47 protein-coding genes (1 of these 47 cut by a window edge) are annotated in these 57671 nt (G+C 65.0%); 20 read left to right on the plus strand and 27 right to left on the minus strand.

Annotated features, from left to right (window positions below; all coding sequences use genetic code 11):
• The 4 genes from uvrA to EN857_RS23130 form a co-directional block, all read left to right on the plus strand.
• Nucleotides 1–2006, plus strand: the 3' portion of a protein-coding gene (gene uvrA, locus EN857_RS23115; protein WP_128346749.1) for an excinuclease ABC subunit UvrA. It extends 916 nt beyond the left edge of the window; 2006 of the gene's 2922 nt are visible here — the last part of the coding sequence; its start codon lies off the left edge, out of view; it ends in the stop codon at nucleotides 2004–2006.
• Between the two features lie 33 nt (nucleotides 2007–2039).
• Entirely contained in the window at nucleotides 2040–2504 is a 465-nt protein-coding gene (locus tag EN857_RS23120; RefSeq protein ID WP_127394167.1) for a GNAT family N-acetyltransferase, read from the plus strand.
• Nucleotides 2505–2532: 28 nt separating this feature from the next.
• A complete protein-coding gene (locus tag EN857_RS23125; RefSeq protein WP_127394166.1) occupies nucleotides 2533–3339 on the plus strand; it encodes a DUF72 domain-containing protein in 807 nt (268 codons plus the stop codon).
• 113 nt (nucleotides 3340–3452) lie between these two features.
• Nucleotides 3453–4604, plus strand: a complete 1152-nt coding sequence (locus EN857_RS23130) for a GGDEF domain-containing protein (protein WP_128346750.1) — start codon at nucleotides 3453–3455, stop codon at nucleotides 4602–4604.
• Between the two features lie 19 nt (nucleotides 4605–4623).
• Here EN857_RS23130 and EN857_RS23135 read toward each other — a convergent pair whose 3' ends face one another.
• From EN857_RS23135 to urtA, 6 genes are all read right to left on the minus strand, one after another.
• Nucleotides 4624–4797: a hypothetical protein gene (locus tag EN857_RS23135; protein WP_127284540.1), complete on the minus strand. Its 174-nt coding sequence runs from the start codon at nucleotides 4795–4797 to the stop codon at nucleotides 4624–4626.
• Nucleotides 4798–5221: 424 nt separating this feature from the next.
• Nucleotides 5222–5917 (minus strand): urea ABC transporter ATP-binding subunit UrtE, encoded by a 696-nt coding sequence (gene urtE / locus EN857_RS23140; protein ID WP_128275646.1) that lies wholly within the window; start codon nucleotides 5915–5917, stop codon nucleotides 5222–5224.
• A 70-nt stretch (nucleotides 5918–5987) separates the two neighbouring features.
• Nucleotides 5988–6734 (minus strand): urea ABC transporter ATP-binding protein UrtD, encoded by a 747-nt coding sequence (gene urtD / locus EN857_RS23145; protein ID WP_127392692.1) that lies wholly within the window; start codon nucleotides 6732–6734, stop codon nucleotides 5988–5990.
• A gap of 6 nt (nucleotides 6735–6740) precedes the next feature.
• Nucleotides 6741–7964: an urea ABC transporter permease subunit UrtC gene (gene urtC, locus EN857_RS23150; protein ID WP_127392693.1), complete on the minus strand. Its 1224-nt coding sequence runs from the start codon at nucleotides 7962–7964 to the stop codon at nucleotides 6741–6743.
• Complete coding sequence (gene urtB / locus EN857_RS23155) at nucleotides 7961–9577, minus strand: urea ABC transporter permease subunit UrtB (protein ID WP_135859264.1); 1617 nt, start codon at nucleotides 9575–9577, stop codon at nucleotides 7961–7963. The genes urtC and urtB overlap by 4 nt, the downstream gene beginning before the upstream one ends.
• Nucleotides 9578–9769: 192 nt before the next feature.
• Nucleotides 9770–11077 carry an urea ABC transporter substrate-binding protein gene (urtA, locus tag EN857_RS23160; protein WP_127284535.1) on the minus strand — a complete coding sequence of 436 codons (1308 nt, stop codon included), beginning with the start codon at nucleotides 11075–11077 and terminating at the stop codon, nucleotides 9770–9772.
• A gap of 292 nt (nucleotides 11078–11369) precedes the next feature.
• On the opposite strand from urtA, the gene EN857_RS23165 reads away from it, so the two are divergent.
• Nucleotides 11370–11765 carry a hypothetical protein gene (locus EN857_RS23165; protein ID WP_127392695.1) on the plus strand — a complete coding sequence of 132 codons (396 nt, stop codon included), beginning with the start codon at nucleotides 11370–11372 and terminating at the stop codon, nucleotides 11763–11765.
• A 63-nt stretch (nucleotides 11766–11828) separates the two neighbouring features.
• On the opposite strand, the gene EN857_RS23170 is transcribed toward EN857_RS23165, so the two are convergent.
• Together EN857_RS23170 and EN857_RS23175 are read right to left on the minus strand one after the other, a co-directional pair.
• Complete coding sequence (locus EN857_RS23170) at nucleotides 11829–12536, minus strand: DeoD-type purine-nucleoside phosphorylase (protein WP_127284533.1); 708 nt, start codon at nucleotides 12534–12536, stop codon at nucleotides 11829–11831.
• Nucleotides 12537–12746: 210 nt separating this feature from the next.
• Entirely contained in the window at nucleotides 12747–15320 is a 2574-nt protein-coding gene (locus tag EN857_RS23175) for a PAS domain-containing sensor histidine kinase (protein ID WP_127392696.1), read from the minus strand.
• Nucleotides 15321–15538: 218 nt separating this feature from the next.
• On the opposite strand from EN857_RS23175, the gene EN857_RS23180 reads away from it, so the two are divergent.
• Nucleotides 15539–16261 carry a flagellar biosynthetic protein FliO gene (locus tag EN857_RS23180; protein ID WP_187331399.1) on the plus strand — a complete coding sequence of 241 codons (723 nt, stop codon included), beginning with the start codon at nucleotides 15539–15541 and terminating at the stop codon, nucleotides 16259–16261.
• A gap of 219 nt (nucleotides 16262–16480) precedes the next feature.
• Here EN857_RS23180 and dksA read toward each other — a convergent pair whose 3' ends face one another.
• Nucleotides 16481–16897, minus strand: a complete 417-nt coding sequence (gene dksA / locus EN857_RS23185; protein ID WP_127393258.1) for an RNA polymerase-binding protein DksA — start codon at nucleotides 16895–16897, stop codon at nucleotides 16481–16483.
• Between the two features lie 246 nt (nucleotides 16898–17143).
• Here dksA and EN857_RS23190 point away from each other — a divergent pair, with 246 nt between their 5' ends.
• From EN857_RS23190 to EN857_RS23205, 4 genes are all read left to right on the plus strand, one after another.
• Nucleotides 17144–17647, plus strand: coding sequence for a histidine phosphatase family protein (locus EN857_RS23190; protein ID WP_127287093.1), 504 nt, complete (start codon nucleotides 17144–17146; stop codon nucleotides 17645–17647).
• Between the two features lie 79 nt (nucleotides 17648–17726).
• Nucleotides 17727–19199 carry a YcjX family protein gene (locus EN857_RS23195; protein ID WP_127393257.1) on the plus strand — a complete coding sequence of 491 codons (1473 nt, stop codon included), beginning with the start codon at nucleotides 17727–17729 and terminating at the stop codon, nucleotides 19197–19199.
• Nucleotides 19196–20281, plus strand: a complete 1086-nt coding sequence (locus tag EN857_RS23200) for a YcjF family protein (RefSeq protein ID WP_128346931.1) — start codon at nucleotides 19196–19198, stop codon at nucleotides 20279–20281. Before EN857_RS23195 ends, EN857_RS23200 begins: the two co-directional genes overlap by 4 nt.
• 89 nt (nucleotides 20282–20370) lie before the next feature.
• Nucleotides 20371–20922 (plus strand): hypothetical protein, encoded by a 552-nt coding sequence (locus EN857_RS23205; protein WP_127309905.1) that lies wholly within the window; start codon nucleotides 20371–20373, stop codon nucleotides 20920–20922.
• Between the two features lie 65 nt (nucleotides 20923–20987).
• On the opposite strand, the gene EN857_RS23210 is transcribed toward EN857_RS23205, so the two are convergent.
• From EN857_RS23210 to EN857_RS23220, 3 genes are all read right to left on the minus strand, one after another.
• Nucleotides 20988–21254 carry a hypothetical protein gene (locus tag EN857_RS23210; protein ID WP_126054776.1) on the minus strand — a complete coding sequence of 89 codons (267 nt, stop codon included), beginning with the start codon at nucleotides 21252–21254 and terminating at the stop codon, nucleotides 20988–20990.
• 177 nt (nucleotides 21255–21431) lie between these two features.
• A complete protein-coding gene (locus EN857_RS23215; RefSeq protein WP_127309906.1) occupies nucleotides 21432–22640 on the minus strand; it encodes an MFS transporter in 1209 nt (402 codons plus the stop codon).
• A 60-nt stretch (nucleotides 22641–22700) separates the two neighbouring features.
• Complete coding sequence (locus tag EN857_RS23220; protein ID WP_127286307.1) at nucleotides 22701–23690, minus strand: AraC family transcriptional regulator; 990 nt, start codon at nucleotides 23688–23690, stop codon at nucleotides 22701–22703.
• Between the two features lie 160 nt (nucleotides 23691–23850).
• On the opposite strand from EN857_RS23220, the gene EN857_RS23225 reads away from it, so the two are divergent.
• Both EN857_RS23225 and EN857_RS23230 read left to right on the plus strand, forming a co-directional pair.
• Nucleotides 23851–25689 (plus strand): monovalent cation:proton antiporter-2 (CPA2) family protein, encoded by a 1839-nt coding sequence (locus EN857_RS23225; protein ID WP_128346723.1) that lies wholly within the window; start codon nucleotides 23851–23853, stop codon nucleotides 25687–25689.
• The gene (locus EN857_RS23230; RefSeq protein ID WP_127393001.1) at nucleotides 25690–26238 is read left to right on the plus strand and encodes a DUF924 family protein; all 549 of its coding nucleotides are present in this window, start codon (nucleotides 25690–25692) and stop codon (nucleotides 26236–26238) included.
• Nucleotides 26239–26272: 34 nt separating this feature from the next.
• On the opposite strand, the gene folK is transcribed toward EN857_RS23230, so the two are convergent.
• The 3 genes from folK to folP are packed head-to-tail and all read right to left on the minus strand — an operon-like array spanning nucleotide 26273 to nucleotide 27983.
• Nucleotides 26273–26785: a 2-amino-4-hydroxy-6-hydroxymethyldihydropteridine diphosphokinase gene (folK, locus tag EN857_RS23235; RefSeq protein ID WP_127393000.1), complete on the minus strand. Its 513-nt coding sequence runs from the start codon at nucleotides 26783–26785 to the stop codon at nucleotides 26273–26275.
• Complete coding sequence (folB, locus tag EN857_RS23240; protein WP_127286302.1) at nucleotides 26769–27128, minus strand: dihydroneopterin aldolase; 360 nt, start codon at nucleotides 27126–27128, stop codon at nucleotides 26769–26771. The genes folK and folB overlap by 17 nt, the downstream gene beginning before the upstream one ends.
• Before the next feature lie 3 nt (nucleotides 27129–27131).
• The gene (folP, locus tag EN857_RS23245; RefSeq protein ID WP_135859263.1) at nucleotides 27132–27983 is read right to left on the minus strand and encodes a dihydropteroate synthase; all 852 of its coding nucleotides are present in this window, start codon (nucleotides 27981–27983) and stop codon (nucleotides 27132–27134) included.
• An 85-nt stretch (nucleotides 27984–28068) separates the two neighbouring features.
• Here folP and EN857_RS23250 point away from each other — a divergent pair, with 85 nt between their 5' ends.
• On the plus strand, nucleotides 28069–28689 hold the full coding sequence (locus EN857_RS23250; protein WP_127392998.1) for a DUF922 domain-containing protein: 621 nt from the start codon (nucleotides 28069–28071) through the stop codon (nucleotides 28687–28689).
• 233 nt (nucleotides 28690–28922) lie between these two features.
• Entirely contained in the window at nucleotides 28923–30404 is a 1482-nt protein-coding gene (locus tag EN857_RS23255; RefSeq protein WP_127392997.1) for an MDR family MFS transporter, read from the plus strand.
• 7 nt (nucleotides 30405–30411) lie between these two features.
• Here the strand turns inward: EN857_RS23255 and EN857_RS23260 are convergent, their stop codons facing one another.
• The 3 genes from EN857_RS23260 to EN857_RS23270 form a co-directional block, all read right to left on the minus strand.
• Nucleotides 30412–31440 (minus strand): NAD(P)/FAD-dependent oxidoreductase, encoded by a 1029-nt coding sequence (locus tag EN857_RS23260; RefSeq protein ID WP_127392996.1) that lies wholly within the window; start codon nucleotides 31438–31440, stop codon nucleotides 30412–30414.
• A gap of 89 nt (nucleotides 31441–31529) precedes the next feature.
• The gene (locus tag EN857_RS23265; RefSeq protein ID WP_127287062.1) at nucleotides 31530–31850 is read right to left on the minus strand and encodes a 2Fe-2S iron-sulfur cluster-binding protein; all 321 of its coding nucleotides are present in this window, start codon (nucleotides 31848–31850) and stop codon (nucleotides 31530–31532) included.
• Between the two features lie 94 nt (nucleotides 31851–31944).
• A complete protein-coding gene (locus EN857_RS23270) occupies nucleotides 31945–32313 on the minus strand; it encodes an Hpt domain-containing protein (protein WP_127287063.1) in 369 nt (122 codons plus the stop codon).
• A 290-nt stretch (nucleotides 32314–32603) separates the two neighbouring features.
• Here EN857_RS23270 and EN857_RS23275 point away from each other — a divergent pair, with 290 nt between their 5' ends.
• A complete protein-coding gene (locus EN857_RS23275; protein WP_135859262.1) occupies nucleotides 32604–38657 on the plus strand; it encodes a kinesin in 6054 nt (2017 codons plus the stop codon).
• Between the two features lie 101 nt (nucleotides 38658–38758).
• Here EN857_RS23275 and EN857_RS23280 read toward each other — a convergent pair whose 3' ends face one another.
• The 4 genes from EN857_RS23280 to EN857_RS23295 are packed head-to-tail and all read right to left on the minus strand — an operon-like array spanning nucleotide 38759 to nucleotide 42842.
• Nucleotides 38759–39469, minus strand: a complete 711-nt coding sequence (locus EN857_RS23280; protein WP_127393134.1) for an ABC-type transport auxiliary lipoprotein family protein — start codon at nucleotides 39467–39469, stop codon at nucleotides 38759–38761.
• The gene (locus tag EN857_RS23285; RefSeq protein WP_135859261.1) at nucleotides 39447–40820 is read right to left on the minus strand and encodes an MlaD family protein; all 1374 of its coding nucleotides are present in this window, start codon (nucleotides 40818–40820) and stop codon (nucleotides 39447–39449) included. Before EN857_RS23285 ends, EN857_RS23280 begins: the two co-directional genes overlap by 23 nt.
• Nucleotides 40821–40834: 14 nt before the next feature.
• Nucleotides 40835–41653: an ABC transporter ATP-binding protein gene (locus EN857_RS23290; protein WP_127286684.1), complete on the minus strand. Its 819-nt coding sequence runs from the start codon at nucleotides 41651–41653 to the stop codon at nucleotides 40835–40837.
• A gap of 1 nt (nucleotide 41654) precedes the next feature.
• Nucleotides 41655–42842 carry an ABC transporter permease gene (locus tag EN857_RS23295; protein ID WP_127286685.1) on the minus strand — a complete coding sequence of 396 codons (1188 nt, stop codon included), beginning with the start codon at nucleotides 42840–42842 and terminating at the stop codon, nucleotides 41655–41657.
• A 76-nt stretch (nucleotides 42843–42918) separates the two neighbouring features.
• On the opposite strand from EN857_RS23295, the gene dgcA reads away from it, so the two are divergent.
• Nucleotides 42919–43902: an N-acetyl-D-Glu racemase DgcA gene (dgcA, locus tag EN857_RS23300; protein WP_127393921.1), complete on the plus strand. Its 984-nt coding sequence runs from the start codon at nucleotides 42919–42921 to the stop codon at nucleotides 43900–43902.
• On the opposite strand, the gene EN857_RS23305 is transcribed toward dgcA, so the two are convergent.
• Both EN857_RS23305 and EN857_RS23310 read right to left on the minus strand, forming a co-directional pair.
• Entirely contained in the window at nucleotides 43873–45087 is a 1215-nt protein-coding gene (locus tag EN857_RS23305; protein WP_135859260.1) for an MFS transporter, read from the minus strand. The two genes, dgcA and EN857_RS23305, sit on opposite strands and share 30 nt — an antisense overlap.
• Before the next feature lie 126 nt (nucleotides 45088–45213).
• The gene (locus EN857_RS23310) at nucleotides 45214–46035 is read right to left on the minus strand and encodes a UDP-2,3-diacylglucosamine diphosphatase (protein ID WP_128347079.1); all 822 of its coding nucleotides are present in this window, start codon (nucleotides 46033–46035) and stop codon (nucleotides 45214–45216) included.
• 120 nt (nucleotides 46036–46155) lie between these two features.
• On the opposite strand from EN857_RS23310, the gene EN857_RS23315 reads away from it, so the two are divergent.
• The 3 genes from EN857_RS23315 to EN857_RS23325 all read left to right on the plus strand — a co-directional run bounded on the left by EN857_RS23315 (nucleotide 46156) and on the right by EN857_RS23325 (nucleotide 50777).
• Nucleotides 46156–46935: an SDR family oxidoreductase gene (locus EN857_RS23315; protein WP_127394013.1), complete on the plus strand. Its 780-nt coding sequence runs from the start codon at nucleotides 46156–46158 to the stop codon at nucleotides 46933–46935.
• A 171-nt stretch (nucleotides 46936–47106) separates the two neighbouring features.
• On the plus strand, nucleotides 47107–49431 hold the full coding sequence (locus EN857_RS23320) for an NADP-dependent malic enzyme (protein WP_127394012.1): 2325 nt from the start codon (nucleotides 47107–47109) through the stop codon (nucleotides 49429–49431).
• A gap of 122 nt (nucleotides 49432–49553) precedes the next feature.
• Nucleotides 49554–50777 carry a DUF2865 domain-containing protein gene (locus EN857_RS23325; RefSeq protein WP_135859259.1) on the plus strand — a complete coding sequence of 408 codons (1224 nt, stop codon included), beginning with the start codon at nucleotides 49554–49556 and terminating at the stop codon, nucleotides 50775–50777.
• Here EN857_RS23325 and gltX read toward each other — a convergent pair.
• On the minus strand, nucleotides 50695–52068 hold the full coding sequence (gene gltX / locus EN857_RS23330; protein WP_127309159.1) for a glutamate--tRNA ligase: 1374 nt from the start codon (nucleotides 52066–52068) through the stop codon (nucleotides 50695–50697). The genes EN857_RS23325 and gltX overlap by 83 nt on opposite strands.
• 722 nt (nucleotides 52069–52790) lie before the next feature.
• Here gltX and EN857_RS23335 point away from each other — a divergent pair.
• Complete coding sequence (locus tag EN857_RS23335) at nucleotides 52791–56564, plus strand: vitamin B12-dependent ribonucleotide reductase (protein WP_127391157.1); 3774 nt, start codon at nucleotides 52791–52793, stop codon at nucleotides 56562–56564.
• 193 nt (nucleotides 56565–56757) lie between these two features.
• Here EN857_RS23335 and EN857_RS23340 read toward each other — a convergent pair whose 3' ends face one another.
• On the minus strand, nucleotides 56758–57366 hold the full coding sequence (locus EN857_RS23340; protein WP_127391158.1) for a class I SAM-dependent methyltransferase: 609 nt from the start codon (nucleotides 57364–57366) through the stop codon (nucleotides 56758–56760).
• Between the two features lie 39 nt (nucleotides 57367–57405).
• On the minus strand, nucleotides 57406–57573 hold the full coding sequence (locus EN857_RS34860) for a hypothetical protein (protein WP_187331398.1): 168 nt from the start codon (nucleotides 57571–57573) through the stop codon (nucleotides 57406–57408).
• Nucleotides 57574–57671 lie beyond the last annotated feature (98 nt).

The following is a 57671-nucleotide window of genomic DNA, read 5'->3' on the forward strand; positions in this document are numbered from 1 at the left end:
AGCGCGCCATCGACGCCAATCTGGTGGTGCCCGACGAGAACCTTTCGCTGCGCGACGGCGCCGTCAGCCCGTGGGCGAAGTCGACCTCGCCCTATTACGCGCAGACGCTGGAAGCGCTGGGCAAGGCCTATGGCTTCAAGCTCGGCGACAAGTTCAAGGATCTTTCCGCCGCGGCGCAGGAAGCCATCCTGCACGGCACCGGCGAGCGCGAGATCACCTTCCAGTATGATGACGGTCTGCGCTCCTACAAGACGACCAAGACCTTCGAGGGCGTCATCCCCAATCTCGACCGGCGCTGGAAGGAGACCGAATCCGCCTGGATGCGCGAGGAGATCGAGCGCTTCATGTCGGCGACCCCCTGCCCCTCCTGCGGCGGCTACCGGCTGAAGCCGGAGGCGCTGGCGGTGAAGATCGCGGGAAAACACATCGGCGAAGTGACCGAGCAGTCGATCCGCAATGCCGACCAGTGGTTCACCGATCTGCCGGCGCAGCTGAACGACAAGCAGAACGAGATTGCGGTGCGCGTGCTCAAGGAGATCCGCGAGCGGCTGCGCTTCCTCAACGATGTCGGCCTCGACTATCTGACGCTTTCGCGCAATTCCGGCACGCTGTCGGGCGGCGAGAGCCAGCGCATCCGGCTCGCGTCGCAGATCGGCTCGGGCCTCACCGGCGTGCTCTATGTGCTGGACGAGCCGTCGATCGGCCTGCACCAGCGCGACAATGCACGCCTGCTCGACACGCTGAAGCACCTGCGCGACATCGGCAACACAGTGATCGTGGTCGAGCATGACGAGGACGCGATCCTGCATGCCGATTATGTCGTCGATATCGGTCCGGCCGCAGGCATCCACGGCGGCGAGATCATCGCGCAAGGCACACCGCAGCAGATCATGGCGACCCCCGCCTCGATCACCGGCAAATACCTGTCGGGCGAGCTCGAAGTGGCCACACCTGGCGTGCGCCGCGAGGCGAAGAAGAATCGGCGTATCAAGGTCGTCGGCGCGCGCGGCAACAATCTGAAGAACGTTACCGCCGAGATCCCGCTCGGCACCTTCACTGCCGTGACCGGCGTGTCCGGCGGCGGCAAGTCGACCTTCCTGATCGAGACACTGTTCAAGGCGGCCTCGCGCCGCATCATGGGCTCGCGCGAGCATCCGGCCGAGCATGACCGCATCGAGGGGCTGGAGTTCCTCGACAAGGTCATCGACATCGACCAGTCGCCGATCGGGCGCACGCCGCGTTCCAATCCCGCCACCTATACCGGCGCCTTCACGCCGATCCGCGACTGGTTCGCCGGGCTGCCCGAGGCCAAGGCGCGCGGCTATCAGCCGGGACGCTTCTCGTTCAACGTCAAGGGCGGCCGCTGCGAGGCCTGCCAGGGCGATGGCGTCATCAAGATCGAGATGCACTTCCTGCCCGATGTCTACGTCACCTGCGACGTCTGCCACGGCAAGCGTTACAACCGCGAGACGCTCGACGTGCTGTTCAAGGGCAAGTCGATCGCCGACGTGCTCGACATGACGGTCGAGGAAGGCGTCGACTTCTTCGCTGCCGTGCCCGGCGTGCGCGACAAGCTGGAGACGCTGAAGCAGGTCGGTCTCGGCTACATCCATATCGGCCAGCAGGCGACGACCCTGTCGGGCGGCGAGGCGCAGCGCATCAAGCTGGCCAAGGAACTGTCGCGCAAGGCGACAGGCAAGACGCTCTACATCCTCGACGAGCCGACCACCGGCCTGCATTTCCACGACGTCGCCAAGCTGCTCGAAGTGCTGCACGAACTGGTCGACCAGGGCAACACGGTGGTGGTCATCGAGCACAATCTCGAGGTCATCAAGACCGCCGACTGGGTGCTCGACCTCGGCCCCGAAGGCGGCGACGGCGGCGGCGAACTGGTCGCCTCCGGCACGCCGGAAGCGATCGTGCGCGAGAAGCGCAGCTACACCGGCCAGTTCCTCAAGGAGCTGCTGGAGCGGCGCCCCGGAGGCAAGCGCGAAGCGGCGGAGTGAGTGCGCAATCGTCAGTGCCTGGAGAGCGTTTGAATGACAATCACAAAGGCGCTTGCGGCGGATCTCCCCGCGGTCGTTTCGCTGACCACCGCCGCCTACGCGCCCTACACCGCGCTGCTCGGCGCGCCACCCATGCCGGTGACGGAAGACTATGCGCCGCGCATCGGGCGCGGCGAGGTCTGGCTGCTGGAGAGCGGTGCTGAGCTTGCCGGGCTGATCGTGCTCGAGCGCCATGCCGACCATGTCATGATCTTCAGCGTGGCCGTGTCGCCTGCGTTTCAAGGCAGAGGTCTCGGCATCAAACTGCTCAAGTTCGCCGACGAACAGACACGGTCATGGGGTCTGCCGGAAGTGCGGCTCTACACCAATTCGCGGATGGAGCGAAACATCGCGCTCTATACGGCCTATGGTTTCCGGGAAACGGGTCGCCGGGCACACCCCTACCGGCCAGGATGGATTGTGGTCGACATGGCCAAGCCGGTCGGCCAAGCCGCCTGATAGCTCTTTTGAAACTGGGAGGATGACAATGGCCAGCCAAGGAACGATCCGCTCGGGCATGGGCGGCTGGACGTTCGAGCCGTGGGACACGTCCTTCTATCCGGACAAGCTGTCCAAGGCCAAGCAGCTCCAATACGCCAGCCGGCAGGTGCCGAGCATCGAGGTCAACGGCACCTTCTATTCCAGCTTCAAGGAGCCGACCTTTGTGAAATGGGCAAACGAGGCGCCGGACGGTTTCGTCTATTCGCTGAAAGGCAACCGCTTCGTCACCAACCGGCGCGTGCTGGGCGAGGCCGGCGAGTCGATGATGCGTTTCCTCGGCTCCGGCGTCGCCGCGCTCGGCGACAAGCTCGGCCCGATCCTGTGGCAGTTCGCGCCGACGAAGAAATTCGACGCGGATGATTTCGAAGCCTTCTTGAAGCTGCTCCCCGAGAAGCAGGACGGCGTCGCGCTGCGCCACGCGCTGGAAGTCCGCCACGACAGCTTCATCGTGCCGGAATTCGCGGCGCTTGCGCGCAAGTACAAGGCGGCGATCGTCTATGCCGACCATGCCAAATATCCGGCTATCGCCGACGTCACCGGCGATTTCGTCTATGCGCGCCTGCAGACCGGCAGCGACGACAATCCCGACTGCTACACGCCGAAAGGGTTGGATGAGTGGGCGACGCGGGTAAAGACCTGGGCGGAAGGCAAGCAGCCGGCCGACCTGCCGCGCGTCGATCCCAAAATCGACGCGCCGGTCAAGCCGCGCGACGTGTTCGCCTATTTCATCACCGAGGGCAAGGTGCGCGCACCGTTCGGCGCCATGGCGCTGATGAAGCGCGTGACCGGCTGACGCGGCAAAATCTCGGTATCTTCGCGGATATCGTAACGGTATCGACACTTCCTTGCGGCACTAATAGCCGACGCCAGAGCAGACTCTGGCGCCGCCGCCGGCAAGGACAGGGCATGCTGCTCGACTACAATTCAATGCTGCTGGCGGTCGGCTTTTCCGCCGCCTGCCTCAGCATGACGTTGTTCGGCACATGGCTGACCGCCCGCTCCGACAGGTTTCTTCTGACCTGGGCCATCAGCGTGCTGCTGATCGTCGGCGAGGTGTTTGTCTATGACGCTTATATCGAATCCCCTGGGCCTGTCCTTGGCGTTCTGACGCTGGCACTTCTGCTGCTCGGCTTTTCGGTGATGCTGGGTGCCGCCCACCAGTTCAGGACAGGGCGCTCGCCATTGCCGCGCGTCCTGGTGGGCGCCGGCATTTCGCTCGCTTTGGCGCTGCCGCCCATGGCGCTCGGCTATGACGGGCTTGGCTTCATGCTGGAGAATTTCCTTGCCGGCCTGCTGCTGTTCGCGACGGCGCATGAATACTGGCGCGGGCGGGAGGAAGCGCCTGCGCCGCTGCAGGGTGTCGCCCTGCTCTATTCGCTGACCGCGGCTTCGTTCGTGCTGTGCGCGGCGGTGCTGGCCTGGGACGGCAGGCTGGTGCTCGGCCACGCGCCGAGCAACTGGGCCGAGGATCTCAGCCTCATCATCGTCATCGCCTCGATGACCGGCATCGGCGGGCTGTCGCTGGCGCTGAACCAGGGGCGGCTGGCGCAGCATCACCGGCGCAATGCGCTCACCGATCCGCTGACCGGCCTGCTCAACCGGCGCGCGCTGTTCGACCTGCATGGCGAGGCGCCCGTCGGCGCTTTCATGGCGGTGGTGGTGTTCGACCTCGACGGCTTCAAGGCGATCAACGACGAATTCGGCCATGCCGCCGGCGACGCGGTGCTGAAAGTATTCGCCGAGGAACTCGCCGCCAATCTTCAGCCAACCGATGCCGCCGCGCGCCTTGGCGGCGAGGAATTCGCGCTGGTGCTCAAGCGCACCTTGCCGGAAAAGGTGGAGTTCGCCGCCGAGCGCATCCGCGCATCGTTCGCGGCGCGCCGCATCGAAACCGAGACGCGCCCGCTGTCCTGCACCGTCAGCGCCGGCTACGCCTTCGGCAGCCAGGACGGCACCAGCTTCGACAAGGTGCTGAGCGCCGCCGACAAGGCGCTTTATGCCGCCAAGCGGAGCGGCCGCAACCGCGTGCTTGCCGCGACGCTGCGGCGCGCGAGCTAGCGCCCGGCCTGCCTTCGCTTCAGTGCGCCATCACCTCGTTGTAGGCATCGAGGTCGACGTAGAAAACCTTGGTCATTTCACCAATCAGCTCGTCCGGATCGTAGCCCTGCGACCTCAGGATGTTGATGGCGGTGATGATGTCGACGCGCTCGGTGAGGCGTCGCTTCTGGTAGTCCTCCACAAAACGATCCATCGCCTTTCCCCTGGCAAGAGTCTTTTGGACGCATTGACCGACAATCACTGCGGGGAAGCTAGGCCTGCTTGCTTGCGTGGAACTTGCCGGCTGGGCCCGCGCCTTCCCCCTCATTCGCGACTGGTACGGAAAGCGGCCGACTCACCAAGGCCAAGAAAAGACTAGCATGCGGCATTAAACGCGCCAGAGCTGCCGAACACTTCGTCATCCTTGGGCGCAGCGACGCGAAGCGGAGCGAAGACGCTAGGATCCATGCCGTTACTTGGAAGCGCCACTAACGGCGCAGAATTGGGAATGGTTGGGGCGCTGAGCAATCATTCTATTCTGTACCGCTGCACCATTCGGCAGAGGTAACGGCATGGACCCTGGGGTCTGCGCCGCGTCGCTTCGCTCCTTGCTCCGCCCAAGGATGACGAAAAGGCAGCTACACCGTCAGGAACTTCCGAACATCCGCGCGGTCGAGATCTTCGGCCGGGCCGGTGTGGACGATCTGGCCGCGGTCCATGATGTTGACCTCGTCGGCGAGCTCGCGGCAGAAGTCGAGATATTGCTCGACGAGCAGCACGGCAATGCCGGCCTGGTCGCGCAGGTAACGGATGGCGCGGCCGATGTCCTTGATGATCGAGGGCTGGATGCCTTCGGTCGGCTCGTCGAGCACCAGCAGCTTCGGCCGCATCACCAGCGCCCGGCCGATGGCGAGCTGCTGCTGCTGGCCACCGGAGAGATCGCCGCCGCGCCGGCCGAGCATCTGCTTCAACACCGGAAACAGCTCGAAGACGTGCGCTGGAATGTTGCGGTCGGCGCGTTTCAGCGGCGCGAAGCCGGTCTCCAGATTCTCGCGTACCGTCAGCAGCGGGAAGACCTCCCTGCCCTGCGGCACGAATGCGATGCCCGACCGGGCGCGGTCATACGCCGCGCTCCGGTCGAGCGCCTTCCCCTCGAAGGCAACGCTTCCGCTCGTCAGCCTGTGGTGGCCGACGATCGATCTCATCAAACTGGTCTTGCCGACGCCGTTGCGGCCGAGCACGCAAGTGATCTTGCCGGCGCCGGCCTTCAGCGAAACGCCGCGCAGCGCCTGGGCGGCGCCGTAGTGCAGCGTGGCATTGGAGACTTCGAGCATGGTCAGCGTCTCCTCCAACGCTTGAGGAAGGCAAGGTCGAAACGATGGAAGGGAACCCGCCAGACCATGCTCAGCGCCCCAGATAGACTTCGACGACACGCTCGTCGGCCGAGACGAAATCGAGCGTGCCTTCCGACAGAACCGAGCCCTCGTGCAGGCAGGTGACCTTGACGCCGAGCTCGCGCACGAAATGCATGTCGTGCTCGACGACGATGACCGAATGGTCGCGGGCGATATCCTTGAGCAGGCGCGCCGTCTCCACGGTTTCGGCATCGGTCATGCCGGCGACCGGCTCGTCGACCAGCAGCAGTTTCGGGTCCTGCGCCAGCAGCATGCCGATCTCCAGCCATTGCTTCTGGCCGTGGCTGAGATTGGCGGCGAGCTCGTCGCGCTTGTCGCCCAGACGGATGATGCCGAGGATGTCGTCGATGCGCCGCACGTCCGCCGTCGAGCGGCGATGGAACAGCGCCGGGAAGATCGAACGCGGCCCCTTCAGCGCCAGCATCAGATTCTCTTCGATGGTGTGGCTCTCGAAGACGGTCGGCTTCTGGAATTTTCGGCCGATGCCCATCATGGCGATCTCGGCCTCGTCATGCCGGGTGAGATCGACCTGGCCGTGGAAAAAGACCTCGCCCTCATCCGGCCGCGTCTTGCCGGTGACGATATCCATCATCGTCGTCTTGCCGGCGCCGTTGGGGCCGATGATCGCCCGCATCTCGCCCTTGTCGAGCACCAGCGACAGATTGTTGATGGCGCGGAAGCCGTCGAAGGAGACCGAGACGCCGTCGAGATAGAGGATGGTGTGCGACTTGCTCATGATCGGTCACTCCGCCGGCTGCGGTTCGGGGCCGGAGGCCGACCATGAGCCCGGCGTCCTTGCGGCGCTGCGTACGATCTTCGGCTGCGGCTCCTGCGGATCGCTGCCGGCTTCCGCGGCGAGCGAGGCCGCGCGCAGTGCCCTGGCCTTGCCGCGCCAGCTGTCCCACATGCCGACGATGCCCTTGGGCAGCAGCAGGGTGACGGCGACGAACAGTCCGCCCAGCGCGAACAGCCAGAATTCGGGCAGCACGCCGGTGAACCAGGATTTGCCGGCATTGACGAGCAGGGCGCCGACGATCGGGCCGAGAATGGTGCCGCGACCGCCGACGGCCGCCCAGATCACCACCTCGATCGAGTTGGACGGCTCGAACTCGCCGGGATTGATGATGCCGACCTGCGGCACATACAGCGCGCCGGCGATGCCGGCCATGATCGCTGACACGGTGAAGGCGAACAGCTTGACGTTCTCGGCCCGCCAGCCAAGGAAGCGGGTGCGGCTCTCGGCATCGCGCACCGCCATAAGGAGCTTGCCGTACTTTGAACGCACGATCGCCGAGGTCAGCAGAACGGCGAGCGCAAGCGTCATGGCGCTGGCCGCGAACAGGGCCGAGCGCGTCGCATCGGCCTGCACGTTGAAGCCGAGAATGTCCTTGAAGTCGGTCAGGCCGTTGTTGCCGCCGAAACCCATGTCGTTGCGGAAGAACGCGAGCAGCAGCGCATAGGTCATAGCCTGGGTGATGATCGAGAGGTAGACGCCGGTGACGCGGCTGCGGAAGGCGAACCAGCCGAAGACGAAGGCGAGCAGGCCGGGCACGGCAAGCACCATCAGCGCTGCGAACCAGAAATGGTCGAAGCCGTACCAGAACCAGGGCAGTTCCTTGTAGTTCAGGAACACCATGAAGTCCGGCAGGATGGGGTTGCCGTAGACGCCGCGCGAGCCGATCTGGCGCATCAGGTACATGCCCATCGCATAGCCGCCGAGCGCGAAGAAGGCGCCATGGCCGAGCGAGAGGATGCCGCAATAGCCCCAGACGAGATCGAGCGCCAAGGCAAGCAGCGCGTAGCAGAGATATTTGCCGACCAGCGCGACGATATAGGACGGCACGTAGAAGGCGCTTGCCGGCGAAACGGCGAGGTTGAGCAACGGCACGAGGACCGCCGCCGCGAGCAGGATGAGAACCGTGATGGCGATGCGGCGGTCGCCGCCGAAGAGGCGTTGCGCGATCATGCTTCCACCGCCCGGCCCTTGAGCGCGAACAGGCCGCGCGGGCGCTTCTGGATGAACAGGATGATCAGCACCAGCACGACGATCTTGCCGAGCACGGCGCCGGCATAGGGCTCGAGGAACTTGTTGACGATGCCGAGCGAGAAGGCGCCGACCAGCGTGCCCCACAGATTGCCGACGCCGCCGAAGACGACGACCATGAAGCTGTCGATGATGTAGCCGCGGCCGAGATTGGGCGAGACGTTGTCGATCTGGCTGAGCGCGACGCCGGCGATGCCGGCGATGCCCGAGCCGAGCGCGAAGGTCAGCGCGTCGACCCAGGGCGTCCTGATGCCCATGGAAGCTGCCATGCGGCGGTTGGCGGTGACTGCGCGCATGCGCAGACCCCAGGGCGTGCGCTTCATGACGTAGAGCAGCACGCCGAACACCAGGAGCGCGAAGACCAGGATCCACAGCCGGTTCCAGGTGATGGCCAGCTGGCCGATGTCGAACGAGCCCGACATCCAGGACGGATTGCCGACCTCCTGGTTGGTCGGCCCGAAAATGGTCCGCACCGCCTGCTGCAGGATCAGCGAGACTCCCCAGGTCGCAAGCAGCGTCTCCAGCGGCCGGCCGTAGAGGAAGCGGATGACGCCGCGCTCGATGGCGAGGCCGACGAATGCGGCAACCAGGAAGGCAAGCGGCAGCGCGATGACCAGCGACCAGTCGAACAGGCCGGGGAACGAGGTGCGGATCACCTGCTGGACGACGAAGGTGGTGTAGGCGCCGAGCATCACCATCTCGCCATGCGCCATGTTGATGACGCCCATGACGCCGAAGGTGATGGCAAGGCCGATGGCCGCGAGCAGCAACACCGAACCCAGCGAAATTCCGTACCAGATGTTCTGGCCGGCATCCCACAGCGCCAGCGTCGAATTGATGGTGGCGATCGCGGACGATGCAGCGTCCTTGACCGCGCCCTGGGAGTTCGCCTCGACCGAGGTGAGCAGCGAAACCGCGTCGCGGTCGCCGCGCGCGGCAATCAGGGCGATCGCTGAGAGCTTGTCGGCCTCGGGCCTGTCGGAAACCAGGAGCGACGCCGCGCGGGCCTGTTCGAACAGGGCTTTGACGCTTGCATCCGTTTCAGCAGCGATGGCCGCATCGAGCGGCTCGATGTTCGCCGCGTCGGGCGTCTTGAACATGGTAGCGGCAGCGGCGATGCGCACGGCCGGGTCCGTGGCGCGCAGCGTCAGCGTGCCGAGCGCATCGCGGATGACGCGTCGCAAGCCGTTGTTGACCTTGATCTTGGTGAGGTCGGTCTTGGCCGCCGAGGCTGCTTTCTCGCCGCTCAGCGGATCGAGCAGGTCGATGCCGTCGCCGGCGTCCTTGCCGACGAAGACCTGGGAGTCGGCCTTGCGGATATAGAGATTGCCGTCGGCGAGCGCTGAAAGCGGCGGCTCGACCGCGGGATCGCTGGTGGCTGCAAGCTCGCGCACCACGGCCTCGGTGGCGGAGAAATTCGCGGCGGTAGCGAATTTGGCGATGACGGCGCGAAGATCGGCTTCGGCGGCGCTGGACGGCAACAGGCTTGCCATCACCAGCAGCAGCGTCAGGCCAATCGCGCGGATCAGGATCATCGGTTCAGGTCGCTCCCAGAGGGATTGAGCTTGGTGTCCGGGCGGGCTGGAGGTCGAGCCCGCCCGGCTGCGGTCCTGGTCGCGGAGAGGCCCGCGACCAATCAGACCCGGGAGGTTACGGGCCAAGGTCCGGACCAGGCCATGGGCCTGGCGGCACAGACCTGGCCATGGGCCTGGCGGCCCAGACCTGGATCAGTTGGTTCCCTTGCCGCCGCACTTGCCGGTGGCAACGTTGAAGTTGCCGCAGGCCAGAGGCGCGCGCCAATCTGAGATCAGGTCCTTGGAGTCAGGCAGGTAGTCCGACCATTCGTCGCCCATCACGAGGCCAGGCGTCTGCGAGACGGTCTCGAACTGGCCGTCGGCCTGGATCTCGCCGATCAGCACCGGCTTGGTGATGTGATGGTTCGGCATCATGGTCGAATAGCCGCCGGTCAGGTTCGGCACCGAGACGCCGACCATGGCGTCGATGACCTTGTCCGGATCGGTGGTGCCGGCCTTCTCGACCGCCTTCACCCACATGTTGAAGCCGATATAGTGGGCTTCCATCGGGTCGTTGGTGGTGCGCTTGTCGTTCTTGATGAACTTGTGCCAGTCGTCGATGAACTTCTTGTTCTCGGGCGTGTCGATGCTCTCGAAATAGTTCCACGCGGCGAGATGGCCGACCAGCGGACCGGTGTCGAGACCGGCCAGTTCCTCCTCGCCGACCGAGAAGGCCATGACCGGGATGTCCTCGGCCTTTATGCCCTGGTTGCCGAGTTCCTTGTAGAACGGCACGTTGGCGTCGCCGTTGACGGTCGAGACGACGGCGGTCTTCTTGCCGGCCGAGCCGAATTTCTTGATCGCCGAGACCTCGGTCTGCCAGTCGGAGAAGCCGAATGGCGTGTAGTTGACCATGATGTCCTCGGCCGGTACGCCCTTCGCCTTCAGATAGGCTTCGAGGATCTTGTTGGTGGTGCGCGGATACACGTAGTCGGTGCCTTCCAGCACCCAGCGCTTCACCGAGCCGCCGTCCTCGCTCATCAGGTAGTCGACGGCCGGAATGGCCTGCTGGTTCGGAGCGGCACCGGTGTAGAAGACGTTGCGCTCGCTCTCCTCGCCCTCATACTGGACGGGATAGAACAGGATGTTGTCGAGTTCCGAGAACACCGGCAGCACGGACTTGCGCGAAACAGAGGTCCAGCAGCCGAACACGGCCGCGACCTTGTCCTTGGAGATCAGTTCGCGCGCCTTTTCGGCGAACAGCGGCCAGTTGGAGGCCGGATCGACGACGACGGCCTCGAGCTTCTTGCCGAGCAGGCCGCCCTTGGCGTTCTGCTCCTCGATCAGCATCAGCATGACGTCCTTCAGCGTCGTCTCCGAAATCGCCATGGTCCCCGACAGCGAATGGAGGATGCCGACCTTGATCGTGTCGTCGGCCGCCTTGGCAGGCGCCGTCAGCAGGCCGGCCGCGAGAACGCCGGCCGAAAACATTTTTGTTATTGTCGAGAAATTACCCCTCATATTGCACACTCCCAAGCTGGTTGTTTTGCATCGCAACATAGCTATGCAACCACCATGCCAAACAGCGAAGCGGCACTGGAAATGTCGAAATACCCCAATCTTATCAGCTTGTTACGATATTAGTCGTCAAACATGTAATGGTTTGCCAAAGACCCGAATGCGGCAAAATTGCGCAATGCTGCCTATCTTTTGCCCATATTAGTCTGGTGCTCAAAAATTGGGCCTTGCGACATACGGCAAGTTGCGGCGCGGCGCCAAAATAGGGCAAGGTCCGCTTGAACCGAGCCATGCCATGATTTCCCGTATCTCCAGCATTTTCAGCGTCGTGCTTCTGTTAGCCGTGACGGGGGCAGCCCGCGCCGACTTCACCGAGGGCAAGATGCCCGACGGGATCTACCGTTGCGAGGTCTACCTGCTCGGCGCCTTCCTCAACCTCGGCGACATCACCATCAAGGGCAATGTTTACAGCGGTCCGGTGACCTTCGGCGCCGCACCGCAAGGCTACAACTATCAGATGAATGCCAATGGCGAGATCAGCTGGCTCGGTCCGCTGGGCGGCTATACGAGCGGTGGCAACTCCGTTTCGATGACGCAGGCGACGCTGGAGGGCCCGGATGGTCCGTCCTTCGACATCATCATGAAGCAGCCCGACGGAGCCTTCACGGCCTCGACCTGCACCAGGGGGTGAACCTGCCCTATCCGCCGAAGAGAGCACCGGCAGCCGTTCGCAAGAACGTGAGGCGGCAGGCGTTCAGCTTTCCGCGGCGACTTCGAGCGCCAGCCGCGTCATGTCGGTGAACAGTTCCTGGCGCTCGGAATAGTCGGTCTGCTCGCCATTGGTGACATGATCGACCACGTTTAGCAGCGACAGCGCTCGCGCGCCAAAATGGGCCGAAATGCGGTAGAGGGCGCTGGTCTCCATATCGACGGCGAGCGCTCCCAAGGCCATGGCTTCGGCATAGCGGGCGCGGCCCTTCGGATGATAGAAAATATCGCTGCAGATGGTCAGCCCCGCCCGGTGCTCGATGCCAAGCGTCTCGGCCCGCTGCAATGCCCGGGCAAGCAGCGCCGGATCGGGACCGGCAGCGGCGTAGAGTCCGAAGACCTGGCCGCTGTCGGCATTCTCGGCGCGGACCGATTGCGAGACCACCAGGCCGCGCAGCGGCACCTCGGCGCTCAGGCCGCCACAAGTGCCGGTTCGGATCAGCGTCTTGACGCCGTGGAAGTCGAGAAGCTCATGGGCGTAAATCAGGAAGGACGAGACGCCGATGCCGGTCGACTGGATGCTGACCGGCTTGCCCCGGTACCGGCCGGTGAAGCCCAGCGCGCCCCTGCGGCGATTGACGCAGCGCGGCGCCTCGAGAAAAGTCTCAGCCATCCATTCGGCGCGCTCCGGGTCGCCCGGCAGCAGCACCGTTTCGGCAAAATCACCCTTTTCCGCTTCGTTGTGCGGCGTCACGGCATCTACCCCAATTCCCCGCCGCGTTTGTCACCGCAATCATGGCGATCTCGCGCCGATGCGCAAGCCGCGATTGCAAAGCTCCAGTGGCCGGACTCACTGGTTATGAGCGGACGGATCGCTCTCCGGCGCCGCCACCTGTAAACGGCATGGCGCGGGCGTCTGTGCGCTTGATCACATTCAGTCCGCCGTTTTGATGCGCGTCGTCGTTCAGGATTCCAACACGTCCTTGACGATGGTCGCCAGCTGCTTGAGCGAAAACGGCTTCGGCAGGAAGCCGAAATGGGCCTCAGCCGGCAGATTCCTGGCAAAGGCGTCCTCTGCGTAGCCCGAAACGAAGACGAACTTGATGTCCGGCTGCCGCTTGCGCAGTTCGCCGAGCAGCGTCGGCCCGTCCATCTCCGGCATCACGACGTCGGAGACGACTATGTCGACCTTGCCGCCGAGCGCCTCGAACACTTCCAGCGCCTCGACGCCGGAGGACGCCTCGTGGACGGTATAGCCGCGCGAGGTCAGCGCCCGCACGCCGCCCATGCGCACTGCATCCTCGTCCTCGACGAGTAGCACGGTGGCCGAGCCGGACAGGTCCTTGGCGGCTTCCGCCGGCTTCACCGGCGCCGCCGGCACCTCGCCCGGCTCGCTTGCCGGCCTCGCCTCCGCGATGTGGCGCGGCAGGAAGATGCGGAACACCGAACCCTTGCCGACTTCCGAATCGCAGAAGATGAAGCCGCCCGTCTGCTTGATGATGCCATAGACCATCGACAGGCCGAGCCCGGTGCCCTTGCCGACCTCCTTGGTGGTGAAGAAGGGTTCGAATATCTTTTTCAGCACGTCAGGCGCGATGCCGGTGCCGGTGTCCTCGATCTCGACCACGACGTAATCGGCCGGGGTGAGCTCTCGGTAGGAGAAGCTCTTGCATTCCTCGGCCGTGACGTTGCGGGTGCGCACCGCGAGGTCGCCGCCCGCCGGCATCGCGTCGCGCGCGTTGACGGCGAGGTTCACCACCACCTGCTCGAACTGCCCGATATCGACCTTGACCGGCCAGAGATCGCGGCCGTGGTCGATCTTCAGCTTGATGTCGTTGCCGACCAGGCGGGCGAGCAGCATCCTGAGGTCGGCCAGGACATCGGTGAGGTTCAGCACTTCCGGCCGCAGGGTCTGCTTGCGCGAGAAGGCGAGAAGCTGCCTGACCAGCGAAGCCGCCCGGTTGGCGTTCTGCTTGATGTTCATGATGTCGGGGAAGGACGGATCCGACGGACGGTGGTTGGTCAGCAGCAGGTCCGACGCCATGATGATGGCGGTCAGCACATTGTTGAAGTCGTGCGCAATGCCGCCGGCGAGCTGGCCGACCGCCTGCATCTTCTGGCTCTGCGCCATCTGGCCCTCGAGCGCCTTCTGCTCGGTGGTGTCGACGGCATAGACGATGGCCGATTCCTCGGCGCCCTCGCCGCCGGTGCCCTCGGCGACCGCATTGACGTAAAAGCGGATGTGCCGCTCCTCGTTGCCGGGCAACAGCGTGTCGATCGGCTCGATGTCGGCCTGCCGTTGCCTGGCCTTCTCGAAGGCCTCGGCGAACGCCGCCCGGTCGCGCTCGTGGATGACGGTATCGAGCCGCACGCGGCGGTCGACAGCGTCGCGATCGACGACCGAGGAAAACAGCGACAGGAACGGCGCGTTGGTGCGCAGGATGCGGCCGCTGGCGTCGACGCCGGCGATCGCCATCGGCGTCGAATTGAAGAAGCGGGTGAAGCGGACTTCCGAGGCGCGAAGATCGGCGGAGGCATCCTCGCCCTGGGTGCGGTTGAGCACGATGGTGCGGGTCGGACCGCTGACGCCCTCGCGGCTCGCCGAGACGCGGTGCATGAAGCGTACCGGCAGCGCCTCGCCGGTCATCGTCGTCAGGTCGAGGTCGATAACGGCATTGCGCGTGGTGCCGGGGTCGGCCTTGACCGAGCGGACCAGCGCCATGCCGTCGCCGGCAACGATCTCGGGCAGCGAGACGGCGCCCGGCGTGAAGCTTGCCAGATCGATGCCGAGCCATTCGGCGAGCGTGGCGTTGATGTAGGTGACGCGGCCTTCCTGGTCGGCGGAAAAGAAACCGGCCGGCGCATGGTCGAGATGGTCGATCGCCTTTTGCAGGTCGAGGAAGAAGCGCTCCTGCTCGGCCCGTTCCTGCGAGATGTCGGCAAGCTGCCAGGCAAGCATCGGCAACCGCTGGCCGGGCACATTGAAGGCGCGAGCGCGGGTGCGGTACCAGTGCGCGCCGGGCTCCGCCCCGGGGCGGATGGACTGCGCAAGCCTGAACTCGCCGTCGCCCGCCTGGCCGTCGCGCAGGCCGGACGCCAGTCGGTAGATGGTCATCGAGGCTTCGGGAACGTCCGACAGCAGCCCCTCGACCGTCTTGAGGTCGGCCGCCGACGAAGCGCCCGTCATGTCGGCGTAGGCCCGGTTGGCGTAGACGATGCGGCCCTTGGTGTCTGTGACCAGCAGGCCTTGCGACATCGAATCGACGAAGGCTTTCGAAAGTTCGTCGCTGGTCGAACGCGGCGCGACCTGAACGAAGCCGATGGCAGTAGCAAACAGGAACCCGACGCCGATCATCGCCAGCACGCCGAGCATGCCGAGCAGGAAGGGATCGCCAAGGCGCTCGCGGAAAAGCCCGAAAACGATCGCCGCGCCGGTCAGGACAACGATGAATATGATAAGCCGGGTCACGGCACCCGGACGCGTATTCTGGTCGACGATCGGTACCGGATAGAAATCGCCGCGCGTTTCCTTGGCCATGTGCCCCCTGCTCGTGATTCCGGTGCCCGACACCCCGCGGACGGCCGGTTGAATCACATTCTCCTGTAGCGGAAAAGGCCCCGGTGGCAAATGTCAGATAAAAATGGCGCCAGGCCGTGGATTCGTGTTTCAAACTGTTCACGAAGCGTGATGCCAACTTGCGGCGGCCGGTCCGCACGGTCTAGTGTCGCGTCACCTCAAAAAAGGGCGGTGCACCGATGCTGCAGTGGCTGGATAGCGTGGCGGGTCCTGGTTATGTCGCCGCAATCCTGTGGACGTTTGCCGCGCTCGTCCTGCTCGTGGTCGTTCTCCTCATCATCAAGGTGGTGCGCAGCCTGACCTTCGGGACATTCGTCGCCGGCGGCCGCAACCGCAAGACCAGGCTGGCCGTCATGGATGCAACCGCCGTCGACAGCCACCGCCGGCTGGTGCTGGTGCGCCGCGACGACATCGAACATCTCATCCTGATCGGCGGGCCGACCGACGTCGTCGTCGAGCGCGATATCAGGCTGGCGGCGCCGCGCCGCCCGGCGCTGACCGGAGACGGCGGCCAGCAGCAGGCCCAGGCGCCGCGGCCGCGCCCCGCCCAGCCGGCCCCCGTGCCTGTGAGGCAGGCGCCGCCCGCGCCGCAGCCGGTGAGCGCCACGCCGCCGCCCGCCCGCCCGCGCCAAGCCGCGCCGTCACCGGCGCCGAAGCCAGCCGCTCCGAGCTACCAGGCGAGCAACATCACGCCGCTGCCAGCCTATGGATCGGCGAACACCAATGCCGTCCGGCATGCCCCACCGCCGGCGAAGCCAACCTCCATCGACGATACGCTGATTCAGGAGCTCGAGGTTTCGCTCGATGAATCGCATGCGAGCAAACCGGCAGCCAAGGCGCCGCCGTCGCTCGACGATGAAATGACGAAGCTGCTCGGCGAACTCGCCAGCCAGAAGCGCTAGAAGCGCGTCGTTTCGCGAAGACGCAGAACGCGCCATCTGCTTGTTTCGACACGATTCCGGACGGAAAGCCGTTTCACGCCTGTTCCTGGATTTGCCTGCCCCAGCAAGGCCGAAATCCGGCGACATCGCTTGCGCAACCGAGGATGCAACGCCACGCGGGCACAAAAATGGCCGGTCGCCCGGCCATTTTCTAAACCCCTGGGTGATTATCCCAGCGCGTCAGTCGTCGCGATAGACCTTCTCCCGGCGCTCGTGGCGCTCCTGCGCCTCGATCGACAGTGTCGCGATCGGACGCGCATCGAGCCGCTTCAGAGCAATCGGCTCGCCAGTCTCCTCGCAATAGCCGTAAGTGCCTTCGTCGATGCGCTGGAGCGCGGAATCGATTTTCGAGATGAGCTTGCGCTGACGATCGCGGGCGCGGAGTTCAATGGCTCGGTCGGTTTCCGAGGAGGCGCGGTCGGCGAGGTCGGGATGGTTGGCGTTTTCTTGCTGCAGGACTTCGAGGGTTTCGCGCGCTTCGCGCAAAATGTCGTTCTTCCAGGCGACGAGCTTCATTCGAAAGTAAGATTTCTGCCGTTCGTTCATGAACGGCTCGTCTTCAGAGGGTACGTAATCGGCGGTAACGATGTCGTTCATTCGACTCACCCAACAACCCCAAATTTGGCGCCTATATATTCGCGCAGAGAAGCGTGCACAAGCGCAATCGGCGACCGTTTCACGCAAATGTAATATCGGACCCACAGCTGTCCATGATATCGTTATGCTTGCGAGCGGAAATCGAATTCATCCATGATTCGTTGTGGTTGAAGGCTATTGGCCATTGTGCGCCATGGCTTTCTCGTGGCTAATCCCATTGTGCCAACCAGGCATTTTGGGGGAGCGGTGAGCAAACTCTACCTGTTGAGACATGCCAAGGCCGGATGGGCGCTGCCCGGCGTTCGCGACTTCGACCGTCCGCTCGATGCCTCCGGCATCGCCGATGCCGAGGCGATCGGGGCAGCCATGCGCAGCCGCAACTACGTGCCCGACCTGACCCTTTGCTCCAACGCAAAACGGGCCCGCCAGACCCTGGAGGGACTGGCCGGCCAGACCGATACCGGCCGGGTGCTGTTCTTCGACACCCTCTACAGCGAGGACGCCGCCGGCTATCTCGGCATCATCCGCGACAATGGCGGGGTGGGCTCGCTGCTGGTCATCGGCCACAATCCGATGACGGAGGATCTCGCCATGGCGGTCTCGGGCGACGGCGAGGAGGCCGCGCGTGGCATAATGAACCATGGTTTCCCGACATCTGGCCTCGCAGTCGTCCGCTTCCCCGGCAGTCTTGCCCATGCCGAGCAGGGCAGCGGCTATCTCGAGGCCTTTTTGACACCGGCCGACCTCTGAGACCCAAATTGGCAGCGCCATTCCAAACCGCAGCCTGAGTGCCTATATCGGGAACCGACGGGCCCTCAGAGAGCATGTTTTGGCATCATCGCTGACCACTTTCACCGACGAGGCGAAGATCGCTCTCGACACGCTTTCAGGGCGCGCCGCCGGGCTCTTTGCGCCGTCGCTCAGGTTGGGCGTCACCGGCCTTTCCCGCGCCGGCAAGACGGTGTTCATCTCCGCGCTTGTCCACAACCTGATCCATGGCGGCCGCCTGCCGCTGTTCGAGGCGCAGAAATCGGGGCGCATCGCACGCGCCTTCCTCGAGGAGCAGCCCGACGACGCCGTTCCCCGCTTCCAGTACGAGGATCATGTCGCGGCGCTGGTCAACGACCGTGTCTGGCCGGACTCGACGCGCGCCATCTCCGAGCTGCGGCTGACCATCGAATACGAATCAGCTTCCGGCTGGAACCGTATGTTTTCGGCTGGAAAATTGTCGCTCGACATCGTCGACTACCCGGGCGAATGGCTGCTCGACCTGCCGCTGCTCGGCAAATCCTTCGCCGATTTCTCGCGCGAGGCGATGGAGATGGCGGCGCTGCCGGTGCGCACCGATCTTTCCGAAGGCTGGCGAACGCTCGCTGCCACGATCGATCCCAACGCCGATGCCGACGAGATGACGGCGCGCCGGCTTGCCGAGGCCTTTTCGGCCTATCTCAAGGCGTGCAAGCTCGACGAGCGCGCGCTGTCGACCTTGCCGCCCGGCCGTTTCCTGATGCCCGGCGACCTCGACGGCTCGCCCGCGCTGACCTTCGCGCCGTTGCCGGCACTGGCCGAGCGGCGGCCCCGCCCCGGTTCGCTGCAGGCGATGATGGAGCGGCGCTACGAGGCCTACAAGACGCATGTGGTGAAACCGTTCTTCCGCGAGCACATAACGCGGCTCGACCGCCAGATCGTGCTGATCGACGCCATGCAGGCGCTGAACGCGGGCCCGGCCGCGATGGCCGACCTGGAGCGTGCCGTCACCGAAATCCTCGCCTGTTTCCGCCCCGGTCGCGGCAATTTCCTCACCGACCTGTTTTCACGGCGCATCGACCGCATCCTGGTGGCGGCGACCAAGGCCGATCACCTGCATCATGAAAGCCATGACCGGTTGCAGGCGATCGTGCGCCGGCTTGCCGACCGCGCGGTGGCACGGGCGAACTTCACCGGAGCCGATGTCGACGTGGTCGCCCTGGCGGCCGTGCGCGCCACCCGCGAAGGCACGGTCAAGCAGGGCCGCGAAACCCTGCCCGTTATCATCGGCACGCCGCTGAAGGGCGAGCGGATCAATGGCGATACGTTCGACGGCAAGACCGAAACAGCCATATTTCCCGGCGACTTGCCTGACAAAGTTGACACGGTTTTCGATCCCTCCGTAACGTCGCCGGATGGCGGCGACCCGGCGATCCGCTTCGTGCGGTTCCGCCCGCCAAAGCTCGAACGCACGGCCGAAGGTGTTACGCTGTCGCTGCCGCATATCCGGCTCGACCGGGCGCTGCAGTTCCTGATTGGAGACCACCTGGCATGAGCGCGCCCCGCAAACCCGCTGCATTCCGCATCGAGCCGGAGCCGAGCCGGGAGACGCCGAAGCCGCGGCCCGTCGAGGCTGAGCCGGCGCGCCGGCCACGCGCGGCAAAGGCCGACGTGGCAGTCGTCATTCCATCCGAGATCGACGTCTTCGACGAGCCCGACATCGTTGCCGCCGAGCCGCCGCCGGCCACCGCGCCGCGCAAGCGTTCCCTGCTCGCCCGCCTGTTCTTCGGCGCCGTGGGCGTGCTGGTTTCGCTGGCGGTCGGCCTTTGGACGGACCAGCTCATCCGCGACCTGTTCGAACGCGCCGAATGGCTGGGCTGGCTGGCCGCCGGCATGGCGGCGATCGCGGTGCTGGCGCTGGTAGTCATCCTGGTGCGCGAATTCCTGGCGATTGCCCGCCTGGCCGAGGTCGAAAAACTGCAGCGGCGGGCGCTTGACGCGGTCGCCCGCGACGACCCGAAGGCGGCGCGGTCCGTCGTCGACGAGCTTTCAGCCTTCGTCGCCGCCAAGCCGGAGACCGCGGCCGGCAGGCGCGCGCTCGCCAAACTGCGCGGCGAGATCATCGACGGCGGCAATCTGGTGCGGCTCGCCGAGACCGAGATCCTCGGCCCGCTCGATGTCCGCGCCAGGGCGATGATCCTCGAAGCGGCAAAGCGCGTTTCGCTGGTGACCGCGGTCAGCCCGCGCGCCCTCGTCGATGTCGCCTACGTCGTGTTCGAGGCCGGGCGACTCATCCGCCGCCTGTCGGAGCTCTATGGCGGCCGGCCGGGCACGCTTGGCTTCTTCCGGCTGGCGCGCAACGTCCTTGCGCACCTGGCGGTGACCGGCTCGATCGCCGTCGGCGACAGTTTCGTGCAGCAGATCGTCGGCCACGGGCTTGCCGCGAGGCTTTCGGCGAAACTTGGCGAGGGGGTCGTCAACGGCATGATGACGGCACGAATCGGCATAGCGGCGATGGAAACGGCGCGGCCCCTGCCCTTCATCGCCGCGAGGCGGCCTGGACTGAGCGATTTCCTCTCCGCGCTGACATCGTTCGCGGCCAGGAAAGATGGCGAAACTTCGGCCCCCGGCAAGTAATCGGCGCCGCCAAGTGACGAAGCATTAACCAATCTTGTTCATGGTCTGACACGTCTAGCAAACAGCGTTCTTGCTGCCGGGTGTCGTCTATGAAAAGAGTAAATCTGTACAGCGTCCTGCCTCTTGCGGTCGCGGTTGTGGCACCTTTGGCCCTTGCCGGAAAAGCGCTTGGAGCCGAACCCGACAAGCAGTTCTTCCGGTCGGTCGAGGGCAAGTGGGTCGGCCCGGGCGAAATCGTTGCCGGCAAGTACAAGGGCACGAAATTCACCTGCAATTTCAATGGCACGACGCCCGACGGCAAGACCGGCATGACGCTCGACGGCGATTGCCGCGTCGGCGTGTTCACGCAGAAGATGTCCGCCACCGTCGAACGCAAGGGTCGCGACTACAAGGGCAACTTCATGGGTGGATCGTCCGGCAACGGGCTCGATATCATCGGCGGCAATGTCGTCGACGCCCAGAAGGTCGTCTTCACCATCAACCGCAATCAATTGAACGGCGTCATGCAGGCGCGCATCCCCGACGACAATTCGATGACGGTGACGGTCGCCGTGCGCGTCAACAAACAGCTGGTGCCAGTGATCGGCATGAGCCTGAAGCGGGTAGACACCGTCGAAGTCGGCTCGATCGCGCCGAACTGAGATCCACAACCTGCAACAAAAAAAGGCGGCGGCCTCAAGCCACCGCCTTGTTCATTTTCGGACGCTCAGCCCTTGATGGCGGCCGTCACTTCGTCATAGGCCTTGCAGGCCTCGGCCAAAGTCGAGGCGTCCTTGTACTTGTCCGTGACAGCCTGGACCTTGGCCGACAGGTCGGCTGCCTTGGACGGATCCTTGGTGATCGCTTCCTGCAGCGCGGCAGTCATGTCCTGCGCCTTCTTGGTCGCCATTTCGGCGGTGCACTCAGGCGCCTTCGAACAGGCCGAACCGGCAAGCGCCGCAACACCCACGGCGACGAGCAAAAACTTCTTCATGTCAGTCATCTCCTCAAAAAAGGCAGCGGTGGTCGCTCCTTCCCAATGGCCGAAGCCGAGCGTCCCTTAGCCGTCGATTGTGGCAACACGCAACGCGTGCATCACGTAAACTTGTGTAACGCGGCTGCAACATCGCGGCGGCCCGGAGCCTGGCCGCCGCGATGGTCGACGCAGGGTTCAGCTGCGAGGCTGTAGCAGCGCCAGCAGAGCCGTCGATGCGGCAAGGATGGCAGTAAGCGTCAGGGGCGCCGTAGCGCCGTAATTGTCCACGACATAGCCACCGACAACCGCGCCAATGGTGATGGCGACCTGGAAAGAGACGACCATCAGGCTGCCCGCCGCTTCCAGCGCGTCAGGTGCCGCACGCGACAGATTAGTCGGCAGCACCACCGGCCCCATGCCGAACGCCAAGCCCCAAAGCGTAACGAAGCCGAAGGCAGCGCCGATGTGCACACCCCAAAGCACCAATGCTAGCGCCGCAAACGCCATCAACGCAGCGGTGATCACGAGCGCCGTGCGGATATTGGCATCGGCCAAGCGGCCGCCGGCAATGTTTCCGACCACTGCGGCGATGCCAAATCCAAGCAGCGCGAGCGCTATCGGCCCGGTCGCAAGCAGCGTCACGTGTTCGAGGAAGGGGCGCACATAGACTGAGCCGGCGAAATGCCCGGTCATGAGCAAGACAATGGCAAGCATGCCGAGTTGAATGCCACGCCGCCGTGTCAGCCGAAATACGTCGGCAAGGCTATTGCTTGCACTTGCAGGCAAGGTCGGCAGGCTGAGAAACTGCAGCAGCATGGCAACCAGCGCCAGCCCCGCTGTCATCGCCATGGCGCTGCGCCATCCCAGCCAGTCGCTGATCAGCGCTCCCATCGAGGGTGCGGCAATGGTGGCGAGCGAGACGCCAAGAGTGACGATGGCCATGCCTCGACCTGTCGCGTTGGCGCCAACCAGCCTTGCCACGACGGCAACCGAAAGCGCCCAGAACGCGCTGAGCGCGATGCCGAGCCCGGCTCTGCCAAGCAACAGCAGCCAGAAATTGGGCGCCAGCGCCGCAAGAATATTGGAAGCGACCGCCAGGGCCATGAGGCCAATCAGCACCGTCTTGCGGTTCAATCGGCCGATGAGAACATTGCTCAGCATGGCCGTCACGGCGCCGACCGAAGCGGTGGCGGTGACGACCTGTCCGGCCGTTCCCTCGCTGATGCCGAGATCGCGCGCCATCGGCGTCAATAGACCGGCCGGCAGGAATTCGGCGGACACCAGGGCAAAGCTGGTGGCCGCCAGTGAAATGACCGCGAACCAGGTGGCTGCGCCCCACGCGGTTGGCGCATCGGCATCAAGGCCGATCGCTGCGTCTTCAAGCTGTAATGTTGTGTCAGTCACGGAAGAATCTCCAAAAATTGGAGATCTTAGATAGGCAAGTCCGCCCGGATGATATGTACCTTAGAATCCGAAATTCATATCTATTCGTCCGGGATTTGTGCGACGCACAACGCCCGGCGAAACATTGGTGATGCGTTTGAACGCGCGAGCGAAGGATGCCTCGGAATCGTAGCCCAAACGGGTAGCGACTTCGGCAACCGACAAGCCGTTCTGGCCCAGCAATTCGCGGGCAAGCTGCATACGCATGCGGGCGAGATAGTGTGCGGCGCCTTCCCCCAGGACAGCGCTGAAGCGCTCGGCGAAAATCGAGCGCGATTGGCCTGCCACGCTCGCCAAGCTTCCCAGCGTCCAGTTATGGCCGGGGTCGCGGTGCATGGCTGCCAGAGCGCGGCCGATATGCGGGTCGCGGATGGCTGCGAGCCAACCGGTGGTCGACGCGCCGTTGCAATTGACCCAGCAGCGGATGAGCCGGGCCGTTAGCAAGTCCGCCATACGCGACAGGATCGTGGCGCTGCCCATCTGCGGTTGCGCGGCCTCCACCGTCATGGCCGCCAGCAGAGGACCGACGACAGGGTCATTCCCAGCCACGTCGCAACCCTTGATGACAGGCGGCATCAACGTAATCAATGGGTTGAGCGCACAGGAGCCCAAGGCCATGGAGCCGCAGAAAAGAGTGCTCGTCGCGCCCGTTCCCTGCCGAACCACTTCGCAGACATTGCCGCCCAGCTTGATTACCTGGCAACCTTCGAGCGAGCCGCCTTCAACGTCCGGCGCGCTCGCCAGCCGGTGGGCGATGCCTTGCGGCAGCAGGACCAGATCGCCATTGCGCAACTCCTGCCAGCCCTGCGCTTCGGTGTGAATCCAGCATGGACCCTGGCCGACAAAATGAAACCGCAGCAGCTGTTGTTTCGGAAAGTCTATGCTCCACGGATGCCGGAGCTCGCAACGGCCGTAGTTGACGCCACTCAAGCGAAAGTCCTGCAGAACTTCGCTGAGCGCATCCATCGGAATATGCGTCGGCGAAGACGGGCGGGACGAATGGTCAAGCATTTACCAGATATAGATGCCGATCGTCCGACAGGCAAGCGGAGACCATTGTTCCACCAGAGGAATCGCGTCAACGGCACCTGCCCGTCCTGGTAGGTTTCCCACCCTTGCCTCTGGCTCCAACTGCATGCAAGGAGTGCTGCTGAACACAGGGACAAGAGGCATGGCGGCAGAAGCATCGGGCAGCGATCTTATCCAGGTGGTGGCGCTGCTCGCGGCCGGCGTGGTCGCGGTCCCGATCTTCAAGCGCATGGGGCTCGGTTCCATCCTCGGCTATCTCGCCGCCGGCGTCGTCATCGGCCCGTTTGGCCTCGGAATCTTCTCCGAATCGGAAGCCATCCTCCACGTCGCCGAACTCGGCGTCGTCATGTTCCTGTTCATCATAGGGCTGGAGATGCAGCCGTCGCGACTTTGGGGCCTGCGCCGCGAGATCTTCGGCCTCGGCGCGCTGCAGGTCGGCGTCTGCGCGGCGCTGCTCACCAGCGTCGGGCTCGCCGGCGGCTTTCCGATCGCGCAGTCCTTCGTCGCCGGCGCCGGCTTCGTCCTGACCTCGACGGCGATCGTCATGCAATTGCTGGAGGAGCGCGGCGAGATCGCCACGCCCAAGGGCCAGCGAATCGTCTCGATCCTGCTGCTGGAGGACCTGGCGATCGTGCCGTTGCTGGCGCTGATCGCCTTCCTGGCGCCGGGCGGCGCCGAGACCCGCCTGTCGCAGCGACTGACCGAGGTCGGCATCGGCCTTGCCGCGATCGTTGGCCTGGTGGTGGCCGGGCGCTATCTGCTCAATCCGTTCTTCCGCATCCTGGCCGAGGCCCGCGCCCGCGAGGTGATGACGGCAGCGGCGCTGCTGGTGGTTCTGGGATCGGCGCTCGCCATGCAGCTTTCGGGCCTGTCGATGGCGATGGGCGCTTTCCTCGCCGGCGTGCTGCTTTCCGAATCGACCTTCCGCCATCAGCTCGAGGCCGACATCGAACCCTTCCGCGGCATCCTGCTCGGCCTGTTCTTCCTCGCCGTCGGCATGTCGCTCGACCTGCACGTCGTGGCCGCGAACTGGCGGCTGGTCGCCATCTATGTCGTCGCCTACATGGTGATGAAGGCGCTCGGCATCTACGTCGTCGCCCGCATGCTGAAGACCGGTCATCGCGAGGCGCTGGAACGCGCCGTGTTCATGGCGCAAGGCGGCGAATTCGCTTTCGTGCTCTATTCGGCGGCGGCGGCGGTCGGCATCATCGACGGCCAGGCCAACGCGACGCTGACGGCGATCGTCATCATCTCCATGGTGCTGACGCCGCTCGCCATCATCGCGCTGCGCTATGTGACGCCGCGCGACGAGCAATCGCTCGACGGCGTCGACGTCGCCGAAGGCCTTTCCGGCAGCGTGCTCATTATCGGCTTCGGCCGCTTCGGCCAGATCGCCTCCCAGCCGCTGCTGCTGCGCGGCATCGATGTGTCGATCATCGACAACGAGGTCGAGATGATCCAGGCGGCGGCCGATTTCGGCTTCAAGGTCTATTACGGCGACGGCACGCGGCTGGATATCCTGCACGCAGCCGGCGCCGGGCGGGCGCGCGCAGTCCTGATCTGCGTCGACAAGCCGGAAGCCGCGGTGCGCATCGCGCAGTTGATCAAGGCCGAATTCCCGCTGGTGACGATCCTGGCGCGCGCCTTCGACCGCGGCACTGCCTTGCAGCTCATCCGCGCCGGCGTCGACTACCAGCTGCGCGAGACCTTCGAATCGGCATTGGTCTTCGGCGGCTCGGCGCTCGAAGCGCTGGGCGTCGACCCGGAAGACGTCGCCGAGGTGATCGAGGATGTCCGCCGTCGCGACACCGCCCGCTTCGAGATGCAACTGGCCGAAGGCGTGCGCGCCGGCCAGCGCTTCCTGAAGGGCAATATCGGCACGCCGATCCCGACGCCGCTGACGCCGCCGCGCCGCACCGGCCAGGCGCTCAACGAGGAGACCGCCGGCGTGCTGAGCAAATCCGAGCCTGCGGAGGAATAGATGGCTGAACTGGACAAACGCGCGCTCACCGTCACCGCATTCTGGCGTGAGGCCGGCGAGGACGCCTGGTTCGAGAAGAACGATGCCTTCGACGCGGATTTCCGATCCCGTTTCCTCGACCTGCACCACGCCGCCGCGCGGCGCGAATGCGACGACTGGTGCGAACACGCCGAAGGTTCGCTGGCGCTGATGGTCCTGCTCGATCAGTTTCCGCGCAACTGCTTTCGCGGCACCGGCCATATGTATGCAACCGACCCGCTGGCGCGCCATTTCGCCGGCAAGGCCATCGCCGCCGGCCATGACCTGGCGCTGGAAGAAGATATTCGCTTCTTCCTCTATCTGCCGTTCGAGCATTCGGAGCTGCTTGTCGACCAGGCGCGGTCGGTGGAGCTCACCTCCACCAGCGCCCAGGCCTACCTGAAATATGCGGTCGAGCACCGCGACATCATCCAGCGCTTCGGCCGCTTCCCGCACCGCAACCGGATGCTCGGCCGCGAGACGACGCCGGAGGAACAGGCCTTCCTCGACGGCGGCGGATTTTCCGGCTGATTTCAGCCGGATTGCAGGCGTCGGTCGGCAGTTCCTAAGCCAGCCACCAATCCCGACCCGACGGCAGGCGCTCGATACCGGACGCATCGACCGCGCCGAGGCGTTCCGACACGCTCTTGCCGCCGATGGCAAGCTCCGGCGCGATCTCGGCCAGGGGCGCGAGCACGAAAGCACGCTCCAGCATGCGCGGATGCGGCACTTCCAGACCGGTCTCGTGGATGATGCGGTCGCCGAACACCAAAATGTCGATATCGATCAGCCGCGGCCCCCAGCGCTCCTCGCGCACCCGCTTCAGCCGACGCTCCGCATCGAGGCAAAGATCGAGCAGTTCGCGCGGCGCAAGCCCGGTCGCGATCGTAGCTGCGGCATTGAGGAAATCGGGCTGGTCGAGCTTGCCCCAGGGCGGCGTGCGGTAGAGCGAGGAGACCGCGACGACACTGGTCTTGTCGTCTCCATCCAGAAGGCGCAGCGCGGCCGCCATCGACTTGGCGGGATCGCCGAGATTGCCGCCAAGGCTGAGGTAGACCGTGTTATTCGGGCCAGACAACGGTCACCTCGACATGGTCGAGCACGCCGGGCACCGGCGCGTTGGGCTTGCGCACGGTGATCTCGGCCCTCTTGATCTGCGGAAACCGCGCCGTCAGCGCCTTGGCCACTTCCAGCGCAAGCGCCTCGATCAGGAAACGCCGGTGCCCGGTGACGATCTTCTCGATCACCGTGAAGGCGACGCCATAGTTGACGGTGTCCTCGATCGAATCCTCGACGAGCGCCCGGCCCGGCTCGACGGTCAGCGCCGCGTCGACATAAAAACGCTGGCCGAGCGTCTCCTCCTCGTCCAGCACGCCGTGCCGGGCAAAGAAGGCGCAGTTCTTCATGCGGATGACATACATGGCTCAGCGTCCGGACGGGTCGGTTTCACGCGCCAGCATAGCATCGGCCAGCGCCAGCGCATCCACGTTGATTGCGACATCGTGGACGCGAAATAGATGCGCGCCTTTCAATCTCAAAATGACGCTGGTGGCTGCCGTTCCGGCGCCGCGCTCGGCGGCATCCCGCCCGGTCACGGCGCCGATGAAGCGCTTTCGCGAAGTTCCGGCCATCAATGGGTGGCCGAGCGCCTGAAGCTCGGTAAACCGCGCCATCAGGTCGCGGTTCTCCTCGGCCGTTTCCTTGGCGAAGCCGAAGCCGGGGTCGAGCACGATCTGATCATCGGCGACGCCGCTGGCCCGCGCGATCTCCAGCGACTTGCGGAGAAAGAAAAGCTGGTCGTCGATGACGTCAGGCAGCTTCTGCCTGCCACGACCGGTGTGCATGATGACGAGGCCGGCGCCGGTTTCGGCGGCGACGCGGGCAATGCCCGGCTCGCGCTGCAGGCCCCAGACATCGTTGACGATATGCGCGCCGGCGGCGACGGCCAGGCGCGCGGTGTCCTCGCGATAGGTGTCGACCGAGATCAGCGCCTCGCCGGAACCGGCGAGCGCCTCGATGACCGGCAGGACACGCGCCTGCTCTTCCTCGCCGGTCACGGCGGAGGCGCCTGGCCTGGTCGATTCGCCACCGACATCGATGACGGCTGCGCCCTCCTCAACCATGCGGCGCGCCTGGGCGAGCGCGGTGTCGCGCGCGGCGAACAGCCCGCCATCGGAAAAACTGTCCGGTGTGACGTTGAGGATGCCGACCACGACGGCCTTGCCGCCAAGGTCGAGATGGCGTCCATGCGCCAGCTGCCATCGCCTCGTCGTCATTGTCCGTCAACCATCTTATGATCCGCTGGAAATCAAATCCGTTGCGCCGAGAGCGGCCGTAAAGCAAGGTGGCCGAAGAGGCAACATGATGAAACGTTCGCTTACCTGCGCCCTGGTTCTCGCGCTGACCGCCCTGCCCGCCGGCGCGGCCAATCTGGTCAAGACCTACAGCTACTTCGCAATTGGCGGCCGCACGCTGGACGACATCGAGACCCAGCTTTCCAAGCACGGCCCGCAGGTGAAGAGCACCGGCTCGCGGCACCCGGGCGCGACGCAGATGGCGTTCACCACCCGCGTCAGCTATGCGGAAAGCCCGGGTTCCTGCCGGGTCGCCGACGCCATTGTGACTGTAAAGGTCAAGGTGATTCTTCCGGAATGGCGCAGTTCGCGCAAGGCCGATGCCGACGTGAAGCTGTTCTGGAACACGCTGTCGGCCGACATCAAGCGGCACGAGGAACGCCATGTCGAGATCGCCAAGAACCACGCCAGGCAGCTGGAGGACGCGCTGAAGGCGAGCTATCCGCAAAAGACCTGCGCCGAAGTCAAGGCGAGAGCCGCGCAGATCACCGCGGCCGAGCTCGCCAGGCACGACCAGGACCAGGTGCGGTTCGACCGCGTCGAGAGCGTCAACTTCGAAAGCCGCATCCTGCGGCTGCTGCGCTACCGGCTCGAGCGCATCGAGACCGGCCAGCTGCCGCCCGCCTGATTTCGCCGGCACCAGGGCGCCCATGGCGCAAGCCAAATTCGCCGAAGCGTAGTGCCAGGCGGCAAAAACTTTCGAGCCCCCGTCGAAATCGGCCTATATGGAACGACATATGTCAGGTTCGCAAAGGCGGAACCTGAAAGGCACGACAACCAATCGACGCGGCTGCGTCGTCGCACCGGCCGAGCCGGCCGCCTCCCTCAGAGGCGCGCGCAAGCCCACGAGAGAACGAGACCATGGATCAGGCTGTCGACAAGCCGGCGACAATTGCAGCGACGTCGCCGCTGACGGAGAGCGAGAAGAACGCCATCATCGGCGGCGTGCTGTTGTCGATGCTGCTGGCGGCGCTCGACCAGACCATCGTCTCCCCGGCCATGCCGACGATGGCGCGTCTGCTCGGCCATGCCGAATATCTGCCTTGGATTGTCACCGCCTATCTGCTCACCGCAACGGCGATGGCGCCGCTCTATGGCAAGATCTCCGATGTCTATGGCCGCCGGCCAACCCTCTACGCGGCTATCCTGATCTTTCTCGCCGGATCGCTGGTCAGCGCAATCGCGCCCAACATGCTGGTGCTTATCGTCGGACGCGCTATCCAGGGCGCCGGCGGCGGCGGCTTGTTCGCACTGGCCCAGACGGTGATCGGTGACCTCGTGCCGCCGCGCGAGCGGGCGCGCTATGCGGCCTGGATCGCAGGCACATGGGCCGTTGCCAGCATTACCGGCCCGCTGCTCGGCGGTACGTTCGCCGAGCATCTGCACTGGTCGCTGATCTTCTGGATCAACCTGCCGCTCGGCCTGCTGGCCATGGCGATCATCAACAAGCCGCTGAAGAAGCTGCCGATCGCGGCAAAGCATCATCGCATCGACGCTGTCGGCGCGGCGCTGCTGATCGCGGCCACTGCCCTGCTGCTGCTGGCGCTTAACTGGGGCGGCAGCGCCTATCCCTGGCTGTCGCGCGAAATCCTCGGGCTGCTCGCCAGTTCGGCGGTTATCTGGGGCGCTTTTGCGCTGCGGCTCATGCGCGCCGACGAGCCGCTGATCTCGCTCGAGGTGCTCAGCAACCCGATCGTGCTGGCCGGCACCCTGTCCTTGTTCCTGCTGCAGGCCGCCAATATCGGCCTGGCGGTCTATCTGCCGGTCTACCTGCAGTCGATCGTCGGGCTTTCGGCCAGCGAATCGGGCGTTGCGCTGCTCGGGCTGATGCTCGGCACCGTCGCCGGCGCCACGTTCAGCGGGCGCACGATACCCCGCTTCGTCCATTACAAGCGGATCGCCATGATCGGCGTGAGCTTCGCCATAGTCTGCCTCGGCGCGCTCAGCTTCGTCGCCGGGCATGCCTCCCTGCTCGTCGTTGAAATCCTGACGACCTGTGTCGGCCTCGGCAGCGGAACGACGTTTCCGGTGGCCACCGTCTCGGTCCAGAATGCCGTCGATCAGGCGCATCTCGGCGTCGCCACCGGTGTGCTCACCTTCCTTCGCTCTTTGGGCAGCGCACTGGGCGTGGCGATCCTGGGCGCGGTCGCGCTCGGCTATGGCCTGCCATTGGCCGGCGAAGGCGCGCATTCAGCTGGCGTCGCCGCTTCGGCCGAAGCGTTCACGATGATCTTCCTCGTCGCGGCGGCGATCCTGCTGATGGCGCTTGCCGCGCTCGGACTGATGCCGGAGAAGGCGCTACGCGGCCATCCCGAGACCGCGGCTCCGGTGCTGGCCGAGTAGCACACGCTCAATCGTGGACGCCGAGCTTCTTCTGCAGGCTGGTCGACGAGGTGGTGTACTGGAAGACGATGCGCTCGCCGGGGCTGACGATGCGCTTGGCGGCCTGCGCCATCAACGCAACCTCGTGGAAACCCGACAGGATCAGCTTCAGCTTGCCGGGATACCAGTTGATGTCGCCAACGGCGAAGATGCCGGGAACCGAGGTCTGGAATTTCTCGGTGTCGACCGGGATCACGTTCTCATGCAGGTTGAGCCCCCATTCGGCGATCGGACCGAGCTTCATGGTCAGGCCGAAGAAGGGGAGCATGCGGGTGCATGGCACCTCGATGTCGCCGTCCGGCCCCTTGATGGTCGCGGATGAAAGCCGGCCGTCGGCGCCGCTCAGGCCGCTCACCTGGCCGACCTGGAAATCCAGCTGCTTCATCTCCTGCATGGCATACATCTTGTTGACGCTGTCGGGTGCCGCGCGGAACTCCGGACGGCGATGGACCAGCGTCACGCTCTTTGCCACCGGCTGCAGGTTCAGCGTCCAGTCGAGCGCCGAATCGCCGCCGCCGACGATGACGAGGTCGTGGCCGCGGAAATCCTCCATACGGCGCACCGAATAGAAGACGCTGTTGCCTTCATAGGCTTCGATGCCCGGAATGGGCGGCCGCTTGGGCTGGAACGAGCCGCCGCCGGCGGCGATCACCACCACCTTGGCCTCGAACACCTCGTTCTCGTCGGTGGTGACGCGGAAGCTGCCGTCCTCCAGCTTCTCCAGGCTGGAGACCATGCGGTTGTAGGTGAATTCCGGCTTGAACGGATGGATCTGCTCGAGCAGCTTGTCGACCAGGCCCTGGGCGGTGATCAACGGCCAGCCGGGAATGTCGTAGATCGGCTTTTCCGGATAGAGTTCGGCGCACTGGCCGCCGGGCCGGTCGAGGATGTCGATCAGATGGCACTTCATGTCGAAGAGGCCAAGCTCGAACACGGCGAACAGGCCGACCGGCCCTGCCCCGACGATGAGTACGTCCGTCCTGATCGTGTCGCCCATGCAATGCGCCTCGCTGCCAAACGGCGCGAGACTGCATGAGCAATGGCCCGCTGCCAAGCGGCGGCGACAAAAATAGCCGAAGCGTGAACTCAGCCCTGGCGGGCGGGTACGCGCACGACCAGCCCGTCGAGGGCGTCGCGCACCTTGATCTGGCAGGACAGGCGCGAATTCGGCTGGACGTCGTAGGCGAAGTCCAGCATGTCCTCCTCCATCGCCTCCGGCTCGCCGACCTCGGCCGTCCAGGCCTCGTCGACATAGACATGGCAGGTCGCGCAGGCGCAGGCACCGCCGCATTCGGCCTCTATTCCGGGCACTGCGTTGCGGATGGCGTTCTCCATGACGGTCGAGCCGTTTTCGGCATCCATGTCGAACTGTGTGCCGTCATTGGCAATGAAGGTCAGCTTGGTCATTTGTCACCTGAAGGGGAGTTCCAGCCGAGATAATCACTCCGGCGGACAAGTCAACTGCGGCGCGAAAGCGCCGCGCCGTGACGTTTTTTTGGAACTAGCGGCCGATGGCGGCGATGAACTCGCGCACTTCCTCGATCAGGACGCCGAGCCGGTTCAGGGTCTTGGCGTCTTCGGGCTGGCCTTCGATGGCGGCGGCACAATCGGCGATTGCAAACGCTCCCACCCCGCGCGCCGAGCCTTTGAGCCCATGCGCCAGCAGCAAGCGCTCCTTAACGTCGGCTTCGAGGATCTTGTCGCGCACGCCGAGCGCCTGCTGCACGAACAGCGCCAGCACCTCCTGCTCGAGAGCGCGATCGCCCATCGTCTGGCGCGAAAGATGGGCGAGATCCACAGGACGTGACCTGGCCGTTCCCGAGACGTCGCCGCCGGGCATGGAAAAAGCAATGCCGCTTTCGCCGCGCATGAAATTTGCAGCTCCCTGGTGTTCAGACTTGCCTGGAAAACTAGGCGAATCCCGTAGCAAACGGGTTAATGATTGACCTGAAAAAATGTTGACAGGGAGGCCGCGAAATCACGTCTCCGTTAACCCTATATTTAAAGTTTTACGTATCGCCCAGAATGCAGGTTTTCTTTACCCCTGTGTGTCATTACGATACGAGGGTCCATTTTCAGCCTCCTGCGTGGGATAAGACAAGCCAGAATCACGGCTCAAAATCATAACTCCCCCGGCAGCTAGTACAGGGTAGCGAAGGCATGGCGAAGAAACCAACGACACGAACTCTCGACAGCGACGTGGCCAAGGAGCTCGAAAAGGCACTCGACCTTGATTTGAGCGTAGATGGCGACGGCGGCCTCGATATGGCGGCGTCGATGGAAGATCTGGAAGCGCAGATTTCGGCCGCGGCTGACGAACTGGCGCGCGAAGGGCGTGGCCACAAGGAAGAACCGGTGGTTGTTCAGAGCCAGAATGCCAGGCCAATACAGAACACGCAGCCGGCGGCGAAGCCCGCCGAGTTGCGTCCGGTTGAAACGCGCAACGGCGCGCAGCCGGCCGGCTTCACCCCGGCCAATGACGACCGCCAGAAGGACTACCGCACCCTGCTGCATGGCCTCAACCGCCGCGCGTCGAGCACGATCTACTGGGTTGTGGCGTTCATTTCGCTGGCATGGATCGCCGGCGCCGGCGGCCTGGCCAATCTTCTGTTCGGTTCGGGCATCTGGAAGATCCGCACCTTCGACCAGTTTTTCGCCCGCCCCGAGCTGATCGGCCTGGCAGTCGCGGCAATCATTCCCGTGATCCTGTTCTGGGCCTTCGCGGCCATGGTGCGCCGCGCGCAGGAAATGCGCATTGCCGCGCAGTCGATGACGGAAGTGGCCTTCCGCCTGGCCGAGCCGGAAAACCTCGCCCAGGACCGCGTCATGATGATCGGCCAGGCCGTGCGCCGCGAAGTCGCGGCGATGGGCGAAGGCATCGAGCGCACGCTGGCGCGCGCGGTCGAGCTGGAAACGCTTGTCCACAGCGAAGTCAACCAGATCGAGCGCTCCTATTCGGAGAACGAGGCCCGTATCCGCTCGCTGGTCGATGGCCTCGGCAGCGAGCGCGAAGCGGTCGTCAGCCATGCCGAGCGCGTGCGCGCCTCGATCGCCAGCGCGCATGAGACGCTGCGGGACGAAATCGGCTCCGCCAGCGACATCATCCGCGACTCCATCCTCAATGCGTCGACCAAGCTGTCGATGACAATCAACAATTCCGGCGACACGCTGATCGACCGCATCAACGAAAGCTCGATGTCGATCTTCGATTCGGTCGAGGGCCGGCTCGATTCGATCACCGACCGGCTGTCGACCTCGGGCGAGGCCTTCGCCAGCCTGCTCGACACCCGCATCGCCAAACTGACCGACACCACCGACGGCCTCACCCGCTCGCTGACCGACCTGCTCGACGACCGCACCAGCGGCATGGTTTCGCTGCTAGGCGGCGCCGCGCGCACGCTGAGTTCCGAGTTCGAGAACAGCCTCAGCGGCATCGAACGGACGCTGGCCGAACGCGGCCAGGCGCTGATCAGCGAATTCCAGACCCGCGCCGAGGCGCTCGACACCGGCACGCAGAAGCTCAATGCCGCGCTCGAAGCCCGCGCCCGCCAGATCAATGAGACGCTGGTCGAGCGCGCTCGCGAAATCGCCAATACCTTTGCAGAGAGCAAGGACCAGCTCTCGGCGATGATCGACCAGGGCAAGACGCAGATCGGCGCCGACATGGCCGACATCGTCTCGTCGACCTCCTCCATGCTCGAGGCCCGCGCCAGCGACTTCGCCGGCCGCATGGAAGCCGCTCGCCACGTCGTCTCGCGTTCCTTCGACAGCGACATCCAGCGGCTCGCAGATGCCCGCGTCGGCATCGAGGAGGCGGTGGAAAACCACAGCCGCAAGCTTTCGGAAAGCCGCGATCGCATGGCGGCCGCCATGCAGGCCGACCTGGCGACGTTCGCCGAAAGCCGTGCCGGCATCGACGCCGCCGTGACCGACCAGGTGCAGAAGCTGGCGGAAGGCCGCAACCTCATCGCGCGCGCGTTGGAAGACGACCTGCGCAAGGTCAACGAGTCGCGCGCCGCGATCGACGCGTCGCTGGGCAGCCACCTGGAGCAGCTCGAAGAAGGCCGCAACCGGCTTGCCCAGGCCCTGAATGACGACTCCGGAAAGCTCGTGCAAGCCCGTACGATCATTGACGAAATGGTTGCCGGCCACGTCGGGAAGCTCGCCGAGGGCCGCAACATCCTGTCGCGCGCCCTGGAAGCCGATCTCGGCAAGCTGGCCGACAGCCGCGCCAGCATCGACGGGCTGGTCGCCGGCCAGGTCGAGAAGATCGCCGAGGGCCGCTCCGTGCTCGCCAAGGCGCTGGAGACCGATATTATCGGCATCAGGAGCCTGATCGAGACCCATTCCGCCAAGCTTGCCGAAGACCGCGGCGAACTCAGCCGTTCGCTGGAGAGCGACCTGTCCGGCATCAGGAACCTGGTCGAGGGTCATTCCGTCAGGCTCGCCGACGACCGCAGCCTGCTGGCGCAGACGCTGGAGGCCGACCTCGCCAAGCTGGCGGAGGGCCGCGCCAGCATCGACGGTCTGGTCGCCGGCCAGGTCGAAAAGCTCGCCGAGGGCCGCGACATCCTCAAGCGCGCGCTCGAAGCCGATATCAACACGATCAAGGGCGCCATCGCCGGCCATTCCGAGCGGGTGGCGGAAGAGCGCAGCCAGCTTTCGAAGGCGCTGGAAGCCGATCTTCAGAATGTGAACAGCCTGATCTCCGACCACACGAACCGGCTCGTCCAGGATCGCTCGACGCTGTCGCAAGCGCTCCAGGACGATCTGCAGAATGTGAACGGCATCATGGCCGATCACCAGAACAGGCTGGTCCAGGACCGCTCGACGCTGGCCAAGGCGCTGGAGGTCGATCTCGCCAAGCTGGCGGAGAGCCGCTCCAGCATCGACGGGCTGGTCGCCGGCCAGGTCGAGAAGCTTGCGGAAGGCCGCGATATCCTCAAGCGCGCGCTGGATGCCGATCTCAGCACGATCAGGAACGCCATTGCCGACCAGTCGCAGAAGCTGACCGACAACCGCGCCGAGTTCGCGCGGGTGCTGGAAGGCGACCTGGAGAACGTCAACAGCCTCCTCCAGGGCCATAGCGACAGGCTTGCGCAGGATCGTTCGGCGCTTTCGAAGGCACTTGAGGACGACCTTGCCAAGCTGGCCGAAAGCCGCTCCAGCATCGACGGGCTGGTCGCCGGCCAGGTCGAGAAACTCGCCGAGGGCCGCGATATCCTCAGGCGCGCGCTGGAAGCGGACCTGCAGAAGCTCGTCGCCAGCCGCAGCGAGGTCGACGACATTATCGCCGGCCATGTCGGCAAGCTGGCCGAAGGCCGCGACATGCTGAGCCGCGCGCTGGAAGACGATCTGGCGAAGCTCGTCGACACCCGCAAGGATGTCGACCGCTCCCTGTCCGGCCATATCGACCAACTGGCCGCCAGGAGCAGCGACATTTCGGCAACGATCGCCGCCGACGTCGAGAAGATCGAGCAGGCGTTCAACCGGCAGACCGGCATCATCGAGGAGCGCGCCGGAACCATGGAACGGGCGCTGTCGACCGGCGTCGACAACATCCGCAACGTGCTGGAGAAGAGCGCGGTCTTCGTCGCCGGCGCCTTGCGCGAAAAGGTCATGGAGGTCACCAGCGCCCTGCACGAGCAGGCTGGCCTTGTCTTCAGCGACGCCGACCGCAAGATCGCCGACCGCGCCGAACAGACCTCGGCCGCGCTGCTCGCCAGGGCAGAAGACATCGCCCGCGCCTTCGAGGACGCCGACCGCCGCCTGCATGCGCGCGCCGAGGACACGTCGAATGCGCTGATCGCACGCGCCGAGGACACCGCCGACCAGCTGTCCGCCCGCGCCAGCGAGATCGCCGGTACCTTCGACGCCGCGGACCAGAAGCTGGTTGCCCGCGCGGTCGAAACGGCGCAGTCGCTGGCGGCGCGCGCCGGCGACATCCTGCGCAATTTCGAAGGCGCCGACGAGCGGCTGAGCATGCGCATCGGCGAATCGGCCGAAGCGCTCGCGGCCCGCGCCTCGGACCTCGGCCGCATCTTCGATGCTGCCGACCAACATCTGATCTCGCGCATCGCCGAGGGATCGGAAGCGCTTTCGTCACGCGCGTCCGAGATCGCTCGCATCTTCGACGATGCGGACCAGCGCCTGGTCGCGCGCATCGCCGACAGCACCACGACCATCGGCGGCCATGCCGAGACCATCGTCGGGGCCTTCGCCAGCACCGAGCAGCGGGTCGCCGACCGCGCGCGTCAGACCGGTCAGGAACTGGCCGTCCACGCCCGCGAGATCGAGCAGGCGCTGGCCGGCGCCGACGAGCGCCTGGCGTCGAATGCGGCGGCAGCAGCGGCCCGGATCGAGGAGCAGATCGCCGGCGTCGAGAACCGCCTCGCCTGCACCACGGAAACGATCGGTCAGAAGCTCAACGAGCAGGTCTCGGGCGCGGAGGCGCAACTGATTTCGCGCGCCAACGTCATCGCCGAGACCTTCACCGCGGTCGGCCAGCATATCGGTCAGAGCACCAACGACGCGGCCAAAACCATCGGCGCCAACACCCGCGAGCTCAACACGATGTTGGCGGCGCGCTCGGCCGAAATGTCGAAGATCCTCGACGAAACCGCCAAGCCGCTGGTCGAGCGTTTCGCCCAGGGCGGCTCGGAGCTGCAGCGGAGCATGGAAGAGGTCACCGAGCGGGCGACCGAGAAGCTGCGCAGCGAAAACGCCGCGCTCGTCAACGCGCTCGCCAGCCGTACCGCCGAGACCTTGTCGGCGGTGGACGGCGCGCGCTCGACGCTCGCCGAAAGCGTTGCCGACCTCATCGGCCGCATGAGCACCTCCAGCGCCCAGCTCGGTCAGCTGATCGACCAGGCTGCGGCCAATCTCGGTCATGTCGAGGAACGCCTGTCCGGCAGCACGCAGAGCTTCGCGACAACGACGGAAAAGGCCGCGCAGACCTTCGCCAGCTCGGCGCGACTGGTCGATTCGAACACGACCCGGCTCACCGACCTGTCGTCGGCCACGCTGCGCGAGGTCGCCTCGATCGCCACCAAGTTCGACGAGCACAGCCGCTTGCTCTCCAGCGCCTCGGCTCTGCTCAGCTCGGCGCAGAGCAACCTCGAGCACACGCTGGAGCGGCAGTCGTCGCTGGAAGATCTCGCCGTCGGCCTGGTCAAGAAGTCGGAAGACCTCGAAAAGGTGATGCGTTCGTTCGAAAACCTGGTTGGCCAGACGATGCAGAACGCCGAGGGGCGGACCATGGAATCGGCGGAGAAGATCCGCACCGCCATCGCCGAGGTCGTCGATTCGGCGACGCGCCGCTTTGCCGACGCCACCGAGGAGATGCGACGCACTGCCGGTTCGATCAAGAGCGAGCTCGACCTGACGCGCGCCGAGCTCAAGAAGGGCGTCATCGAGATGCCGGAAGAGGCCAAGGAGTCGACCTCGGCCATCCGCCGCGCCGTCTCCGAGCAGATCAACGCGCTCAAGGAGCTGTCTGACATCGTTGCGAAATCCGGCCGCAGCGGCAGCAGCGAATCCGGCGAGCCGCGCGGTCTACGCCCCGCACCGCAGGCGCCGGCCCGTCCTGCCGAGCCGCTGCGTCGCCCGCCGGCACCGCAGCAGTCACAGCAGCCACAGCCGCAACCCGAGCGCCGGGCACCTCAGGCGCCGCTGGCCGAGACGACCTTGCGCGGCACGCTTGACCTGGATCGCGCTGCCGAGACGGCCCCGCGCCGCGATCCCAATGGCCGCACGGCGCAAGGCGGCTGGGTGCGCGATCTCCTGACCGGCGCATCGCGCGAGGAAGAGCTCCGGCCGGCCGCTCCGGCGGAAGCGCCGCGCCCGGCTCCGGCGCAGCGCTCGCCGCTGCATGTCGTGGAATCGCTCAACTCGCTGTCGGTCGATATCGCCCGCGCCATCGACCACGACGCCTCGATCGAGCTGTGGAACCGCTACCGGCGCGGCGAGCGTGACGTGTTCACGCGGCGCCTCTACACGCTGAAGGGCCAGCAGACCTTCGACGAGATCCGCCGCAAGTACCAGGCCGAGGCCGAGTTCCGCGCCGCCGTCGACCGCTACTGCGACGATTTCGAGAAGCTGCTCAAGGATGTGTCGCGCAACGACCGCGACAACATCATGGGCCAAACCTACCTGACTTCGGACACCGGCAAGGTCTACACCATGCTGGCCCATGCCAGCGGCCGCCTGCAGTAAGCGGCTTCGGTACACACCAAAAAGGCGGGCCATGGCCCGCCTTTTTCATTTGTGCTGGATTGTTTGAGATGGCCAGGAGCGGCGCCTCCCGGGCGAGACCGTCAGATCAGCGAATCCGTCCAGAGCACAATGTCCTTCGCCGCCTGGCCGAAGGCGTTGTCCAGAGCGTTGACGTAGGCGGCGTTGCCGCCTCCCGAAACCGGCGCGCTCGTGGTGAAGCTCTTGGCGGCGCGCACCTCGCCGTTGCGGTCGTTGAGGATGCGCACGAACAGTTCGACCTCGGCATGCTCGCCGCCATTGACCCGGACTTCGAAGGAACGGACCTCGGCGATGATCTGGTAGTCGATCGCCAGCCCCTCGCCCGGCTTGCCGACGCCGGCGAAGCTGCCGGAGCGCTGGAAGGTCTCGGCCAGCCTTGCCTGCACGATGAGCGGCAGCCGGTCGGCCCATTGCGCGCCCTTGAGGTACTGGATCGAGCCGTCGCCCGGCTTGATGACAATGTTCTGGCTGTCCAGCGCCTTGAGCGCGGAGGGCTGGGCGATCAGGATCTGGCGACGGCTGCGGCCATGGGCGTCCACCGACGGCGCCGACAACTCGAACGTGTCGAGCGGCGCCGGCTTGGCACCGAGGGCCGCGCAGCCGGCGAGCGAAAGCGCAAGCAGCGCCGCAGCCGATGTCAATCCAACCGACTTCACCCAAACCGACGTCACACGCGATCCCCGTTGTCCCCAGATCGTAAGATCAACCCGCAATTGCGGCTCATGTTCTTGCGGTGGGCGCAGGCCGAAGTCAACGCCGCACCCTGCCGTCATATTGCCGGACCTCGCCCTCGCCGCCCGACAGGATACGCCCCGGGTTGCGGCTGAGATCGGTCACCGCTTCCTCGATGCGGTTGATCGAACGCCTGCTGTCCTGGACCAGCGCCTCGACATTCTGCAGGCCCTGGCCGGAGAAACGGGCGAGATTGTCGGTGATGGTACCGAGCCGCGCATTCAGCGTGTCGGCGACCTGCTTGAACGATTTCAGCGTCTCACGGGCGTCCGCCATGACGCCGTTCGCCTCGCCCGAGCCGAGCAAGTTGTCGACCTTGGCCAGGATGCCGTCGACGCGCACTGACGCATCGTTGAGCCGCTGCGCCAGCTGTTTGGCGTCCTTGATGGTGTCGTCGATATCGTCGGCGCGGTTGGCGAATTTGTTCGTGACCTTGGCAATGTCGGCGGCGGCCTGATTGGCGTTGTCGCTGGCCTTCTGGATGTTGGCCAGCGCCGTGCGCACCTCGGCCGGATCAATGCCGTCGAGCACGCCGTTGACCTTATCCAGCGTGCCTTGCGTCTTCTGGGCGAAGTCGTTGATCGAGCCGACCGCCGTGTTGACGTTGTTGATGACGGTATCGAACTGTTTGGAGCTTTCCTTCAGGTTGCCGGTGACCGTGTCGACATTGGCGACGATGCTCTTGATCTGGTCCTTGTCGACGGCGTTGAGCAGGCCTTCGGCGGCCTTCAGCGTGCCGTCGAGCTTGCCCGAGACACCCTTCAACTCGTCCGACAACGCACTCACGCTGGACAGGAACTTGTCTATGCCGTCGGAATTCTTGGCCAGCGCGTCGGAAAAGGTCTGCACGTTCTTGACCGTATCGGTCAGCGGCCCGCGCACGTCATGGGTGAACCCTTCGAGATCGGAAAGCACCTTGTCGGCGCGGGTAAAGATGGTCTGCGCGGTCTGCAGGAGGTTGGTGACCGCGGATGGATTGGCGACGATCTCGGCGTCCTTGCCCTCCTTCTCGGCCAGGTCGAGAAGGTTTTCCTCATTCAGGTTGGCGCCCTTGAGCTCGATATTGGCCTGGCCACTGAGGCCGGCAATGCCGATATCGGCCTGCGTCGACTTGGTAAGCGGCGTCGTCCGGCCGATTTCGGTGCTGGCGATCGCGGCCGCCGGATCGTTGGGCGCGATAAAGACGCGCTTGACCACGCCGACCTTGACGCCGTTGAACAGCACCAGGCTGCCGGGGCCGAGGCCCGAAGCCGAACCTGGAATGCGCACCAGCAGCACGGCCGTCTCGCCCCTGTCGCCGATGGCGGCGGTCCAATAGACAAAGGCGAAGGCCGCAACAATCGCGGCCAGAGTGAAGATGCCGACAATGACGTAGTTGGCTCTTGTTTCCATTGCCTCACTTATGACTATGCGCGCGCCGCAAGATCAAGTTGCCGGGCACGTTTTCCGCGGAAATAGGATTTGACCCACGGCTCCTCGCTCTTCAGCATGTCGTCGATCGTACCTTCGACCAGCACTTTCTTCTTGCCGAGCACCGCAACGTGATCGCAGGCCGTGAACAGCGTGTCGAGGTCGTGCGTGACCATGTAGACGGTGAGATCCATGGTGTCGCGCAGCTTGACGACGAGTTCGTCGAACTCCGCCGCGCTGATCGGATCAAGCCCCGAGGTCGGCTCGTCGAGAAAGACGATGTCCGGGTCCAGCGCCAGCGCGCGCGCCAGCGCCGCGCGCTTGATCATGCCGCCGGAAAGCTCGGAGGGGAATTTCTGCGCCGCGTCCGGCGGCAGGCCGACCAGCTCGATCTTCAGCAGCGCCAGCTCGTCCATCAGCTTCCTCGGCAGGTCGAGATATTCCCGCATCGGCACCTGCACGTTCTCCTGCACCGTCAAGGCTGAGAACAGCGCGCCGTGCTGGAACAGGACGCCCAGCCGCATGTCGACGCGCAGGCGCTCGATATCGCTTGCCTTGTCGACGTCGACGCCGAACAGCTTGATCGTTCCCGATTGCTTGGGCATCAGCCCGAGGATGGTTCGCAAAAGGACGGACTTGCCGGCCCCCGAAGCGCCGACGAAACCAAGAATCTCACCACGCTTGATGTCGAGCGACAGCTTGTCGAGGATCAGCTTGTCCTCAATGGCGACGGTGACGTCGCGCACCGAAAGCACGATCTCGCTTTCGTCAGCGTCCTCAGCCGTCTTGACCCCGTTGCCGTTCGCGTTCGCCATCTCAAAACTCGATCGCTGCGTAGAACATGGCGAAAAGCCCGTCGAGGATGATGACGACGAAGATCGACTTCACCACCGAGGCGGTCACGTGCTGGCCGAGCGATTCGGCGCTGCCACCGACCTTCATGCCCTCCACCGACGCTATGATGCCGATGATCATGGCCATGAACGGCGCCTTGATCAGTCCGGCAAAGATGGTGCTGAGGTCGATGGCGATGCGCAGCCTGTCGAGGAAGGCGGCCGGCGGAATGTCGGAATAGAGCCAGGCGGCGACGATGCCGCCGCCAAGTGCTGCAAAATTGGCGACGATTGTGAGGCAAGGCAGCGCGATCACCAGCGCGACCAGCCGCGGGAATACCAGCACGCCGATCGGATTGAGGCCGATGACCTTCAGCGCGTCGACCTCCTCGCGCATCTTCATCGAGCCGATCTCGGCGGTGATGGCGCTGCCGGAACGGCCGGCGATCATGATGGCCGTCATCAGCACGCCAAGCTCGCGCAGGATCAGCACGCCGACGAGGTCGACGACGAAGATGTCGGCGCCGAAATAGCTGAGCTGATAGGCGCCCTGCTGGGCAACGATGGCGCCGACGATCGCCGACATCAGCACCACCACCGGGATGGCGCCGACGCCCATGCGGTCGATCTGGTTGAAGATCGCGGCCGGATTGACGGCATGGCCGCGGCCGAGCTTCATCTGGGCGCCGCGGATGGTGGCGCCGAGGATGTTCATCGAGGCCAGGAAATCGTCGCGCATCTCATAAACGCGCCGGCCGACCGCCTCGAGCGCGCGCAGGATGATGTTGGGCGGACCGGCCGGCCCCGATTCGGGCTCGCGCCGGACGGCGTCGCCGACGGCGGAAAGCAGGATGGAGGCGATCTCGCTCTGCCCCTGCATGGTGACTTCGATGCCCTTCTTCTCGAAGGCGCTGACCAGGCGGTCGATCAGCCAGGCGCCGGCGGTATCCATCTTGTCGATATGCGAAAGATCGAGCGCCAAGGACTTGACGCCGCTGCGCTTTTCGATCTTGCGCATCTCGGCGTCGACCAGCGCCACGGTGCGCGTCGTCCAGTTCCCCGAGAAGGCGCAACCGAGAACGCCGCCCTCCTGGCCGACCGCGACGCGCGGCTGGCCGTTCGGCTCCTTGGCGGCGGTGCCGCTTGCGTCGCGTTTGCGGATGGTCAACATGGCGTCCTGTTTAGCCTGCCGGAACCGGGCTGTCATTTGCCGGCGACCCGTTGTCGCACAGCCGGAGAAGAAAAATATGGCGCGTGTCATTTCGGTCGAGTCCGAGCGTTTTCCCATCACCGGAGCCTTCACGATCTCACGCGGATCGAAGACCGAGGCGGAAGTCATCACGGTGACGATCCGTGAAAACGGCCATGCCGGGCGCGGCGAGTGCGTTCCCTACAAGCGCTATGGCGAGACCATGGACGGCGTGCAGGCAGCGATCGAGGCGATGCGCGGGCGGATCGCCGACGGAATCGACCGGGCTGCCCTGATCCACGCCATGCCCGCCGGCGCCGCGCGCAACGCCATCGATTGCGCCTTGTGGGACCTGGAAGCGAAGCTCAGCGGCGCGCCGGTGGCGCATGCAATCCGCGCTGTGCCCTTGAGAGCGCTGGAAACAGCCTTCACGCTGTCGCTTGGCGAGCCCGAAGCGATGGCGGCGCAGGCTCGCGCCAATGCGGCGCGGCCACTGCTCAAGGTCAAGATCGGCGGCGACAACGACAAAGCCCGCATCCGTGCCGTCACCGAGGCGGCGCCCGGCAGCCGCATCATCCTCGATGCCAATGAGGGCTGGACGGAGCACAATATCGTCGAAAACCTCGCCTTCGCCGCCGAACAAGGGATCGCGCTGATCGAACAGCCGCTACCCGCCGGCCGCGACGAAATCCTGCGCGAGATCGCGCATCCGGTGCCGATCTGCGCCGACGAAAGCGTGCACGAGGCGAAGAACCTCGACGCGCTGGTCGGCCTCTACGACGCCGTCAACATCAAGCTCGACAAGACGGGTGGCCTGACCGCAGCGCTGGTGCTGCGCGACCGCGCCCGCGAACTCGGCTTCGACATCATGGTCGGCTGCATGGTCGGCACCTCGCTGGCGATGGCGCCGGCCGTGCTTTTGGCCCAGGACGCCGACTTCGTCGATCTCGACGGTCCGTTGCTGCTCGCCAGGGACCGCGCGCCCGGCCTTGTGTACCAGGGGTCGCTGGTGTCACCCCCCGACCGAACGCTGTGGGGCTGAGCGCGCGGCGAGCGCAATCAGCGCCAGCCCGATGAGCGCGATCGGGATCATCGCCAGAAAGCCGTCGACGCCGAAGCGATCGTAGAGCGGGCCCGACGCCAGCGTCACCACGGCCATGAAGAAGCCGTTGAAGAAGTAGGCAATGCCTTGCGCGGCGCCGGTGCGCTCCTCCGAGACGGTTTCACCGATCATTTTCTGCAGGCCGATCAATACCATAGCGACCGATACGGCGTGCAGCGTCTGGACGCCGAAGAAGCCGGCAATGCCGAGGCCGAGCGGCCAGATCAGCGGAAAGGCGATCCAGCGCACGATCGCGCCGATGGCGGCGATCAGCATCACCGTGGCAACGGAAACGGACCCGAAGATGCGCGTGAACATCACAAACATGCACACCTCGGCGACCACGTCCCAGGCCCACAGCAGCCCGACGACGGTGTCGCTGATGCCGATCGACTTCCAGTAGATCGAGACGAAGCCGTAGAGAAAGGCATGGCTGGCGGTGATGATGCCGACGCCGAGGGTGAAATAGAGGAAATAGGCGTTGAGGAGCGTCGGCGCCGAATGCTGGATGTCAGCCGCCGAAAGCGGCGAGGCGCGCCGCGGACGGCCAAGCCTTGGCGCAAGCAGGCCGGCGGCCAGGGCCGCGGCCAGCGCGACGAAGATGATCACCGGCACCGCCTCGGCGCCCGTGCGCGCCAGGATGAAGCCGCCGACGACATTGGCGCAGAGGTAGGAGATCGAGCCCCATTTGCGCATGCTGGTGTAATTGGAGCCGAAGCGGCGCACGCCCGATAGCGCCAGCGAATCGGCGATCGGCGAATGCGGTGTCCAGACGACGGTCAGCGCCAGCGAGACAACGAGCACGATGGCGTAGGTGGGTGGCAGGAAATAGCCGGCGGCGAGCAGCATCGATGCGGCCACCAGCGCGATATAAACATTGGCGCGGTCCCGCGCCCGGTCGGCAAGCGCCGTCAGCAGCGGCGTCGTCACCACGCGCAGGAACATGGGCGCCGCGAGGATGACGGCGATCTGCTCGGCATGGAAACCCTTGGCCTGCAGCCATAGCGGGAAGTAGGGCAGATGCGTGCCGAGTGACACGAAGAGCGTGGCGAAGATCAGGCTCATGCGCAGCTCGAAATGGCGCGGCTTGACGAGCTGTTCAGGCGTGAGCGGCGGCAAGGACATGAATCGATCCAATTACGCCGCGTTCTACCGGCCGCAACGTATGGCGATCCCTAACATGGAGAAGAACCCGGCGAAACCGGCTGGACTAATCGATTAACGCGGGTTTGCGCCCGCAGGGGCCTCGCGTCAGGCCGCCTGCGTTGCCCTGCCCCTGATGTTGACGGGAACGAGCACGTCCTTGCCGGCCGGAGCCTCGGGCAGGACGTGAGCCCAGGTCAGGATTTCCATGCGGCCGTCGAAATGCTCCACCACCGCCGTGCAGCTTTCCACCCAGTCGCCCGTGTTGATGTATTGCACATCGCCGTAGTTCTCGATCGCGGCGTGATGGATGTGGCCGCAGATGACGCCATCGACATGCGAGCGGCGCGCCTCGTCGCTCAGCACGGTCTGGAACGAGCCGATGAAGTTGACCGCCTTCTTGACCTTGACCTTGGCCCAGGATGAGAACGACCAGTAAGGCAGGCCGAGCAATTGACGCAGCCGCGTGATGATCCGGTTGACCTGCATCGCCGCGTCATAGGCGTAGTCGCCGAGATAGGCGAGCCAGCGCTGGTTGTGCACCACCGTATCGAACTGGTCGCCATGGATGACCAGCAGGCGCCGGCCGTCGGCGGTCTCGTGGATGGCGCGGTCGGCGACGACAATGCCGCCGAAATGCACGCCCTGGAACTGGCGGGCGAACTCGTCGTGGTTGCCGGCGATATAGGTGATCGAGGCGCCCTTGCGCGCCTTGCGCAGCAATTTCTGCACGACGTCGTTATGGCTTTGCGGCCAGTGCCAGCTGCGCCTGAGCCTCCAGCCGTCGACGATGTCGCCGACCAGATAGATGATATCGGCGTCGTGATGCCTGAGGAAATCGATCAGGAAGTCGGCCTTGGCCGCCTTCGACCCCAAATGGATGTCGGAGATGAACATCGATCGGAAAGTGCGGGGCTCTGGGCCGGACATCGCTTGTCACCGTTGCTTTCGCAGAGCCTATGCCCCGATTCATGCAACAACCGTATGACGGTTGCGATTGGTCCAGCCCAAGCGCTAGCTTGCCGCGCTCAATCAAGGGAGAAGACCGTCATGGATCTCGGCATTCGCGGAAAGAAGGCCATTGTCTGCGCCTCCAGCAAGGGGCTCGGGCGCGGTTGCGCCATCGCGCTGGCCGAGGCCGGCTGCGATATCGTCGTCAACGGCCGCAACGCGGAGCTTCTGGCGAAGACCGCCGCCGAAATCCGCGAAAAATTCGGCGTCAAGGTGATCGAGATCGCGGGCGACGTGTCGAAGCCCGAGGTGCAGAAGGCGCTGCTTGCCGCCTGCCCGGACCCGGACATCCTCGTCAACAACAATGGCGGGCCGCCGCTGCGCGATTTCCGCACGCTCGACCGCGAGAAGATCATCGAGGGCGTCACGCAGAACATGGTGACGCCGATCGAGCTGATCCAGGCGGTGATCGACGGCATGGCGAAGCGCGGCTTCGGCCGTATCGTCAATATCACCTCGCTGTCGGTCTATGTGCCGATCCCCGGCCTCGATCTCTCGTCCGGCGCGCGTGCCGGCCTGACCTCGTTTCTGGCCGGCGTGGCGCGCACGGTGGTCGACCGCAACGTCACCATCAACAGCCTGCTGCCGGGCAAGCTCGATACCGACCGGCTGCGTGGTCCGCATGAGGCCGGCACGACCGAGGATCCCGCCGCCGCGGCCGAGCGAAAAGCCCGCATCAGCGCCGACGTGCCGGCCAAGCGCCTCGGCACACCCGAAGAATTCGGCCAGATCTGCGCCTTCCTGTGCTCGGTGCATGCCGGCTATCTCACCGGCCAGAACATTCCGGTCGATGGCGGCCTCTACGTCAGCGCGTTCTGACCGGCTGCCGGCGCCGGCCGCCCGCCGTATCGCAGAGTCTCGGCGCAAGAGGCTGAAATAACTTGGTTATTCCCGCTTCGCCGATCTGAATGCCAATTGCGTCATTTGCCGTCGCGAAAAGCTCGCGCCGCATGCTAAAAGGCTGCAAAGCAGGAGCGCAAGGAGGCCGGTATGGACAGCGAGAACAAGAAACCGGCCCGGTCGGACCTCGACGAGGCCGCGCTCTACTTCCACAAGCATCCCATTCCCGGAAAGCTGGAAATCCAGGCGACCAAGCCGCTCGGCAACCAGCGCGACCTGGCGCTCGCCTATTCGCCGGGCGTCGCCGCCCCTTGCCTCGAGATCCGCGACGATCCGGCGACCGCCGCCGATTATACGGCGCGCGCCAACCTGGTCGGCGTCGTCTCCAACGGTTCGGCGGTGCTCGGCCTCGGCAATATCGGGCCGCTCGCCTCGAAGCCGGTCATGGAAGGCAAGGCGGTGCTGTTCAAGAAGTTCGCCGGCATCGACGTCTTCGATATCGAGATCGACGCGCCGGAGATCGAGCGCATGGTCGAGACGGTCGCGGCGCTGGAGCCGACCTTCGGCGGCATCAACCTCGAGGACATCAAGGCGCCGGAATGCTTCGAGGTCGAGGAGCAGTTGAAGGCCCGGATGGGCATTCCGGTGTTCCACGACGACCAGCATGGCACGGCGATCATCGTCGCGGCCGCGGTGCTCAACGGGCTGGAGTTCGCCGGCAAGACGATTTCCGACATCAAGATCGTCACCTCGGGCGCGGGCGCGGCCGCGCTTGCCTGCCTCAATTTGCTGGTCTCGCTCGGCGCCAAGGTCGAGCACATCTGGGTCACCGACAGGTTCGGCGTCGCCTACAAGGGCCGCACGGACGAGATGGACCGCTGGAAAGACCCCTATGTGAAGGACACCGACGCGCGCACCCTGGCCGACGTCATTCCCGGCGCCGACGTCTTCCTCGGCCTGTCCGCCGCCGGCGTCCTGAAGCCGGAACTGCTGCAGCACATGGCGCCGAAGCCGCTGATCCTGGCGCTGGCCAATCCCAATCCAGAGATCATGCCGGAGGCCGCGCGGGCCGCGAGACCGGATGCGATGATCTGCACCGGCCGTTCCGATTTCCCCAATCAGGTCAACAACGTACTGTGCTTTCCTTACATCTTCCGTGGCGCGCTTGACTGCGGCGCCAGCGCCATCAATGAGGAGATGAAGATGGCGGCGGTCAGGGCGATCGCCGCCCTTGCCCGCGAAGAGCCATCGGATGTCGCGGCGCGCGCCTATTCCGGCGAGACGCCGATCTTCGGGCCCGATTTCCTGATCCCCTCGCCCTTCGACCCGCGCCTCATCCTGCGCATCGCGCCGGCCGTCGCCAAGGCCGCCTGCGACACCGGCGTGGCCACCAGGCCGATCGCCGACTTCGCCGCCTATATCGACAAGCTGAACCGCTTCGTGTTCCGCTCCGGCCTGGTGATGAAGCCGGTGTTCTCGACGGCCAAGGCGTCGAGTGCCAAGCGCGTCATCTATGCCGACGGCGAGGACGAGCGTGTGCTGCGCGCCGCGCAGGTGGTGCTGGAGGAAGGCATCGCCGAACCGATCCTGATCGGCCGCCCGCATGTCATCGAGGTCAGGCTGAAGCGCTATGGGCTGCGCATCAAGCCGGGCGTCGATTTCGGCCTGATCAACCCGGAGGAGGATCCGCGCTACCGCCACTATGTCGACCTGCTGATCGAGCTTGCCGGGCGGCGCGGCGTGACGACGGAAGCGGCGCGCACCATGGTGCGCACCGACAACACGGTGATCGCCGCATTGGCACTGAAGCGTGGCGATGCCGACGCCATGGTCTGCGGCCTCGAGGGCCGTTTCGAGCGGCATTTGCGCAACGTCACGCTGATCATCGGCCCACGTGCCGGCATCAAGGACCGCGATCTCTCGACCCTCTCCATGCTGATCTCGCAGCGCGGCATCATCTTCCTCACCGACACCCATGTCTCGGTCGATCCGACGGCCGAGGAGATCGCCGAGATGACGGTGCTGGCGGCGGAGGAGATCCAGCGTTTCGGTATCGAGCCGAAGGCAGCGCTGCTGTCGCATTCCGACTTCGGCTCGCGCGATTCCCCGAGCGCGCTGAAGATGCGCCAGGCGGCGGCGATCCTGGCGCGCATCGCGCCCGAATTGCAGTGCGACGGCGAAATGCATGCCGACTCGGCGCTGTCGGAGCACCTGCGCCAGCGCGTCTATCCGCATTCGCGGCTGAAGGGCGAAGCCAACCTCTTGGTGTTCCCGAACCTCGATTCGGCCAACATAACGCTGACGGCGCTGCGCGCCATGATGGACGCGCTGCATGTCGGCCCGATCCTGCTCGGCACCGACAAGCCTGCGCATATATTGACGCCCTCGGTGACGTCGCGCGGCGTCGTCAACATGACGGCACTGGCGGTGGTCGAGGCGGCGCACAAGGCGCAGGCGGTCGTCAATCTGGGCTGAGGCCGGATTTGGCGGTAGACTGCGGCTCGCAGACTCAAGTGCTTTCGGCTGCAAAGTAAAGACAGGTTTAACCGCGGACACGCTAGTCTATGCGACAGGCTGGCAATCGGGGTTTCAGGCGAATGAAGGGCGCGGGGTTGAAGCTGACCCACCTTGCGGCGCTGCTCGCGGCGCTGGCGACGTCGGCTGTCGCCGTGACCGAGCCGCAGGCCGCCTCGCGCATGTGCCGCCAGCTCGAGGCGGAGCTGGATGCCAGTCGCGGCGGCGGTGGCGGACCGGCGATAATCCGCAAATATGACGACGCCATCGCGCGCCAGCGCGAGCAGATGACGAAGGCGCGCAACCGGGCGAGCGATGCCGGCTGCGGCTTCTCGCTGTTTTCGCGCAACGTCAACAAATGCGCCGCGATCAACGCGAACATCGATCGCATGAACGCCAATCTCGACGCCTTGCTGGCGAAGCGCGAGCGTCTTTCAGGCGGCGGCACCCGCCGCGATCGAGGCCGTATCCTGGCGGCGCTCGATGCCAATGGCTGCCGCGACGACGAGATCGCGCCGAGGCGCGCTCCGATCGAGGAGGCCGCGCGCGACAATGGCGGCGGCGGCAATCTGTTCGAGCAGCTCTTTGGCGGCGGCAACCGCGAGCTCGAAGCGCTCGACACGCCCGATGCGCCTGACGTGCCGCCGGACGATCCGAGCGAGCGCAACATCCGCCGCGTCATCAACCAGCCAGACGGCATGGACCTGCCGCGGCTGAACGGTGAATTCCGCACCGTATGCGTGCGCACCTGCGACGGCTATTTCTTCCCGATGTCGAACGCCGCTTCCTATGGCGATTTCGAGCGCGATCAGAAGAATTGCGAATCGAGCTGCCCGGGCACCGAGATGCAGGTGTTCTACACGCGTGGCATGGACGACGATGCTGGCGCGATGACCTCGTCGGTGACTGGCAAGCCGTACAGCGAACTACCGAGCGCCTATCTCTACAAGCAGAGCAACATGGCGCGGCCGTCGGCCTGCGGCTGCAACGCGCAGGCGCAGAATTTCGAGATCATCGCCGGCAATCCGCCGAACCCCGGGCAGCCCGACCCCGAGGCAGCCACGGCGCCCTTCGTTCCCATGCCCGGTACCAAGCCGGATCCGGGCGCCGATCCGGAGACGCTGGCCAATGCCGAAGGCGGGCTCGACCGCGACGCCATCAAACGCCTGGCCGAGAAGCCGGCGACATCGCCGGTGTCGGCGCTGCCCCCGGAGCAGCGCAAGGTCAGGGTCGTCGGGCCATCGTTCCTTCCCGACCCAGCAGGGGCAATAGATCTGCAAGCTCCGGCCCGGAAGGCTGTCCAGTAAGCGCCAGCCTGAGCGGCATGAACAGCGCCTTGCCCTTGCGCCCGGTTGCTTCGCGGATCTTGCCGGTCCAATCCTTCCAGACGGTGCCGTTCCACGGCTCATCCGGCAACAGGTCGAACGCCTGGTGCAGGAAGTCCCGATCCTCGCCGGAAAACTCCGCCGGCTCCTGCGGTCCCTGATCGACGATACGCCACCAGGCAACCGCGTCGGCCAGCCTGTCGAGGTTGCCGCGCACGGCCATCCAGAACGGCTCCGCCTTGTCGCCTGAAACACCCAGCACGATCAGCCGGTCGCGCGCCTCGGCAAACGGCATGTGGTGCATCAGCGTGCGGTTGAGCACGAACAGCTCGTCCGGATCGAACTTGGCCGCCGATTTCGAGGTCGCGGCCGGATCGAAATGGCCGGCGAGGTCGGCAAGATCGTGCGCCGCCGCGACATTCTCCGACGTGCCGACGAGCACCGCCAGCGAGGCGACCGCCATCGGCTCGATACCGTTCTCGCGCAGGCTTTCGATCGACAGCGCGCCGGTGCGCTTCGACAGGCCCTCGCCCGAGACCGTGGTCAAGAGATTATGGTGGCCGAAGACCGGCGGCTCGGCGCCGAGCGCCTGGAACAGCGCGATCTGCACGCCGGTGTTGGTGACATGGTCGTCGCCGCGGATGACATGGCTGACGCCCATCTCGATGTCGTCGACCACCGACGGCAGCGTGTAGAGATAGGTGCCGTCCTCGCGCACCAGCACGGGATCGGACAGCGAGGCGAGATCGACGGTCTCCTCGCCGCGCACCAGGTCGTTCCAGTGGATCTCGGTGCGCTCGGGCTGCAGCGGATCGCTGGTGAAGTTCGGCAGCAGGAAGCGCCAATGCGGGCGGCGGCCGTCCGACTGGTATTCGGCCACCTGCTCCGGCGTCAGCGTCAGCGCCTCGCGGCCATAGACCGGCGGCAGGCCGCGCGTGCGGCGCACCTTGCGGCGCAGATCGAGCTCTTCCGGCGTCTCGTAACAGGCGTAGAGGACGCGCGCCTCCTTCAGACGCTCGACGGCGGCGTCATAGATCTCGACGCGCCGCGACTGGTATTCGGTGGCGTCCGGGAAGATGCCAAGCCAGTGCAGGTCGTAGAGGATGGAATCGGCGAATTCCTGCTTGGAACGGGCGATATCGGTGTCGTCGAAACGCTGGATGAAGCGGCCCTTGTTGTTCGCGGCGAACAGCCAGTTGAACAGAGCGGTGCGCGCATTGCCGATATGGATGCGGCCGGTCGGCGACGGGGCGAAACGGACGGTAACTGTCATGAGCGGGGCGTAGCGGATGCTTTTCCGGTTGACAAGACGCGCCCCCGCGCGAAGGGCAAGACATAGTGCAAGCCAGCTAAAATGAAAAGCCGCTCGGCCGGCATGGTCCCCGCCGGCTTCGAGTCGTTGCCGACGGCCGGCAGAACCGGGAGTTGCGCAGGCCCTTTCTGTCCCCGTTATCCACATCTGTGACACACAAGATATTGGGGTCACAAAAGCTACGTAAACGAATCCTTGACGGCGCAAAACGAGTCGCCTTTTATAGGCCATGCGTTCCTGTTGAGAGCGCGACCGGAGAGTTCAGAGGCCGGTCTTTTTTCCCGGATTTTGTGCGTTTTGCCCACATTTCCGCCCGTTCACGAGGCCGGCGGAAGCGTTGGGATTGGGTGGGGCTTGGGTGGCGAAAAGGGAGAATTGTCGGACTGGAAAAAATGATCTGTTAACACTATATTTAGTGTTTGCAGGCAGGTTCGACCCTAGATAGTGTGAAACCCTCGATCGGGGGAATCGCGAAAAAGTTTCAAAGTTTTGAGGGACCCGCAGGGGGTTCGTCGGCGAGTTGGAGAGGCCCTTCGCAAGAAGTTGGCCAGCGCGCCGCGCCACGACTGCGAAGGAGATGCCGGCGTCGTCAAGATGCCGGCAAACGGCGGACCGCGCGTTTCGCTTTCGGGGCATGAATCCCTGGGGAAAAGCGCTATATATAGACACAAAGGACCGGACCAATGCGCATCGAGCGTCGTTTCACCAAGCCAGGACAATCCGCCTACGCGGAGATCGAATTCCGCAAGGCGCTTTCCGAGATCAAGAATCCGGATGGCTCGGTGGTGTTCCGCCTGGACAATATCGACGTGCCGGCGCAGTTCAGCCAAGTCGCCGCCGACATCCTGGCGCAGAAGTATTTCCGCAAGGCCGGCGTTCCCGCGCGCCTGAAGAAGGTCGAGGAGAACGACGTCCCCTCCTTCCTGTGGCGCTCGGTCCCCGACGAGGCCGAACTCGCCAAGCTCCCCGAGGCCGAGCGCTATGGCTCCGAGATCGATGCTCGCCAGGTCTTCGACCGCCTCGCCGGCACCTGGACCTACTGGGGCTGGAAGGGCGGCTACTTCAAGTCCGAGGAAGACGCGCGCGCCTTCCGCGACGAGCTTGCCTATATGCTGGCCACGCAGCGCGTCGCGCCGAACTCGCCGCAATGGTTCAACACCGGCCTGCACTGGGCCTATGGCATCGACGGCCCGAGCCAGGGTCACTTCTATGTCGACCCCTTCACCGGCAAGCTGACCAAGTCGAAGTCCTCCTACGAGCATCCGCAGCCGCATGCCTGCTTCATCCAGGGCGTGCAGGACGACCTCGTCAACGAGGGCGGCATCATGGACCTGTGGGTGCGCGAGGCGCGCCTGTTCAAATATGGCTCCGGCACCGGCTCCAACTTCTCGCTGCTGCGCGGCGAAGGCGAGAAGCTGTCCGGCGGCGGTCGCTCCTCCGGCCTGATGAGCTTCCTCAAGATCGGCGATCGCGCGGCGGGCGCCATCAAGTCGGGCGGCACGACGCGCCGCGCCGCCAAGATGGTCATCGTCGACGTCGACCATCCCGATATCGAGGAGTTCATCGACTGGAAGGTCAATGAAGAGCAGAAGGTCGCCTCGCTGGTGACCGGCTCGAAGATCGTCAAGAAGCACCTCGAAGCGATCATGAAGGCCTGCGTCAATTGCGAAGGCCATGACGACGACTGCTTCGACCCGGCGATCAACACGGCGCTGAAGCGCGAGATCAAAGCGGCCAAGAAGGACGCGGTGCCGGAGAACTATATCTACCGGGTCATCCAGTTCGCCCGCCAGGGCTACACCTCGATGTCGTTCAAGACCTACGACACCGACTGGGATTCAGATGCCTACCTGACCGTCTCCGGCCAGAACTCCAACAATTCGGTGTCGCTGAAGGACAATTTCCTGCGCGCTGTCGAGGCCGATGGCGACTGGCAGCTGACCGCCCGCAAGGACGGCAAGGCGCTGAAGACGCTGAAGGCGCGCGACCTGTGGGAAAAGATCGGCTACGCCGCCTGGGCGTCGGCCGATCCCGGCCTGCACTTCAACACGACGATGAACGACTGGCACACCTGCGCCTCGGCCGGCGCGATCCGGGCTTCCAACCCGTGCTCGGAATACATGTTCCTCGACGACACGGCCTGCAACCTCGCCTCGATCAACCTGCTGCCCTACCGCAATGCCGACGGCACGATCGACATCGCCACTTACGAGCACACGGTGCGGCTGTGGACCATCGTGCTCGAGATCTCGGTGATGATGGCGCAGTTCCCGTCGAAGGAGATCGCCAAGCTCTCCTACGAATACCGCACGCTCGGCCTCGGCTACGCCAATATCGGCGGCCTGCTGATGACCTCGGGCATTCCGTACGATTCCGACGAGGGCCGCGCCATCTGCGCCGCGCTCACCGCGATCATGACCGGCACGGCTTACGCCACCTCGGCCGAGATGGCGGCCGAGCTCGGCGCCTTCCCGGACTATGACCGCAACGCCCAGAACATGCTACGCGTCATGCGCAACCACCGCCGCGCCGCCTATGGCGACAAGGACGGCTACGAGAAGCTCGCCGTCAATCCGGTGCCGCTGGTCGCGTCCGATCTGAAGCAGCAGGCGCTCGCTGAGCACGCCAAGGCGGCCTGGGACCGCGCCATCGAGCTCGGCGAGGAGCACGGCTACCGCAATGCGCAGGCAACCGTGATCGCGCCGACCGGCACGATCGGCCTGGTCATGGATTGCGACACCACCGGCATCGAGCCCGACTTCGCGCTGGTCAAGTTCAAGAAGCTCGCCGGCGGCGGCTACTTCAAGATCATCAACCGCGCCGTGCCGGAAGCGCTGCGCACGCTCGGCTATTCCGAGAGCCAGATCGCCGAGATCGAGGCCTATGCGGTCGGCCACGGCAACCTCAACCAGGCGCCCGGTATCAATCCCGGCTCGCTGAAGGCCAAGGGCTTTTCCGACGACAAGATCGCGGCGCTGAACGCGGCGCTGAAGTCGGCCTTCGACATCAAGTTCGTCTTCAACCAGTGGACGCTGGGCGCCGACTGGGTGAAGGAGACGCTCGGCTTCACCGACGAGCAGCTCGGCGATTTCTCGTTCGAGATGCTGCCGGCGCTTGGCTTCTCGAAGAAGGACATCGAGGCCGCCAACATCCATGTCTGCGGTGCGATGACGCTGGAAGGCGCGCCGTTCCTGAAGGCCGAGCACCTCGCGGTGTTCGACTGTGCCAGCCCGTGCGGCAAGATCGGCAAGCGCTCGCTGTCGATCAACAGCCACATCCTGATGATGGCGGCGGCGCAGCCCTTCATCTCCGGCGCCATCTCCAAGACCATCAACATGCCGAACGAAGCGACGGTGGAGGACGCAAAGAACGCCTACATGCTGTCGTGGAAGCTGGCGCTGAAGGCGAACGCCCTCTATCGCGACGGCTCGAAGCTGTCGCAGCCGCTCAATGCCTCGCTGCTCGCCGATGGCGAGGAGGATGAGGATGAGCTGGTCGAGCAGCTGATCGCGGCACCCGCCGCGCAGCGCGCCGTGCAGGTGACGGAAAAGATCGTCGAGCGCGTGGTGGAGCGGCTCTACCGCGACCGCGAGAAGCTGCCGAACCGCCGCAAGGGCTACACGCAGAAGGCAGTGGTCGGCGGCCACAAGGTGTATCTCCGCACCGGCGAGTTCGACGACGGTCGCCTGGGCGAAATCTTCATCGACATGCACAAGGAAGGTGCCGCGTTCCGCGCGATGATGAACAACTTCGCCATCGCCATCTCGCTCGGCCTGCAGTACGGCGTGCCGCTCGACGAATATGTCGAGGCCTTCACCTTCACCAAGTTCGAGCCGGCCGGCATGGTGCAGGGCAACGACGCCATCAAGAACGCGACGTCGATCCTCGACTACGTGTTCCGCGAGCTCGCCGTCTCCTACCTCGCCCGCCACGACCTCGCCCATGTCGACCAGTCGGACTTCGACAAGACGGCGCTCGGCCGCGGCATCACCGAAGGCAAGGCGACGCCGTTCTCGAAGGGCCTGACTCGCGGCGTTTCGCCGGTCAAGCTGGTTTCGGGCGCCGGCGGCGATCCCAAGGGCTTTGGCGGCTCTGCGCCGACGACGGCCCCTGCCCGCGCGGCACCGACCGCCTTCTCCGGCTCCAACGTCTTGACGCTGAAGCCGGCGAGCGACGAGGCCATCGCCTACAAGCGCGACTATGAGGAGCGCGCCAGGGAACTGGCCGAGGACATCGTCGAAGAAGAAGCCGAGGCTTCCAGCACAGAGGCACTGTTCACCGACGCCGCCGCGCAGGAAGCCGCCGACGCCAAGAAGCTCGCCGCGACACGGCGCCAGCAGTCGCTGCTGCAGGGCTACACCGGCAACGAATGCTCGGAGTGCCACAACTTCACCATGGTGCGGAACGGCACCTGCGAGAAGTGCGATACGTGTGGAAGCACGAGCGGGTGCAGCTGAGGAATCTGAGCATCTGAAACGGATCGGCCCGGTCGCAAGATCGGGCCGATTTTCTTTTAGACAATCCGTGAGGCTGGCGGTGCGATCAGATCACCATCAAGGTTTGGCGTAGGTTCGCGTCAGCTGGAGCACCCCTCATCCGGCCGCTTCGCGGCCACCTTCTCCCACAAGGGGAGAAGGGAAAAGCGTCGCGTCATGCCGGCCTGACAGCCAGGAACGTGTTCCATTCCTCGCGATTGCGGCCCTCGTTGAAATCGTCCCTGATCAGGACCAGCCCGGCGCTCTCGATACGGGCCACGAAGTCGTCCCGGCGCCACAGGACGGTGTGATAGTTGCCGTCCGTCTCGTCGTCGCCATTGCGCATCGACACCAGGAAGGCGCCGCCTGGCCGCAGCGATCCGGCTATCCTGGCGAGCACCTGATCGATCTGGTCGCGGGGCACATGGATCAGGACGGCGAGCGCCAGCACTGCATCGTAGGGGCCGCCGAGATCGTCGGTGAGGAGATCGAGAAGCTCGCCGTGCTTGCCGCGCGCAGCCTGCAGGTCGAGAAACCGCTTTGTCGCGTCGGTGCGGCGAACCTTGACGCCCAGGCCCTCCAGAAAGTCGGCGTCGTATCCCGCTCCCGACCCGACTTCGAGAATCTGGCCGGCGGTGCCAGCGATCGCCACAAGGCGCTTCAGCGATGCCTGTTCTCTGTCGTTGGGGACATGCCGCACGATTTGATCGTAGCGTTCCGCATAGTCCTCATAGGCGCTGATCGTTTGACGGCTCTTCGCCAGAGCCTGCGATAATGCATCCATCTTTCCCTCCCTCGCGTCGGTCAAGGCGCCGGACTTGCCTCAGCGAAGGGTGCCGGGAGGCACGCGTCCGTCGAGCATGCCGATGTCGCGCAGGAAATGGTCCGACAGCGAACGGCGGTCAAGCAGGCCGCGCGTGCGTGGCCTGAACGGCGCGATGAAGAGGTCGAGAACCGGACGACGAAGCGTGCTGTAAAGGGTGGTGGTCATTGCCGTGTCCTTTCGGGTTCGAGTTCGATGACCAGAGCATGCCGTTTTCCGGCCTTGGATTCCAATCGAACCTCGCGTAGCATGCATCAGGAGGATTG

The organism is Mesorhizobium sp. M4B.F.Ca.ET.214.01.1.1 (assembly GCF_004791545.1).
In the GTDB taxonomy this organism is placed as follows: Bacteria; Pseudomonadota; Alphaproteobacteria; order Rhizobiales; family Rhizobiaceae; genus Mesorhizobium; species Mesorhizobium abyssinicae.

What these genes read in the sequence shown, in the direction of transcription:
- EN857_RS34860 (WP_187331398.1), bottom strand. Translation starts at nt 57,573, where the DNA reads ATGACCACCACCCTTTACAGCACGCTTCGTCGTCCGGTTCTCGACCTC.
- EN857_RS23280 (WP_127393134.1), bottom strand. Translation starts at nt 39,469, where the DNA reads ATGACGGCAGGGTGCGGCGTTGACTTCGGCCTGCGCCCACCGCAAGAA.
- EN857_RS23295 (WP_127286685.1), bottom strand. Translation starts at nt 42,842, where the DNA reads ATGTTGACCATCCGCAAACGCGACGCAAGCGGCACCGCCGCCAAGGAG.
- EN857_RS23225 (WP_128346723.1), top strand. Translation starts at nt 23,851, where the DNA reads ATGGCGGCAGAAGCATCGGGCAGCGATCTTATCCAGGTGGTGGCGCTG.
- EN857_RS23310 (WP_128347079.1), bottom strand. Translation starts at nt 46,035, where the DNA reads ATGTCCGGCCCAGAGCCCCGCACTTTCCGATCGATGTTCATCTCCGAC.
- EN857_RS23340 (WP_127391158.1), bottom strand. Translation starts at nt 57,366, where the DNA reads ATGGATGCATTATCGCAGGCTCTGGCGAAGAGCCGTCAAACGATCAGC.
- EN857_RS23315 (WP_127394013.1), top strand. Translation starts at nt 46,156, where the DNA reads ATGGATCTCGGCATTCGCGGAAAGAAGGCCATTGTCTGCGCCTCCAGC.
- EN857_RS23305 (WP_135859260.1), bottom strand. Translation starts at nt 45,087, where the DNA reads ATGTCCTTGCCGCCGCTCACGCCTGAACAGCTCGTCAAGCCGCGCCAT.
- EN857_RS23285 (WP_135859261.1), bottom strand. Translation starts at nt 40,820, where the DNA reads ATGGAAACAAGAGCCAACTACGTCATTGTCGGCATCTTCACTCTGGCC.
- dgcA (WP_127393921.1), top strand. Translation starts at nt 42,919, where the DNA reads ATGGCGCGTGTCATTTCGGTCGAGTCCGAGCGTTTTCCCATCACCGGA.
- EN857_RS23230 (WP_127393001.1), top strand. Translation starts at nt 25,690, where the DNA reads ATGGCTGAACTGGACAAACGCGCGCTCACCGTCACCGCATTCTGGCGT.
- EN857_RS23135 (WP_127284540.1), bottom strand. Translation starts at nt 4,797, where the DNA reads ATGGATCGTTTTGTGGAGGACTACCAGAAGCGACGCCTCACCGAGCGC.
- EN857_RS23165 (WP_127392695.1), top strand. Translation starts at nt 11,370, where the DNA reads ATGATTTCCCGTATCTCCAGCATTTTCAGCGTCGTGCTTCTGTTAGCC.
- EN857_RS23255 (WP_127392997.1), top strand. Translation starts at nt 28,923, where the DNA reads ATGGATCAGGCTGTCGACAAGCCGGCGACAATTGCAGCGACGTCGCCG.
- urtD (WP_127392692.1), bottom strand. Translation starts at nt 6,734, where the DNA reads ATGAGCAAGTCGCACACCATCCTCTATCTCGACGGCGTCTCGGTCTCC.
- EN857_RS23320 (WP_127394012.1), top strand. Translation starts at nt 47,107, where the DNA reads ATGGACAGCGAGAACAAGAAACCGGCCCGGTCGGACCTCGACGAGGCC.
- EN857_RS23270 (WP_127287063.1), bottom strand. Translation starts at nt 32,313, where the DNA reads ATGCGCGGCGAAAGCGGCATTGCTTTTTCCATGCCCGGCGGCGACGTC.
- urtB (WP_135859264.1), bottom strand. Translation starts at nt 9,577, where the DNA reads ATGATCCTGATCCGCGCGATTGGCCTGACGCTGCTGCTGGTGATGGCA.
- EN857_RS23130 (WP_128346750.1), top strand. Translation starts at nt 3,453, where the DNA reads ATGCTGCTCGACTACAATTCAATGCTGCTGGCGGTCGGCTTTTCCGCC.
- urtC (WP_127392693.1), bottom strand. Translation starts at nt 7,964, where the DNA reads ATGATCGCGCAACGCCTCTTCGGCGGCGACCGCCGCATCGCCATCACG.
- EN857_RS23205 (WP_127309905.1), top strand. Translation starts at nt 20,371, where the DNA reads ATGAAAAGAGTAAATCTGTACAGCGTCCTGCCTCTTGCGGTCGCGGTT.
- folP (WP_135859263.1), bottom strand. Translation starts at nt 27,983, where the DNA reads ATGACGACGAGGCGATGGCAGCTGGCGCATGGACGCCATCTCGACCTT.
- urtA (WP_127284535.1), bottom strand. Translation starts at nt 11,077, where the DNA reads ATGAGGGGTAATTTCTCGACAATAACAAAAATGTTTTCGGCCGGCGTT.
- urtE (WP_128275646.1), bottom strand. Translation starts at nt 5,917, where the DNA reads ATGCTCGAAGTCTCCAATGCCACGCTGCACTACGGCGCCGCCCAGGCG.
- EN857_RS23220 (WP_127286307.1), bottom strand. Translation starts at nt 23,690, where the DNA reads ATGCTTGACCATTCGTCCCGCCCGTCTTCGCCGACGCATATTCCGATG.
- gltX (WP_127309159.1), bottom strand. Translation starts at nt 52,068, where the DNA reads ATGACAGTTACCGTCCGTTTCGCCCCGTCGCCGACCGGCCGCATCCAT.
- EN857_RS23290 (WP_127286684.1), bottom strand. Translation starts at nt 41,653, where the DNA reads ATGGCGAACGCGAACGGCAACGGGGTCAAGACGGCTGAGGACGCTGAC.
- EN857_RS23175 (WP_127392696.1), bottom strand. Translation starts at nt 15,320, where the DNA reads ATGGCCAAGGAAACGCGCGGCGATTTCTATCCGGTACCGATCGTCGAC.
- EN857_RS23260 (WP_127392996.1), bottom strand. Translation starts at nt 31,440, where the DNA reads ATGGGCGACACGATCAGGACGGACGTACTCATCGTCGGGGCAGGGCCG.
- folB (WP_127286302.1), bottom strand. Translation starts at nt 27,128, where the DNA reads ATGTATGTCATCCGCATGAAGAACTGCGCCTTCTTTGCCCGGCACGGC.
- EN857_RS23180 (WP_187331399.1), top strand. Translation starts at nt 15,539, where the DNA reads ATGCTGCAGTGGCTGGATAGCGTGGCGGGTCCTGGTTATGTCGCCGCA.
- dksA (WP_127393258.1), bottom strand. Translation starts at nt 16,897, where the DNA reads ATGAACGACATCGTTACCGCCGATTACGTACCCTCTGAAGACGAGCCG.
- EN857_RS23250 (WP_127392998.1), top strand. Translation starts at nt 28,069, where the DNA reads ATGATGAAACGTTCGCTTACCTGCGCCCTGGTTCTCGCGCTGACCGCC.
- EN857_RS23325 (WP_135859259.1), top strand. Translation starts at nt 49,554, where the DNA reads ATGAAGGGCGCGGGGTTGAAGCTGACCCACCTTGCGGCGCTGCTCGCG.
- EN857_RS23210 (WP_126054776.1), bottom strand. Translation starts at nt 21,254, where the DNA reads ATGAAGAAGTTTTTGCTCGTCGCCGTGGGTGTTGCGGCGCTTGCCGGT.
- EN857_RS23200 (WP_128346931.1), top strand. Translation starts at nt 19,196, where the DNA reads ATGAGCGCGCCCCGCAAACCCGCTGCATTCCGCATCGAGCCGGAGCCG.
- EN857_RS23335 (WP_127391157.1), top strand. Translation starts at nt 52,791, where the DNA reads ATGCGCATCGAGCGTCGTTTCACCAAGCCAGGACAATCCGCCTACGCG.
- EN857_RS23265 (WP_127287062.1), bottom strand. Translation starts at nt 31,850, where the DNA reads ATGACCAAGCTGACCTTCATTGCCAATGACGGCACACAGTTCGACATG.
- EN857_RS23275 (WP_135859262.1), top strand. Translation starts at nt 32,604, where the DNA reads ATGGCGAAGAAACCAACGACACGAACTCTCGACAGCGACGTGGCCAAG.
- EN857_RS23125 (WP_127394166.1), top strand. Translation starts at nt 2,533, where the DNA reads ATGGCCAGCCAAGGAACGATCCGCTCGGGCATGGGCGGCTGGACGTTC.
- EN857_RS23120 (WP_127394167.1), top strand. Translation starts at nt 2,040, where the DNA reads ATGACAATCACAAAGGCGCTTGCGGCGGATCTCCCCGCGGTCGTTTCG.